General features: G+C 50.1%; 44 protein-coding genes and 1 tRNA gene (1 of these 45 running past the window's edge). 25 read left to right on the top strand and 20 right to left on the bottom strand.

Translation table 11 applies throughout. The features are described from left to right. Both F4Y64_09660 and F4Y64_09655 read left to right on the top strand, forming a co-directional pair. Positions 1–132, top strand: partial view of an oxidase gene (locus F4Y64_09660; protein ID MXX97863.1) — the final stretch only. The gene continues 213 nt to the left of window position 1, outside the view; only the last 132 of its 345 coding nucleotides appear in the window; its start codon lies beyond the left edge, outside the window; the stop codon is at positions 130–132. A gap of 260 nt (positions 133–392) precedes the next feature. After that, the gene (locus F4Y64_09655) at positions 393–1,553 is read left to right on the top strand and encodes an amino acid ABC transporter substrate-binding protein (GenBank protein ID MXX97862.1); all 1,161 of its coding nucleotides are present in this window, start codon (positions 393–395) and stop codon (positions 1,551–1,553) included. A 216-nt stretch (positions 1,554–1,769) separates the two neighbouring features. On the opposite strand, the gene F4Y64_09650 is transcribed toward F4Y64_09655, so the two are convergent. Together F4Y64_09650 and F4Y64_09645 are read right to left on the bottom strand one after the other, a co-directional pair. Further along, the gene (locus tag F4Y64_09650) at positions 1,770–3,224 is read right to left on the bottom strand and encodes a deoxyribodipyrimidine photo-lyase (GenBank protein MXX97861.1); all 1,455 of its coding nucleotides are present in this window, start codon (positions 3,222–3,224) and stop codon (positions 1,770–1,772) included. A 111-nt stretch (positions 3,225–3,335) separates the two neighbouring features. Next, the gene (locus F4Y64_09645; GenBank protein MXX97860.1) at positions 3,336–3,791 is read right to left on the bottom strand and encodes a DUF4399 domain-containing protein; all 456 of its coding nucleotides are present in this window, start codon (positions 3,789–3,791) and stop codon (positions 3,336–3,338) included. A 77-nt stretch (positions 3,792–3,868) separates the two neighbouring features. Between F4Y64_09645 and tsaE the strand changes: the two genes are divergently transcribed. Genes tsaE through tsaD form a run of 3 tightly spaced genes read left to right on the top strand, consistent with a single transcriptional unit; the run spans position 3,869 to position 6,049 of the window. Next, the gene (gene tsaE / locus F4Y64_09640; GenBank protein MXX97859.1) at positions 3,869–4,387 is read left to right on the top strand and encodes a tRNA (adenosine(37)-N6)-threonylcarbamoyltransferase complex ATPase subunit type 1 TsaE; all 519 of its coding nucleotides are present in this window, start codon (positions 3,869–3,871) and stop codon (positions 4,385–4,387) included. Continuing rightward, positions 4,368–5,006, top strand: a complete 639-nt coding sequence (gene tsaB, locus F4Y64_09635; protein ID MXX97858.1) for a tRNA (adenosine(37)-N6)-threonylcarbamoyltransferase complex dimerization subunit type 1 TsaB — start codon at positions 4,368–4,370, stop codon at positions 5,004–5,006. The genes tsaE and tsaB overlap by 20 nt, the downstream gene beginning before the upstream one ends. Before the next feature lie 8 nt (positions 5,007–5,014). After that, a complete protein-coding gene (gene tsaD / locus F4Y64_09630; GenBank protein ID MXX97857.1) occupies positions 5,015–6,049 on the top strand; it encodes a tRNA (adenosine(37)-N6)-threonylcarbamoyltransferase complex transferase subunit TsaD in 1,035 nt (344 codons plus the stop codon). 4 nt (positions 6,050–6,053) lie between these two features. Here the strand turns inward: tsaD and xylB are convergent, their stop codons facing one another. Beyond that, positions 6,054–7,538: a xylulokinase gene (xylB, locus tag F4Y64_09625; protein MXX97856.1), complete on the bottom strand. Its 1,485-nt coding sequence runs from the start codon at positions 7,536–7,538 to the stop codon at positions 6,054–6,056. A 49-nt stretch (positions 7,539–7,587) separates the two neighbouring features. Here xylB and F4Y64_09620 point away from each other — a divergent pair, with 49 nt between their 5' ends. After that, a complete protein-coding gene (locus tag F4Y64_09620; protein MXX97855.1) occupies positions 7,588–9,069 on the top strand; it encodes an SLC13/DASS family transporter in 1,482 nt (493 codons plus the stop codon). A gap of 42 nt (positions 9,070–9,111) precedes the next feature. Continuing rightward, positions 9,112–10,146 carry a sugar kinase gene (locus F4Y64_09615; GenBank protein ID MXX97854.1) on the top strand — a complete coding sequence of 345 codons (1,035 nt, stop codon included), beginning with the start codon at positions 9,112–9,114 and terminating at the stop codon, positions 10,144–10,146. A 125-nt stretch (positions 10,147–10,271) separates the two neighbouring features. Here the strand turns inward: F4Y64_09615 and F4Y64_09610 are convergent, their stop codons facing one another. Together F4Y64_09610 and F4Y64_09605 are read right to left on the bottom strand one after the other, a co-directional pair. Then, the gene (locus F4Y64_09610; protein ID MXX97853.1) at positions 10,272–11,438 is read right to left on the bottom strand and encodes a PQQ-dependent sugar dehydrogenase; all 1,167 of its coding nucleotides are present in this window, start codon (positions 11,436–11,438) and stop codon (positions 10,272–10,274) included. A 381-nt stretch (positions 11,439–11,819) separates the two neighbouring features. After that, a tRNA-Arg gene (locus tag F4Y64_09605) sits at positions 11,820–11,893 on the bottom strand. A 55-nt stretch (positions 11,894–11,948) separates the two neighbouring features. On the opposite strand from F4Y64_09605, the gene F4Y64_09600 reads away from it, so the two are divergent. The 6 genes from F4Y64_09600 (at position 11,949) to F4Y64_09575 (ending at position 20,694) form a co-directional block, all read left to right on the top strand. Further along, the gene (locus F4Y64_09600) at positions 11,949–12,989 is read left to right on the top strand and encodes an FAD-binding oxidoreductase (protein ID MXX97852.1); all 1,041 of its coding nucleotides are present in this window, start codon (positions 11,949–11,951) and stop codon (positions 12,987–12,989) included. Positions 12,990–13,071: 82 nt separating this feature from the next. Next, positions 13,072–14,151, top strand: a complete 1,080-nt coding sequence (locus F4Y64_09595; GenBank protein MXX97851.1) for a class I fructose-bisphosphate aldolase — start codon at positions 13,072–13,074, stop codon at positions 14,149–14,151. 243 nt (positions 14,152–14,394) lie between these two features. Further along, positions 14,395–16,161, top strand: coding sequence for an ATP-binding protein (locus F4Y64_09590; GenBank protein ID MXX97850.1), 1,767 nt, complete (start codon positions 14,395–14,397; stop codon positions 16,159–16,161). 57 nt (positions 16,162–16,218) lie between these two features. After that, positions 16,219–18,006 carry an amidohydrolase family protein gene (locus F4Y64_09585; protein MXX97849.1) on the top strand — a complete coding sequence of 596 codons (1,788 nt, stop codon included), beginning with the start codon at positions 16,219–16,221 and terminating at the stop codon, positions 18,004–18,006. A gap of 4 nt (positions 18,007–18,010) precedes the next feature. Beyond that, positions 18,011–19,384 (top strand): amidohydrolase family protein, encoded by a 1,374-nt coding sequence (locus tag F4Y64_09580; GenBank protein MXX97848.1) that lies wholly within the window; start codon positions 18,011–18,013, stop codon positions 19,382–19,384. 2 nt (positions 19,385–19,386) lie between these two features. Continuing rightward, positions 19,387–20,694, top strand: a complete 1,308-nt coding sequence (locus F4Y64_09575) for an amidohydrolase family protein (GenBank protein ID MXX97847.1) — start codon at positions 19,387–19,389, stop codon at positions 20,692–20,694. 89 nt (positions 20,695–20,783) lie between these two features. Here the strand turns inward: F4Y64_09575 and F4Y64_09570 are convergent, their stop codons facing one another. The 3 genes from F4Y64_09570 to F4Y64_09560 all read right to left on the bottom strand — a co-directional run bounded on the left by F4Y64_09570 (position 20,784) and on the right by F4Y64_09560 (position 22,043). Beyond that, positions 20,784–21,053 (bottom strand): hypothetical protein, encoded by a 270-nt coding sequence (locus F4Y64_09570; protein MXX97846.1) that lies wholly within the window; start codon positions 21,051–21,053, stop codon positions 20,784–20,786. 313 nt (positions 21,054–21,366) lie between these two features. Continuing rightward, positions 21,367–21,795 carry a hypothetical protein gene (locus tag F4Y64_09565; GenBank protein ID MXX97845.1) on the bottom strand — a complete coding sequence of 143 codons (429 nt, stop codon included), beginning with the start codon at positions 21,793–21,795 and terminating at the stop codon, positions 21,367–21,369. Further along, on the bottom strand, positions 21,726–22,043 hold the full coding sequence (locus tag F4Y64_09560) for a hypothetical protein (protein MXX97844.1): 318 nt from the start codon (positions 22,041–22,043) through the stop codon (positions 21,726–21,728). Before F4Y64_09560 ends, F4Y64_09565 begins: the two co-directional genes overlap by 70 nt. On the opposite strand from F4Y64_09560, the gene F4Y64_09555 reads away from it, so the two are divergent. Then, positions 21,951–22,256: a T9SS type A sorting domain-containing protein gene (locus tag F4Y64_09555; protein ID MXX97843.1), complete on the top strand. Its 306-nt coding sequence runs from the start codon at positions 21,951–21,953 to the stop codon at positions 22,254–22,256. The two genes, F4Y64_09560 and F4Y64_09555, sit on opposite strands and share 93 nt — an antisense overlap. A gap of 438 nt (positions 22,257–22,694) precedes the next feature. Here F4Y64_09555 and F4Y64_09550 read toward each other — a convergent pair whose 3' ends face one another. The 6 genes from F4Y64_09550 to F4Y64_09525 form a co-directional block, all read right to left on the bottom strand. Continuing rightward, positions 22,695–23,006, bottom strand: a complete 312-nt coding sequence (locus tag F4Y64_09550; GenBank protein MXX97842.1) for a T9SS type A sorting domain-containing protein — start codon at positions 23,004–23,006, stop codon at positions 22,695–22,697. A gap of 1,122 nt (positions 23,007–24,128) precedes the next feature. Beyond that, a complete protein-coding gene (locus F4Y64_09545; protein ID MXX97841.1) occupies positions 24,129–25,343 on the bottom strand; it encodes a hypothetical protein in 1,215 nt (404 codons plus the stop codon). Then, the gene (locus tag F4Y64_09540; protein MXX97840.1) at positions 25,309–26,313 is read right to left on the bottom strand and encodes a PorV/PorQ family protein; all 1,005 of its coding nucleotides are present in this window, start codon (positions 26,311–26,313) and stop codon (positions 25,309–25,311) included. Before F4Y64_09540 ends, F4Y64_09545 begins: the two co-directional genes overlap by 35 nt. 7 nt (positions 26,314–26,320) lie before the next feature. Next, on the bottom strand, positions 26,321–28,444 hold the full coding sequence (locus tag F4Y64_09535) for a hypothetical protein (protein ID MXX97839.1): 2,124 nt from the start codon (positions 28,442–28,444) through the stop codon (positions 26,321–26,323). Positions 28,445–28,447: 3 nt separating this feature from the next. Further along, on the bottom strand, positions 28,448–31,579 hold the full coding sequence (locus F4Y64_09530; GenBank protein ID MXX97838.1) for an outer membrane beta-barrel protein: 3,132 nt from the start codon (positions 31,577–31,579) through the stop codon (positions 28,448–28,450). Between the two features lie 648 nt (positions 31,580–32,227). Further along, a complete protein-coding gene (locus tag F4Y64_09525; GenBank protein MXX97837.1) occupies positions 32,228–33,067 on the bottom strand; it encodes a prohibitin family protein in 840 nt (279 codons plus the stop codon). A gap of 91 nt (positions 33,068–33,158) precedes the next feature. On the opposite strand from F4Y64_09525, the gene murB reads away from it, so the two are divergent. The 9 genes from murB to tatC all read left to right on the top strand — a co-directional run bounded on the left by murB (position 33,159) and on the right by tatC (position 40,247). Then, a complete protein-coding gene (gene murB / locus F4Y64_09520) occupies positions 33,159–34,175 on the top strand; it encodes a UDP-N-acetylmuramate dehydrogenase (protein ID MXX97836.1) in 1,017 nt (338 codons plus the stop codon). A gap of 2 nt (positions 34,176–34,177) precedes the next feature. Further along, positions 34,178–34,876, top strand: coding sequence for a heme ABC transporter permease CcmB (locus F4Y64_09515; protein ID MXX97835.1), 699 nt, complete (start codon positions 34,178–34,180; stop codon positions 34,874–34,876). 54 nt (positions 34,877–34,930) lie between these two features. Continuing rightward, on the top strand, positions 34,931–35,593 hold the full coding sequence (locus tag F4Y64_09510) for a cytochrome C assembly protein (protein MXX97834.1): 663 nt from the start codon (positions 34,931–34,933) through the stop codon (positions 35,591–35,593). An 8-nt stretch (positions 35,594–35,601) separates the two neighbouring features. After that, positions 35,602–35,796 (top strand): hypothetical protein, encoded by a 195-nt coding sequence (locus F4Y64_09505; protein MXX97833.1) that lies wholly within the window; start codon positions 35,602–35,604, stop codon positions 35,794–35,796. Positions 35,797–35,969: 173 nt separating this feature from the next. Further along, entirely contained in the window at positions 35,970–36,365 is a 396-nt protein-coding gene (locus F4Y64_09500) for a cytochrome c maturation protein CcmE (protein MXX97832.1), read from the top strand. 226 nt (positions 36,366–36,591) lie between these two features. After that, the gene (locus tag F4Y64_09495) at positions 36,592–37,251 is read left to right on the top strand and encodes a DUF4159 domain-containing protein (GenBank protein ID MXX97831.1); all 660 of its coding nucleotides are present in this window, start codon (positions 36,592–36,594) and stop codon (positions 37,249–37,251) included. A 22-nt stretch (positions 37,252–37,273) separates the two neighbouring features. Continuing rightward, positions 37,274–38,569, top strand: a complete 1,296-nt coding sequence (locus F4Y64_09490) for a serine hydroxymethyltransferase (protein MXX97830.1) — start codon at positions 37,274–37,276, stop codon at positions 38,567–38,569. 164 nt (positions 38,570–38,733) lie between these two features. After that, positions 38,734–39,342, top strand: a complete 609-nt coding sequence (locus F4Y64_09485; protein MXX97829.1) for an orotate phosphoribosyltransferase — start codon at positions 38,734–38,736, stop codon at positions 39,340–39,342. Positions 39,343–39,473: 131 nt separating this feature from the next. Beyond that, on the top strand, positions 39,474–40,247 hold the full coding sequence (gene tatC, locus F4Y64_09480; GenBank protein MXX97828.1) for a twin-arginine translocase subunit TatC: 774 nt from the start codon (positions 39,474–39,476) through the stop codon (positions 40,245–40,247). On the opposite strand, the gene F4Y64_09475 is transcribed toward tatC, so the two are convergent. The 3 genes from F4Y64_09475 to F4Y64_09465 are packed head-to-tail and all read right to left on the bottom strand — an operon-like array spanning position 40,244 to position 44,424. Next, positions 40,244–41,443, bottom strand: a complete 1,200-nt coding sequence (locus tag F4Y64_09475) for a divalent metal cation transporter (GenBank protein ID MXX97827.1) — start codon at positions 41,441–41,443, stop codon at positions 40,244–40,246. The two genes, tatC and F4Y64_09475, sit on opposite strands and share 4 nt — an antisense overlap. 12 nt (positions 41,444–41,455) lie before the next feature. Continuing rightward, the gene (locus F4Y64_09470; GenBank protein ID MXX97826.1) at positions 41,456–42,529 is read right to left on the bottom strand and encodes a 2-oxoacid:ferredoxin oxidoreductase subunit beta; all 1,074 of its coding nucleotides are present in this window, start codon (positions 42,527–42,529) and stop codon (positions 41,456–41,458) included. After that, positions 42,529–44,424: a 2-oxoacid:acceptor oxidoreductase subunit alpha gene (locus F4Y64_09465; protein ID MXX97825.1), complete on the bottom strand. Its 1,896-nt coding sequence runs from the start codon at positions 44,422–44,424 to the stop codon at positions 42,529–42,531. The genes F4Y64_09470 and F4Y64_09465 overlap by 1 nt, the downstream gene beginning before the upstream one ends. Positions 44,425–44,843: 419 nt before the next feature. Between F4Y64_09465 and apaG the strand changes: the two genes are divergently transcribed. After that, the gene (gene apaG, locus F4Y64_09460; GenBank protein MXX97824.1) at positions 44,844–45,227 is read left to right on the top strand and encodes a Co2+/Mg2+ efflux protein ApaG; all 384 of its coding nucleotides are present in this window, start codon (positions 44,844–44,846) and stop codon (positions 45,225–45,227) included. Between the two features lie 645 nt (positions 45,228–45,872). Beyond that, complete coding sequence (locus F4Y64_09455) at positions 45,873–49,256, top strand: methylmalonyl-CoA mutase family protein (protein MXX97823.1); 3,384 nt, start codon at positions 45,873–45,875, stop codon at positions 49,254–49,256. Positions 49,257–49,428: 172 nt separating this feature from the next. Here F4Y64_09455 and F4Y64_09450 read toward each other — a convergent pair whose 3' ends face one another. From F4Y64_09450 to F4Y64_09440, 3 genes are all read right to left on the bottom strand, one after another. Next, positions 49,429–50,589 carry a TIM barrel protein gene (locus F4Y64_09450; GenBank protein MXX97822.1) on the bottom strand — a complete coding sequence of 387 codons (1,161 nt, stop codon included), beginning with the start codon at positions 50,587–50,589 and terminating at the stop codon, positions 49,429–49,431. A gap of 255 nt (positions 50,590–50,844) precedes the next feature. After that, positions 50,845–54,225: a hypothetical protein gene (locus F4Y64_09445; protein ID MXX97821.1), complete on the bottom strand. Its 3,381-nt coding sequence runs from the start codon at positions 54,223–54,225 to the stop codon at positions 50,845–50,847. A gap of 548 nt (positions 54,226–54,773) precedes the next feature. Continuing rightward, positions 54,774–57,200, bottom strand: a complete 2,427-nt coding sequence (locus tag F4Y64_09440; protein ID MXX97820.1) for a TonB-dependent receptor — start codon at positions 57,198–57,200, stop codon at positions 54,774–54,776. Positions 57,201–57,671 lie beyond the last annotated feature (471 nt).

Genomic DNA, 57,671 nt, shown 5'->3' with positions numbered 1-57,671 from the left:
ACTGTGGTCCTTGGGGTTGTATTTGTCGTCGTCTTTCTGGCACTTACGCTTGCTGACACGGAATTTCGCGGCAGTATGGGGATTACAGAACCTGGGACTACAGAGTCTGCTTCCATCGAATCGTCCCCGTAATCATCCGATGCAGAGCCACGCACGCCGTAGGGCGATTGGGGATTTTGCCAACATACTTCGGATTATCTCTGACCGCTGACTTTCATGATCAGATTTCTACGATCTCTGTTCCCTGAGCTTGCGTGATGCCTGTTATTGCCTCAACAGCCGAAATTAGCCTGAACCGCCTTGCCAATGCACTGTATTAACGACCAAGTACCGAGAGCGCTACTGTCTTAAATTTGAAGATTTCCACTTACGATTAAACTGTACTTTATGCCATGAGAATTTTATTTGTCAGTCTCTCTGTCCTGTGTTTTCTGACCTTGAATGCATGTGACAGCTCAAGTAACGATCAGGTCTTGGAAATCACCATTGGCCTCGCAGCACCCTTGACGGGTACCTTGGCTCGTACTGGCCAGGAAATGCGTGTTGCGGCAGAAATGGCTGTCGCTCTCGCGAATGAAGGCCTTACCGAGGGTCGCCCGTCCTTTCGACTCACGGTTGAAGATAGTAAGAGTACCACTGAAGGTACTGAGGATGCGTTCCGCAGCCTTATCTCCGGTGGAGTCGCATTTATCCTAGGACCCTACACCTCGACAAACACAAATCATATTATTCCCATCATTGATGAAGCTCGTGTTGTCACGATCGCCCCTGCCTCTGCTGCACAGGGGTTAGCTGCCAAATCTGATTGGCTCTTCCGATCTACGCTCACTGTTGATATTCTAATGCCGGCCGGAGTGCGTGCAACCCACGCACATCTTGACTACAAGAACATCGGCATTCTGACTAATGCAGCTGATCGGTTTTCTCAAAGTGCAGAGGATAAATTTGTTGAGGAGATTGGGAAACTCAGTAGAGTGTCCATCGGCGTGAAGCAGTCTTTTGACCGACGTGGCGGTGATGCTTCACCTGATCTGACACCTCAGATTAATGCACTCACCGGTGCAACCCCGGAGCTAGATGTTCTTTTCTTTTTTGGACTTGCTCCCGACCGGCAGAATTTTGTCCTGAAAGCTCACGAATTAGGTGTTACGGATCTGCCCTTCGTGATTACACTGCTGAGCACCTCTGATATTCGTTTAGTCCGCGAATCAGCACCATCTTCAGCCGAAGGGATTCTGGTGCTACACGCATGGATCGCAGGTAGCAATCACCCTGCAAGCCAGGTATACGTAAGAGAACATCAAGCACGGTACAATGAGGTCCCGAGCGATATTCATGCGCGGACGCACGCCGCAGCAGACCTCCTTTTGAAAGCGATTATGGAAGTTGCTCCCGAGAATATTTCAAATGAGGCAGTCAGGGAAGGACTATCTGGGATGCACAACGTGGACACGATCTATGGCCCATTTTCTTTTGACGACAATGGTGATGCTGATTTCATCCCATTGGTCGGTGTTGTGCGCGGCAGTAATATTGAACTCCTTGAAGACTAGCATTGGCATATTACCTTGCCTTTGGTAATCTATCGCTTGGATCAAGTACGGCCTAATCCCGGGAGACCTACCCGATGCAACGACTACGTTTCTTCCGAGAGGATTCCCGTCTTATCCTGCAGAATATGGGCGGAAAGTCTGTAACCGTCGGGACGTAAAAACCCACTAAGTATTTAGCAGAAGATCCCATCCGGGCATTCCAAAGTCCCAACTGACTTATACCTCTTTTGCCAACACTCGGCGATACCTACTGTAAGCCTCCATTGCCCGTTTTCTTCCTGCTCCCAAATCAATGATCGGAGCGGGATAAGGCCGATCAGGAGAGAGATTCCAGGACTTTGGAACCGCCTCAAAATAACTTAATGCGTCCTCATGGGGCAACATGCGCCCCTCGGCAATAAATCTGTCCCTGTAACTATGGTCGGAATCAAATTTATTGGCCTGAGTCTCCGGGTTGTAAATTCGAAAATATGGCGCGGCATCAGGACCTGAACCCGCCGTCCATTGCCAGCCCATTGCATTGGCGGCAATATCCCAGTCGATCAAACAATCACGGAACCACTGCTCCCCAATCTTCCACCCGGTCATCAAATGTTTCGTTAAAAAACTGGCCGCCAACATACGGGTGCGATTATGCATCGTACCCGTCACATACATTTCGCGCATCGCGGCATCCACCATCTCAATCCCTGTCATCCCCCGCCGCCATGCTTCTGCATCCTCGTTTTCCTCGCGCCACGGAAAATTATCCCACTGCGGTCGCCAATTCCTACTGATAATATGGGGGGTGTGGTATAGAAGGTGATAGGCAAAATCACGCCAAACTACCTCCTTCAGAAAATGCTCTACCTCCCTTGGATTCCTCGTGTTCGTCAATGCACGCTTACCAGCATGCCAAATCATTCTGGGAGAAATTTCTCCATAAGTGAGATTTTCAGATAATCTTGACGTTGCTCTATTGCCTGGATAGTCTCTCTCGGATTTATAACGCCCAATGGAGTTTTCAACGAAGCATTCGAGGCGTTCACGGGCAGCCCGCTCCCCCACTCTTGCAAAACGAGAAACCACTGCAGCACCACGGTACATCTCAGCACCGAGCTTCCAGTCAGAGAGCGAGTCACTCCTTGGCCAATCCTGGGGCGGTGACAAATCAGTTGGAGCATCTAGAGGAGATGATACCTTCCGACGTTCCACTGCCCGCCAATAAGGCGTATAAACCTGGTAAAAACCGCCAGTCCGCGTATGTACCGTCTCAGGTTCAAACAATAGACTGGAATTCACCTCATGGACATCCACCCCCCGTGCATTTAAGTCAACCCGCACCGCTTCATCCCTTTTCATAGACTGCAGATCATACAACCTAGACCAGACAACATGTTTGGCACCCGTCTCCAGAATCAATGCCCGGAGAACCTCTAATGCGTCTCCCCGCCGGAAAAGTAAACGGCTATTCTGTTTTTCGAGACTATCTGCCAACGAATGTAGGCTCTTTCCAAGCCGCCACTTCGGTGCTGCACCATAAGTAGATTCAATCAACGGATCAAGAATGAAGACTGGCCAAACTGGACCCGGCTTTTCAATTGCAGCATGCCATGCCGGCTGGTCAGTCAAGCGAAGATCACGGCGGAGCCATAAAATGCTTCCTCCCTGCTGAACTTCCCTTGACCTCATTCGCTTCTCCTGGTAATTCAAACCTCCATCATCTCAACCCACGTGTACGCTGAGAGCTATGCATTGGATTATTTTGCAATCACCCTGCAGATGCGGGCTGCCTGTGTCGCACTACTCGACGGTGATCGTCACTGGTTCTGACATCACGGGCGGATCATGCGGGGTATGGCTGTAGTCCCCCAAGAGTAACTGAAGTGTGTAGGTACCGGGGCTTAACTCCAATGTGGTTTCTGTCTGCCCAAGTCCAAAATGGAGATGAGCTGAATCTGTTGGGATCGGCATATCCATAGCCGGCGCATCCGCTGCATTCACCAACAGGTGGTGATGACCCGAGTTGGGGAATTCAATGCCGGCTGGCGCAACTCCCATGCCGGATAAACCAAACTTAATATTCACCATGCCACTTTGCACGACATCCCCATCCTCAGGCGTAATGATATATACAACCGCATCTTCAGCTGATTGGGATCGAACGTATTCCGTTTCGGCCTCGGACTCTGTTGTAACCTGCGGCTCGGATTGGCAGGCAGCAAGGATGAACAGTGGGACTATCCAGTACAATCTCATAGATCTAATGGTTTGATTTAGCCATAAAGATACACTACGATCAAGAACTAACGGGCAACCCTGCACGATAATCGGCGTTGCACAGCACCAAGAATTCCTATGATGACTTGGTTGACCTCATAACTTCCAGCCCCTCTGAAACCCAATCCTTAGGTCGCTCGATTGGTGCCTGGTTACCCAAACCATCTGTCTTGGGGCTCGATGGCCCACTCGGGGCAGGCAAGACCTGCTTCGTGCAAGGACTGGCCCGGGGACTTGGCATCCCCGCAACAACCCATGTGACCAGCCCAGCCTACACCCTGGTCCAAGAGTATCTTTTCGGGAGCCGTAAGCTGGTTCATATTGATTTTTATAGGCTCAGCACCTTGACGAATACAGACTTCATGCTCTTCCAAGAACTACTTGAGAACCCGAATCATATCGTAGTTATCGAATGGGCCTCCAAATTCCTGTCCGACCTGGTTCCAGAATTCCTGACAATTTCCATCTCACTCGGACAAGACAAAAATCAGCGAAACTTCCAGGTATCCTCCACTTCCCCGCGTTACGTGGAGCTGCTTGATAAACTGTCAAATCATGCGAGCACTGATTCTTGACACATCCGGACCATTTACTACGGTCCTGATCACGGAGCATCATCAGCTATCCACCAGTCATATTCTTCGCGACCGCCCTGCTGAGCATTTACATGAGCAAATCCATGCATCCCTCGAAAATTTGTGCATTACTCCCCAGGATCTGAGCCAAATCGCCGTAGTTATTGGCCCGGGTTCCTGGACCGGACTAAATATCGGGGTTACGGCGGCCAAAACACTGGCACAGATACTTGAAACTCCTCTGATACCGATCTATACACTTGATGCACTGGCGGCGAGTTGTGCTAAACCTTCCTGGACGCTCATGAATGCTGGGCGTAATCAGTGCTACTATGCGCGATATTCAACATCCGATTCCCAGGAAATGGCGGTAGATCCCATAGATACCGTGATCCAACAGATCCTTGCAGACTCGAATTCAGTCTATGTTGTTGAATATGGTGATACGTTCAAAGAGCGGTTTACTGGAAATGACAAATACCTCTCCATGGATCGGCTCCCGCCGGAAGCTTTAATTGCCGCATTGAAAACTTCTGGCAGTATAGAAGGTGCGGATATTAAGTCACTCACCCCTGCCTACCTGCAGCCATCTCACGTGGAGCAGGATGCATCTCACTGATCTGATCTATGCGAATTTTAGGGATCGATACTTCCTGTGACGATACGGGGGTTGCTGTCGTAGAAGACGGTCATAAAGTGCTCTCAAACGTTATTGCATCGCAATACGAAGCGCATGACCGATTTGGAGGGATCGTTCCCGTGATCGCAGCCCGGGAGCATACGGCCAAAATCAACTTTATTCTTGAGCTGGCACTGGAAAAGGCCCGAATCTCTTTTTCAGACCTAGATGCGGTAGCGGTTTCTCATCACCAGGGACTGATGCTTTCCCTGGTGGTAGGGGTCTCTGCTGCAAAGTCAATTGCCTTGGCCTGTGGAATTCCACTGATCGGAATCCATCATTTGGAGGGACACATTTATTCCAACCTCATGGGCCGCTCCAATGAGCTTCGTTTTCCGTTTCTATGTCTCACGGTGGCAGGTGGTCATACGCTCCTGCTCAAAGTAATTTCTCATGGTACGTACGAGTTGCTCGGCCATACACGGGATGACGCTGCAGGTGAAGTGCTCGATAAAGTCGCCCGCCATCTGAAACTAGGTTATCCCGGTGGAGCAGCCATCGAAAAACTTGCAGAAAAAGGAAACCCGAATGCATATGATTTTCCCCGCCCATTGATCAACCGCCCCGATGGAGAATTCAGTTTTAGTGGCTTGAAAACAGCCGTCATTGCAGCGATTGACCGAGCTCCCGATCTGAATCAGGCAGACCTGTGTGCGAGCTTTCAACAGGCGATCATTGATCTGTTGGTCTCCAAAGCCATGCGCATCGCGCAGGAACATCAACTTCGCCAAATTACGCTGGCCGGCGGGGTTGCATTGAATACTCCCCTGCGAAAAGCACTGCAACATGCCGCGAAAAAGTATGGCTACGAGATTTTTACTCCAAGTAGTGATTTGTGTATGGATAACGGCGCTATGGTCGCTGGTGCAGCCTACTTTCTCTATCAGGAACGGGGAGCTGACTCACTCAACATTGGGACTCGTGCCAATGCTCCACTCGGTACGACCGGAGTACGCTACCGCCATGAGAGTAAATACAAATAGCCACCTACGTGCTGTAAAATCCTTTCAGACGTGGGTAGAGTTCCTTGAACTGCTCATGTAAGCTGGCATACACGCGTTCTGCATCTCCGGGAAAAGATTGCTCGTGAACAGAGATCGTTGAATCACAAGCCGCTTGCACGGAATCCCAAATACCTACACCGGTCCCCGCTAACAATGCCGCTCCCATTGCCGCCCCTTCGGTCACCCCGACCACGCCCAGTGGGTGTCGCATGATATCTGATAGGATCTGCCGCCATAACGTACTTTTTGCTCCACCACCAGAAATCCTGATCCGCTCAGGAGTCGGCAGCCCCGCGTCGTGGAGAAGTTGCAAATTATCTCTTAAGCCGTAAGCCACTCCCTCAAGAACTGCTCTTGTGAGATGACCGCGCGTATGCCGAGAGGTCAACCCGATAAAGCTGCCCCTGACCAGTGGATCAGCATGTGGGGTACGCTCCCCGCTAAGGTAGGGTGAGAAGAAAAGTCCTTCACTTCCCGGCTCCACCTCTGCAGCTTCTTCAAGTAACTGCTCAAACGAAATATGGCTTGCAAGTGTATCCCGATACCATTGAAAGCTACCCGCCGCACTGAGCATGACGCCCATCATATGCCAAGTTTCAGGAATTGCATGTGGGAATGCATGGGCACGTCCGAGTGGTTCGGTGCGTGGATCCTTCGACGGAGCAAAGACAACCCCGGAGGTCCCCAGGGTCACGGCCCAAGTATCGGGATGAATTGCCCCTACACCAACTGCTTGTGCAGCCTGATCTCCGCCTCCTGCATAAACTGGTGTTCCTTCCAGGAGGCCCGTCTCCAATGCACCTGTTCGATCAACAATACCTGTAGCCTCGGTACCCTCATGTGTTGGCGGAAGCCAAGCTTCTGGAATCTCAAGATCCCTGAGCAAATCCACCGCCCAGGTGCGAGTTGAGAGATCCAACAGCAAGGTCCCACCTGCCCCCGCCCGATCTGTTGCATACGTACCGCTCAGCTTCCAGCGGATATAATCTTTGGGCAATAAGACCTGAGCAATTCTTGCATAGGATTCCGGCTCCTGATCGCGGACCCACAAGAGCTTCGGTGCCGTGAAGCCTGTGAATGCATCATTCCCCGTGGTGGCAACGAGTTGCTTCAACCCAACCCGTTCACGGATCAATTCGCATTGTTTTCCAGCTCTGCCATCATTCCACAGCATGGCTGGACGGAGCACCTTTCCGTGGGAATCCAACAGAACTAAGCCATGCATTTGTCCGGTCAGTCCGATCGCCCGTACAGCTTTTACGTCAACGGATAACAGAACACTGCGAATACTATTGCACATGGCGTACCACCAATTTTCGGGGTCCTGTTCGCTCCAAAGTGGATATGGGCTGGATAACTGATGTTCGTTAGATGCCTGTGCAAGAACGGTACCTTCGGAATTGATACAAACAGCTTTGGATGCAGTGGTGGATACATCCAGTCCGAGAATACAGGGGAGTACCGACATAGAAGGATCAAGGTGTTAACTGCGGATAAAAGTGTAATTTAAGGGAATTATGGAGATACCCTCCTCTTACGGAATACGCCAATACATGGGTCTGTTCCTGGGCCCATTTTGGTTGATCATCGTATTTATTCTGCCGCCACCGGATGGCCTGGCAGCGGCCGCGTGGTATACAGCAGGGATTGCACTGCTTATGGCGACGTGGTGGATCTGTGAATCTATTCCCATTCCTGCTACTTCGCTTCTGCCCTTGGTGTTATTTCCCATTTTAGGTGTTCGCACCGCCCAAGAAACCGCAGAGCCTTATGCCCATCCAATCATCTTTTTGTTCATGGGAGGATTTATGATCGCCCTGAGCATGATGAGATGGGGGTTACATCGGCGGATTGCCATGTGGATTATCGCGCGCGTAGGCACAGGACCGCGGGCTTTAATTGCAGGATTCATGATTGCAACCGCAGGACTGAGTATGTGGGTAAGTAATACTGCCACGACCTTGATGATGCTTCCTGTCGCCCTTTCCGTAATTGCACTAGTCGATACTGAGAGTGGCAGTGAGCGTTTCAAGCACCACTTTGCGGTTGCATTACTGCTGGGCGTTGCCTATGCTGCAAACATAGGTGGGATGGGGACCCTCATTGGTACCATCCCCAATGCGTTTATTAGTGCATTCTTCGAAAGCGAATACGGATACACGATCACCTTTACCAGATGGTTCTCGGTTGGGGCTCCAATTGTTTTGATTGGTGTCCCCCTTGTGTTTTTCATGATTACAAAGGTTCTCTATTCCTTTGCTAAGAATGACCTAGTTGGAAGTGCCGACCTGATTGAGCGTGAGCGGGGTAAGCTTGGCCCGGTAAAGAAGGGAGAGAGAATTGTTGGCATCGTCTTTCTGGTCACTGCGCTTCTCTGGATCACACGCCCTCTGCTTATTACGTGGATCCCTGGGCTCACGGATGCCGGGATTGCGATGATCGGAGGCTTATCGCTGTTTGTTATCCCTGTTGACTTCAAACGGGGGATCTTTACACAGGACTGGGAAACCGCAAAACAACTACCGTGGGGGGCATTGATTCTGATCGGAGGAGGCCTTAGTCTGGCAGGTGCTGTTTCCGGGAGTGGCCTTGCTGTCTGGCTCGGTGAATCACTGGAGCCCCTGCAGCGGTTCCCAACGATCCTGATTATCCTCATGACGACCGGTATCATCGTTTTTCTCACAGAAATCACCAGCAACGCGGCGACCACGGCAACGTTCTTGCCCGTCTTGGCCGCTCTGGCGTTGGCCGTTGGAGAAAATCCTTTACTTATGGCAATCCCCGCGGCCCTGGCAGCCAGTTGTGCCTTCATGCTTCCCGTTGCCACGCCACCTAACGCAATTGTTTACGGGAGTGGACGTGTTACCGTCTTCGAGATGGCACGTGCAGGTCTTGCACTGAACTTCGCTTTCCTCCTATTGATTACCATCTGTGCCTATTCACTGATCTTGTGGGTATTTAGAATCGAGACTGGAACGATTCCAGGATGGGCAATGTAGGTCCCCCTATCACTCTATTTAGATCACACAACAGAATCGAAAATGAAACGCTGCGTCACCTTCGGCGAAATTATGCTGAGACTTTCTACTCCGGGATTCCAAAGATTCACCCAGGCATCGTCCTTTGATGCAAGTTATGGAGGAGCAGAAGCAAATGTTGCTGTCTCATTGTCCCAGTATGGAATCCCTGTCACATTTGTATCTCGGGTACCATCCAGCGAGTTGGGGACCAGTGCAATCCGGACCATGGCTGCATTTGGGATTGACACGCAATTCATGCAGCGAGGGGGTGAACGTTTGGGTATTTACTTCCTGGAAACAGGTGCATCGGCACGGGCAAGCAAGGTCCTCTATGACCGCGGACATTCAGGAATAGCCTCCATCACGCCCGGGATGATTGATTGGGACGAGGTCTTTTGTGAAGCGGATTGGTTTCATTGGACAGGAATTACACCTGCGATCTCCGAAACAGCCGCACTGACTGTTAAAGAAGCTCTTGAGGCGGCCAGCCGTCATGACCTAACGATTTCCGTTGATCTCAATTATCGGGGACGATTATGGAAGTGGGGAAAAACTCCCGCAGAGGTTATGCACGGGCTGGTTTCTTTCTGTGATGTGATTATTGGCAATGAAGAAGATGCCCAAAAAGTTTTTGGGATCCACCCTGAGGGAGTAGAAGTTCGAAGCGGCCATTTGGATGCTTCAACATATGAGCCGGTGGGGAGACAACTGATGGAGATTTTTCCACGCTGCAAACGTGCCGTGACTACACTAAGAAGCTCGATCAGCGCCTCACACAATATTTGGTCGGGAGTTCTGTGGAACGGGTCGGAGCTCCTCCATGGACCTACTTATGAGGTTACTCCAATTGTTGACCGGGTTGGGGGAGGCGATTCATTTGGAGCAGGTCTTATCTATGGGCTTCTATCATTTGGAGGAGACGATCAGAGTGCCCTGAATTTTGGTGTAGCCGCATCCTGTCTCAAGCACACCGTCCCGGGCGACTTCAACCAAGTAACTGTGGCAGAGGTGGAAAAACTGCTCTCTGGCGATGCCTCCGGGCGAGTTAGTCGCTAGGCCTCAAATTCCTGAGGTTGACTCTACGTGCTTAGGAGAATTCGATTCCCCGAACCTTCTGATCCGTAGTCGGACGCCGTGGAAACCCGTTGGCAAACTACCCTGAACCGGTACTCCCTCCAGGATCAGTGTGCGTCCACAGGCTCTAGCCTCACCACCGGTGTCAAGCCCCCTTGGCGATCATCAATGGCGAGATAGATATAGCCATCCGGTCCTTGGCGGACATCGCGGATGCGGCCTCTACCAGAGTGTAATGTCTCTTCCTGCTCAACCTCTTGGCCATCAAGGGTCAGGCGTGCCAGTTGTTGGCCCGACAAGCCACCCACAAAGAAGTTGCCATGCCAAGCGGGAAAACGATCCCCGGTATAGATCAACATTCCCGAGGTGGCGATCGACGGCACCCAAAAATACGCGGGCGGTTCCATCCCTTCGCGGTAGATTCCTTCGTGGATAGCCGTGCCACTGCGGTAGTTCACTCCGTACCCAACTACGGGCCATCCGTAGTTCAGGCCAGGATGTATCAGATTGAGTTCATCGCCGCCCAGAGGGCCATGCTCATTGATCCAGATGTCGCCCGTTTCTGGATGGATCGCCAGCCCCTGCGCATTCCGATGCCCATAGCTCCAGATCTCTGGTTGTATTCCAGCTTGGTCAACGAAGGGGTTGTCCGTAGGAACACGCCCGTCATCGTGGATGCGGATGACCGTGCCGTGGTGGTTGGAAAGGTCTTGCGCCGGATGAGCCTCCAAGTCTCCTCGAGGTGGTATTTGGCGATCGCCGACGGTGATAAACAGGTAACCGTTCCCGTCGAATGCCAGACGACAACCGTAGTGTCCCCGTCCCCGAGAGTCTGCCTCAAAGATTTGCTCAACCTCGATGAGTCGGTCATTTTCGAACCGGCCTCGCACGACGGCCGTTGTCGCCCCTTCGCTGTCAGCCAAGGGCTTTGAGAAACTGAGGTAAATCAGGCGGTTCGACGCAAAATCCGGATGCGGAACCACATCAAGCAGCCCACCCTGACCCTGGGCCAAGACCTCGGGGACTCCAGCCACGGGCTCCTCCATCAACTTTCCCTCCCGAACAATCCGGAGTCGCCCCGAGAGTTCGGTGACCAACATGTCACCCCCGGGCAGAAAAGCAATAGACCAGGGGCGTTCAAAACCTTGGGCCACATCAACGACACGAAAGTCGTGGTAGGCAGACCGCAGAACCGGTGCTTGGCCGTAGACTGGCAGTGCACTCGACAAAATGAATCCCATGACTATGAAGAGAAGGGGCATACGTATCATCATAATATTTCGTTTGGAGCGTATAGTATACGTTTTGATAGGGGATGATGCCGTTGTGATATACGGGCAACACGGGCGACTTCCGACCCGGCGTTCATGAACCCCCTGAATGCATCGCGTGTTCCACTTCCGAGTGGGAGATCAGCGCTATCCATTACCGAGATCACATCGGCCGTGAACTCATATACCCGCCCTTTGAGTAGCATGTGATTAGGCTGAATGCATTTCTAGAGCAGATGGAAGAACATTTTGGCTCCGTGGGTACACACAAGTCATAAATCGTTGCAATTACTTGCAAAATGTTGTAACTATGGCCAAACTGATGCAAACAGAAAAACGCCCTAGAATCACTGTTTTCAAAGTATCCTGGGGCGTTTTTGGCGGTATGCCCGGGAGGATTCGAACCCCCGACCTTCTGATCCGTAGTCAGACGCTCTATCCAGCTGAGCTACGGGCACATGTGCAGTGGCCCCTTGCTACCCTGACGTTATAAAGCTGTTCCGGTAAAGGCCTGTGCAGGATTCAACGCTTGATATCATCATCGTCGGTGCCGGATTAGGCGGCACTTGCGCAGCACTGTATTTGTCTAACTCGAAAAGGGTCGCCCTACTCTCGGGAACTGCTCCGGCAGCCTCTACAATTGCTGCGGGACTGGTAAACCCGTTTGCCGGACAGCGAATGGGAGGACTCTGGAATGCAAGTGTTGCGTACGAGGATTTTCTGCATACACTACGCCGTGCAGACGCACTTGAGACCTATAACCCATGTGGCATTCTTCGCCCTGCTCTTAACGAGGTCCAAGCCTCGCTTTTTCGCACAATTTCCCTGGAAAAACCCGAATCATTTACCTGGCTCCAACCTGATCAGGTGGTTGGGATGTATCCATCTATCACCGCTCCATTTGGTGCAGCAATCACAAAAGGAGGTGTAGCAGATATACCGCAAATGCTGGATCGGCTGATTACCTCACTGATCCCGCGTTGCACGGTGATCCAAAATAACCTTACCAATTGGGAAGACCGTGGTTCGGAAGTCACTGCAGTATTAGACTCGGGCAGATCCCTCAGAACAAAAAAGCTGATTCTCGCAGTCGGTGCTGGATACCAATCCATCCCAAAACTGAGAAATCTGAATCTTCATTGCACCAAGGGACAACTGGTGTATGTATCCCCCTCAACCGAGATCCCACTTCCAGTCAGTGGATACGGCTACGCAGTTCCAGTCGAGGATAGACTGATTCTCGGAACTACCTATGAACATGCACCGCAAGATCTGGAATCGAACGAAGAGGGGATTGCAAAAATTCTTGCTCTAACCCAACAGATGATCCCCTCCGTGGCATCCGCAAAAGTTTTAAGTGCATCTGCAGGGATTCGGGTTGGAGTTCCTGGAACTAGGCTTCCGATGGTCGGCCCACTGACTAGCAATGTCTGGGTACTGACCGGGCTGGGATCGAAGGGGTTATTGTTTGGATCACATATTGGGCGAAACCTTGAAAATTGGATAACTAATCCTTCAAACCTACCCAAAGAACTCCGTCTACAGAAGAATTAATGCATTTGAGGCGTAAAACCTTTTTAATGGGTGATTCAATCACCCTGCACCTTAAATTTGAACTCAATCAATTTTCTTACCGATGGCTGAAGTGCTAAACAGGAACATCGCTGACATCCTCGAGGATTCAGCAGAAAATCTTTTAACACACAAGTGTACCACGATCCCGCATGAGAACCTGCATTTACCGGGGCCCGACTTTGTTGACGAAGTCTGGGCAGGCTCAGACCGGAATCCTCGTGTACTCCGCTCACTGCATACCCTGTTTAACTCAGGACGCTTGGCTGGTACGGGTTACGTATCCATTCTTCCGGTTGACCAGGGGATTGAGCATTCCGCAGGTGCTTCCTTCGCAAAAAATCCGGTGTATTTTGACCCCGAAAACATTGTCCGACTGGCGATTGAAGGGGGATGCAACGGTGTGGCTTCGACGTATGGTGTCTTGGGGGCCGTGGCACGCAAATATGCGCATAAGATTCCTTTCATCCTGAAGTTCAACCATAACGAATTGTTGAGTTATCCCAACTCACACGATCAGATTCCTTTTGCAAATATTCAGAACGCATGGGATATGGGTTGCATTGGTGTAGGAGCTACCATTTATTTTGGATCTGAGGGCTCTAACCGACAACTGCAGGAAGTCACCGAGGCCTTTGCCTTTGCACATGAACTCGGAATGCTGACCATTCTATGGTGTTATGTGCGCAACAGTGCTTTCAAGATTGATGGCGTGAACCACGAAGCATCTGCCGACCTCACCGGTCAGGCCAATCATCTGGGCGTGACCATTGAAGCCGATATTATTAAGCAGAAACAACCCACCTCGAATGGAGGGTATGCTGCATTGAATTATGGCGGTTCCAGCTACGGCAAGTTCGATGAACGTATCTACACAAAGTTGGCCAGTGATCATCCGATTGATCTTACCCGCTATCAGGTCGCCAATTGCTATATGGGACGTTGCGGACTGATCAATTCAGGCGGTGCATCTGGATCAAACGATTTACAGCAGGCCGTCAAGACTGCCGTAATCAACAAGCGTGCTGGCGGCATGGGGCTGATTTCCGGTCGCAAGGCATTCCAGCGTCCGATGGGAGATGGTGTTGGCATCCTGAACGCGATTCAGGATGTCTATCTTGATTCATCCGTCACCGTCGCATAGCGCGCCGCAACTTTATTGAGCACGGGCTCCCCTCCCCCATCCATTTGATGGAGCGTGAGGGAATGCCTTTTATTGGTACTTCCAGAGACCAAAAAATTTGAGTGGTTTTGCGGGTCTGAACCTGCTTAGCCATTCTGCTTACCCTTGGCTCACTTGCTCTGAAGCCTCGCTCGCAATGTGACGCTTGGAATGTATCTTGTGCTGTCGGAGTCCGTTAAAGAGACTGCAACGCACGGAAACAACATGGGGGACTCAAAGCAAACGTCACAATTTGACCAGTACACTGCTCATTACCCCGAATGGGCGCGGATACTGGCACGTAAGTATTTCACCAAGACGTTAATCCAGTTTATCCTCCATGGTAACGTCCGCGATCTCGTGCGGCACGAAGACCCCGAATCCGGCAAGGTAGACTATGTCGGGTTGACACACTTCCTGGTAAATGAACTATTCGCCGCCCGGGATATTGTGGTGCTTTATGATCGGGCGGCTGGGATTCATTTCCTTGACACGGAAACGCAAAAAGATTTCAACCGCGCAGTCTCGGGACACGACAGCCTCTTTGGGACCGAATTTGCTCGAAAACGACCACGAGATCCGTCACAGGTCCTGTCCATCCTTGACAACTACTTCCGGCTACGCCTAAGCTCCAGAAAAAGAATCGCCTGCATCATTGACTATGCCGAAACCATTATCCCGATGGCGGAAGCATCCATGTATTCAGCTGAGGATCGAAGTGCGCTCGTAAATCTGCAGCGCTGGGCGCATGACCCACTGTTCCTGGAGCATGACTTTACAATCTGTTTGATTGCAGAAAATCTGAGTGACCTCAATCAGCAACATGTTCAGAGCCCTTGGACTGCCGAGATAAATATCCCCCTCCCTGAGAACGAAGATCGCCTGGCATTCGCAAAGTGGTCTACGAAGGATTCCATCTCCCTCTTTGAGCAGCACTCCGACCTTGGCTTGGAAGAGTTTTCACAGAATACCCCCGGGCTCGGATATACCCAACTGCAGACCATCCTTGCCGATACCTTGGAGAACAAAACTTATCTCAGTTTCGATCATCTATCCAAACTCAAAAAATCTTTGATTGAAGAATCTGCGTTTGGGATGCTGGAATTCGTCGAATCAGATAGTGGCCTAGACGATGTAGCCGGGCACGCTGAAGCAAAAACTCACCTGCGACAAGCGGCATCTGCGTTAAAACAGGGCATGCATGAAGTCATGCCAATGGGGTACCTGGTGAGTGGACCGGTTGGGACAGGGAAAACTTTTATGATCACATGCTTTGCCAATGACATTGGTGTGCCCATGGTGAAGCTGAAGAATTTTCGCTCACAATGGCAGGGGCAGACGGAAGGGAATCTGGAACGGATCTTGAATCTTCTGGAAGCTATGCCACCGGTTGCCGTTGTGATTGACGAAGCAGACGCAGCACTAGGAAATCGGGATGCGGAAGGAGATTCGGGAGTCTCCAAACGTGTTTTCGGGCAGATTGCCTCCTTTATGAGCAAACCGGAACACCGCGGACGAATTATATTCTTTCTGATTACTGCACGTCCAGACCTCATGCCGGTGGACCTCAAGCGCCAAGGACGAGCGGAAGAGCATATTGCACTCTTCTACCCATCTACCCAGGAAGATCGCCTCGAACTGCTACGCGTCATGATGCGCAGAACAAAGATTGACCTTCCTGAGGAAGCTGTCCCTAAAGCTCTGTTGAATGGAAAGACAACCTATAGTGGAGCAGATATGGAGGCCCTCTTGACGCGTGCCAAATTTCGTGCAGCTGCGATTCACGGAGACCCCCGTGCGGTCACAGCCGAAATTCTGACCTCTGTTGTTGAGGACTTTGTCCCACCTGAAAATAGTGAGGAAAAAGAGCTCCAGGCCTTGGTCGCTGTACTGGAAAGCACGAGCAAGGAAGCTCTGCCCAAAATATATCGGTCTATGGATCGTGCTAAAATTGCCCAACGTGTGACCAAATTGAAATTACAACTCACATAAATACGTTCTCAATCAGCGTACATCGTATATTGCCTGCCCATTCTTCGCAATTTACCTATGCGCGTTAACTACTCCATCTTCGCTGTCGCTATCTGTTGCATTGTTTTGATCAACCTGCCCGTAAGGGCACAGGTCAATAGCGGAGAATCTGTTCCCGATGTGACCCGAACTATTGCGCTTACCAACGCACATGTCATCCAGTCGCCTAGTCAGATTCAAGAACAGAGCAATGTAATCATCCGAGATGGTCTGATCGTAGCGGTCGGGCCTGACGCAGCGATCCCCTTTGATGCGATTGAAATACCGGCAGATTCTCTAACTGTTTATGCCGGATTCATTGATGGTCTTTCTCATACAGGAATTCCTCAGCCAAGGCAGCAACCTGAACAGGAACGCCCTGACGACCCAGCCTTTCCACCGAACGAGTTAGCGGGGATCCTACCACACAGGGATGTTCGCGGTTTACTTGATCCGAAAGATAAACAAATTGCCTCCATGCGAGAATCTGGCTTCACCGCTGCACATGTTGTTCCCAGAGGCCGTATGCTACCTGGTCTGGGGGCAATCATCCTCTTGGGAGGTGATACTCCAAACGAGATGGTGTACCGTGGAGAGACTGCCCTGTATGCACAACTCAGCGGAGCACGCAGAATGTATCCGGGTACTGACATGGCAGTTATTGCCAAGCTGCGCCAACTGTACAGAGAGTCTGAGCGACGTCATCGGGTTGAACAGTTATACAGTGAGAATCCAACTGGTCTCGAACGTCCGCGCTATGATCCGGTCCACTATGCCATGTTCCCCGTGCTGGAGGGGAATAGGCCTATTTTCTTTCAAACCGATGATGTTCTTGATTTGCACCGGGTGCTGTCCGTTCAAGAAGAGTTGGGTTTTCCCGCGGTGCTGACTGGCCTCAGCCAGAGCTTTGATGCTATCGACAAACTGAAGTCCGCGAACTTGCCCCTCCTATTGACTCTCGAGCTCCCAAAGGAGCTAAGAAAAGACAAGAAAGAGCCTCCGACGGACTCCACAAAAGCTGCACCAACCGATGCACCGGTTGCGTTGCCTGAGGTAATGCATCTTGACTACGACCCAGATCTTCGGGTCACCTCATTTACGGACATTGCAATAGAAAAGGAAAATCTGGAAGCTCGGCGTCATATGGCCTACAAAACCCATGTCAGTAATGCCGCCACGCTTGAAGCAGAGGGGCTCTCCTTTGGATTTTCAACTGGAGGTGCCTCTCCCTCTGACCTTTTGACGAACGTCAGAAAAATGGTCGATGAAGGGCTTTCTGAGGCCGCAGCTTTGGCAGCGCTCACCACCACTCCAGCAGAAATCCTCGGGCTTACGTCCAGTATGGGAACTGTTGAAGTTGGAAAAATGGGAAATTTAGTGGTTACAAAAGGATCCATTTTCGATGAAGATGGAGAGATTCAGTATGTCTTCGTTGATGGCCGTAAATATGACGTGGAACCGCCAAAAAAATCCTCCGGTACCGGCGGTGAATCAGGAGCAAATCCCGTCGGAACATGGTCGCTGACCATCTCCTCACCAGATGGTGAGATCGCAGGAACACTCACGATCAGTGGTTCGGATGATGATTGGTCTGGCACCTTGATCGTGGAAGTTGACCCGGAAGCCGCCCCCCTTGAATATATCGCTATGACTGATAATGTACTGACCTTCTCCTTTAATGCAGGAGGGTTTGGTACAATCAGCTCCTCGCTCACATTAGACGCCGATTCAATGAATGGCTCTTTTGATGTGCCAAATGTCGGCCCGGTATCGGTATCCGGTACGCGAACATCGGGCCCTGAGAAGTCAACACAGTTCTATGACTGATCCAATGAAGCTAAAAACCTTTTTCCTTGTCGCACTACTTTCGGTTGCAATAAATTCTGCAGCGCAAGAAATACCCACTGGAGACTTGATGGTCCGCAATGCTACAGTACTAACCATCACGAATGGGACCCTAGAAAACACAGATGTCTTGATTCAGGACGGGATCATTACAGCTGTAGGGGAGCAGTTGAGTGCATCTCAGGATGTCCCTGTAATTGATGCCACAGGCATGTACGTCATGCCCGGAATTATTGATGCACATTCGCATATCGGCATTAGCAACGTGAACGAGTCGTCTGCCCCAGTCACCGCCCAGGTATCCGTTGGAGATGTACTCAACCCCTACAGTATTGCCATCTATCGTGCCTTGGCAGGAGGAGTAACCTCCTCTCATGTGATGCATGGATCTGCCAATGTGATTGGGGGACAGAATGAAACGATTAAGCACCGATGGGGGCTTTTGGATCCAGATGAACTTCGTATGGCTGGAGCTCCACGCACAATTAAATTTGCCCTTGGTGAGAACCCTACACGAGTGCACGGCCGCGGAAACAACAAACGCCCTGCATCCCGTATGGGTGTAGAATATGTGCTGCGCGAGACCTTTGCGAAAGCACAGCGCTATCAGGAGGCTTGGGCACAGTATGAGGAGAATGCAAAAGCAAACCCGCGTGCGATCCCTCCTGCCTATAACAGCCAACTGGAAGTCATGGCGAATATCCTAAGTGGTGATATCCTGATCCATTGCCATTCATACCGCGCGGATGAAATTCTAATGCTTCTGGGAGTGCTGGAAGATTTTGGTGTCGACCAAATCACGTTGCAGCATGTCAACGAGGGTTTCAAAATTGCTCCCGAACTTGCCGAGTTCGGGGCTACTGCTTCTGTCTTCGCTGACTGGTGGGGATACAAATTTGAGGTGTACTATTCAACCGCCTACAACGCAGCAATCCTGACGCGTAACGGTGTACTCACCTCCATTAACTCGGACTCAGGAGAACTTAATCGTCACTTGTACCATGAAGCAGCAAAATCGCAAAAATACGGCGACCTCAGTGACGACGAGGCCCTGGCGCTCATCACGATCAACCCGGCAATACAACTTGGCATTGGCGACCGTATCGGCTCTATCGAGATAGGCAAAGAGGGAGACTTGGCGATCTTTGACCGTCACCCGCTTTCGGTTTATGCAATCAATCAGAAGACGGTTGTCGATGGCATCGTCTACTTTGATATTGAAACGGATACCGATGATATACGCCTGATCGTAGATCCTGAAAGCACCGTTGATACGGTAGTACTGCACTCGCACGACGATACGCACCAGTGCCTGTACGAAGGTTCACTGGACCTCTATGACTTCCTGGAAAGCAATTAATGATGTCCATTTTCTATTCACTGCTTATTGCCGTAACCTTATTGTTTCCACCATCTCCGGAGAAAACGGATACGGTGACTGCACTGACCAACGCGCGTATTGTTACCGTCACTCAGGGAACCATTGAGAGTGGAACGATCCTGATTCAGGACGGCACGATCATTCAAATTGGCGTGAACGTGGATATACCGGAGGATGCCAGGGTTATTGATCTGGCGGGATTGAGTGTCTACCCCGGCATGATTGACTCGGGGACGCAAATGGGGCTTATAGAGGTAGGGTCACTGCCGGAAACCCGTGATGCTTCAGAGCTCGGTGATCTGTCACCACAAATGAAAGCCCTCACTGCAGTCAACCCGAATGGTGTCGCCATTCCGGTTACGAGAGTTAGCGGAGTGACGACCGTCCTCACTGTCCCGTCCGGTGGGATGCTTCCCGGACAAGCCGCGTTGATCAATCTTCATGGTTATACCCCGCAACAAATGTTTGCTGGTTTTGAAGGGGTGATCCTTCGTTTCCCCGCTACAGGTCGCAGAGGTCGATTTGATTCCCGGTCGGAGGAAGAGGTCAAGAAAGCTGCAGACGAGGCCATGAAAAAGCTCAATGACACCTGGGACAGTGCAGAATTACACAATCGGATTGACTCTACCTATCAGACCCGTCCAGAAGATGGACGGAAACCTGAGTACGTGCCTTCTATGGAAGCGCTGAGAGATGTTATCCGAGGGAAACAGACACTCATTATTCAGGTCAATGCAGCGAACGACATCCTTGCTGCTATTGAGTGGGTTCAGGCCCGTGATATTGATCGTGTGCTCTTCAGCGGTCTTGCGGAGGGATGGCGTGTTGCGGATAAAATCGCCGAAGCTGGGATTCCATGTCTGGTCGGGCCGGTCCTTAGCATCCCGACTCGACAAAGTGATCGTTTTGACAAAGCATACAGGAATGCAGGTCTAATGCATGCAGCGGGCGTAAAAATTGCCCTCCGCTCAGATGACACTGCCAACGCACGCAACCTACCCTATCATGCCGGATTCGCCACTGCTTACGGATTACCCATAGCGGAGGCTCTTCGCGCGGTAACTATCAATCCTGCTGAAATTTTTGGTGTGAGTGATAGGCTCGGATCACTTGAGGTGGGCAAGGAGGCAACGTTTTTTGTTTCCGATGGAGACCCATTTGAAACAGCAACCACGATCCACCATGTGTTTATTGCCGGGTACGAGATCCCGATGGAAAGCAGACATACCCGACTCTATGAGGAGTTTCTGCAACGAAGTCCCGGCCTACATAAACATGGTCAGGACTGACTTTTGTGTCTACTGTATCCCGAGTCATCCTCTGTAGTTACTCTAGAGGTCCGTTCATTCTATTCTGGACTTGATCGGACCGTTGGTGATTAATAATCCACTGGGATTTGTATAGATGGGGGAGCAGGTGTGCCTAGATCCGGAATGAACTCCAGTGTGATGAACTCTCCAGGCGGAGCAGATAACGGAGCCGTAACACGACTGCGCGTGTACACTAGCAGATCCGTTTGTCCTAAATTCTGACCATTTTCCCCAAGAATTACTACTTGACCCGCAAAAGGAATCGCCGGTGTCTCGATCAGAACTGTCACATTCACCCCACCCTCCGGCATATTTGAAGTTGATTCCAGTACTGCCATCAGCGGTTGAGAGGTATTGGTTTCAGGGATATAAACACCTGGAATCCGTGTGGAAATGATTGCTGTATGATTGTTCGGTCGTAGCGAAGTGTTTAACGACAATTAAATTTTAAGTCGGCGACAATTAGAATTTAAGTCGGTGGAGCTCGCACAACGAGGCGAAGCAGCGAGTTGCGAAGCCGAGTTGCGCACGTTGAACTCTGTGTGTTTTGTCCATACAGGATTGGTTGATATGTTGAACAGTGCTTACCTTTTGGCAAGCACTGTAAAGATACCCAACGAATCGGATTCCGTCCAAGGGGCACGTTCAAGATCATGTGTCGTTTGTCTTGGATGGGTCCTGTTCTTCGTTTTGTCGTTGGCGTGCCACTTCGAGCCGGTAGCTGGGCAGGTCGAGTTCAAGGATGACACTGTGATGCACCAGTCGGTCAACGACGGCGGTGGTCGTGATTGGGTTCTGGAAGATCTGTTTCCACTCTGAGAAGGCCAGATGACAGGAGATCAGAATACTTCCGTGTTCGTAGCGTTCGGCCAAGAGCTGGAATAAGACATCTGCTTCCTCTGGGCTAAGTGTCCCATACCCAATCCCATCCACAATGAGGGCTTCAAAGCGCAGAAGTTGTTTCATGAATGGGGACAGGCATTGATCGTGCTTGGCCTGCATCAACTGCTCTACCAGTGCACGGCAACGATAAAAGCGGATCCGCGGCCTTGATGGACCAGTTCGTGGCCCAATGCGCATAAGAGATGCGTTTTTCCGGTTCCAGGGGCCCCCAGAGCCAAGACATTTTCGTTTCGATCGACAAAGCCACCCTCCAACAGTGTACTGACCTGGTGATTTATAGGGATCGGTAATCGGGTTCGATCAAACTGATCCAAGGTTTTTTCTCTCGGCAGATGAGAGGCCCGCAGAAAGCGCTGAATGCGATGATTCGTTCGACTCTGCTGTTCCTGTTCCACCAAGGCCAACAGGAAGCGTTCAAATTGGATTTACCTACGTCTGCGGATATATCTGTTGAAATATTCAATCTGCTGGGGCAAAAAGTTCATGCGGAGGAATTCTTCGGTCTTACTGCGGGTCCGTCAAGATCATTAACGCTTGCGGTTCCGAACCTGCCATCTGGTGTATATGTGTATCGCATTGTTGCCAGGATGGAAACAAGTATCCACCTTGTCAAAGGCCAGATGACCCTCGTTAAGTAGCCCATGATCGATTGGGGGTGCACCGGTTGCAATCGGTGCACCCCCAATCGCACTGCCTAGGGCTTTTTAGTCCTCAAATGGACATTTATCCAGGTTATGATGAACTAAAATTCATCAATTATGAGGGTTGCCTATTCGCTACGGATTTAGGAGTGAACGGAGTGGCCGTCATGACAATAATGTTACCGTTACGATCCTCTCTTATACCCCGGATACTCTTGGCAGGCCATCTTGACTTCCAGAGCAACTCCGTGTGACGACCTCCCAAAATCATCGAATTGAGAAATGATCCTAGGTCAACTCAGATTTGAGCATTTGCAGTGCTACTGTAACCAGAATTGACGCCAAGAAAGGTTTCGGATTGTGATTACAGGTACATAAAAGGGTATCCCCCCAAGCGTCAGGAGATACCCTTTTATTTCAAAACTCAACAAGAGATTACTTCACAAGCGTCATCTTGCCACTCAAACGATGTCCGGCAACATTTAGCTGATAGACGTACGTGCCAGAAGTCAGTTCGGTGGCATTAAATGTAGCATTGTACTTACCGGCAACTAGGTGCTCATCAACGAGTGTGGCAACCTCTCTACCTAGCATATCATACACTTTAAGTGTGGCTAAGCCCGCATCTTTAAGCTCAAACTCAATACTGGTCTGTGGATTGAACGGGTTCGGATAGTTCTGCGACAGCGTAAATCCATCTGGGATTTCAACCGGATCGCGCTGAATGCTCGTCACTGTGCCACGCATGAATTTTTTGACAGTTGGCTGTCCACCATTAAATATCCCTACGTAAGCGTAAAGTCCGTCAGGTGAAAACGCAATGGCGCGAGTGTTCTCACCAGCGTAATCAGTAGGTAAATTGAAATTAAGACTGTCCACAATTTCATCCGTGACAGGATCAAGACCGTACCACGTCAGGAATGTATAGTTAACGGAATCAGCAGCACTTCCGCAGCAATCTCTTGCATGTCCAAACCAGACATGCCCAGTGGTTGGATGACGAGTACTGGATTCAGAAGTGAGTCCTGGATGGACGATTCCAGTAGAATCGAGAGGATTGAAATTGGTTGTGTAAGGCGAAAAATCGTCAGAACGAGTAAACTTAATCAGGCCAGGAGCCTGGGTTGCGACCGAATTAGCCCAATACACAGCGTTCCCATCGGCGGATACTTCAACGTTACGGCCAATTCCCCACTTGAGTGTATCCGTGACAAGTCCCGCAAAATTAAAATCGGTCGTGTTAATCAGTATACCACTTCCCGAGGCTCCCACGTTGGCCATATAAATATTACCAAAATCGTCAATTCCAGGTGATGCATGAGAATAGTTCTCAGTTACGAGCCGATCCATAACCTCTCCAGTCTCGTGATTAAACCGGTACAAAATGCCACCAGCCGCGGCTTGTCGAATCGCAACAATTATATTGCCATCGATATCGGTTTTCAGTCCTCCGACAAAACCACCTTCCCCGAAGGAGCCTAGAGTGTCCCCTTCGATAACGTGAATGGGTTCCATCGCCAAAGTCCCATCTGGATTGTAAATCCAAATTGGGCCAGAAGTGAATGAGTTTCCATTTGCATCCCTCAGGGTATCACCGTCCATACTCAGCGCGGGAGTGCGGGCGAACTGATCAACCCAAATCTTGCCCTCACCGTCTACGGCAAGGCCATGAGTTGGGAGAGTAAAGGATGAATCTGGCGGAAATGGTCCCATGTCAATCCAGTTTTGGGCACTTGCGGTGCCACTTATCAAGAGAATTGACGCCAGAAAGAGTGTTTTGCGAATCATGGTAAAAAAGGTCATGGTAAAAAGGGTATGGTGAATATGTTAAGAATGAAGAACTTTGCTGTAGACAGCATAAAGTACAAGTTAAAAGTTCCGATTACCCTCTCGGCGAGTGGCAATCCGGATAATTCCTGAAGGATAAAACTCGGTGGAGTTGGTTGCAGCATAAAGGGCGTCCCCCGCCCCCCAGGCAAACCTGCGGACCACCTGTGGCAGCACGTTTGGATACAACTCTGCCCCCGTCCGATCTGGTTGGATCAGGATAACAGGATCAGTTCCATCTGTGCCAACATACAATTGTCCAGTAGACGAAAACGAAAGAGCAAACGCAGTAGATCCGTATTGGGAAGTAATGTTCATAATCTCCTCCGCGGTACCTAGATCACCGTTGGCATCAATGGGGAAACGCCAAATCATGCTAATCTCATCCTGAAGACCGGCTACATACAGGAAGTCATCAAACAGTGCGATATCCCGGACATCCGCTTCAAATTCATACATCTTTACAGACTTATCCTGCTCGACGCTGTATAGATCTGAGTTATTACCCGCAGCCCATATCCGCCCGTTCGCATCGACCGTTACAGTCGTCAATCGGGTGGATCGATTTGGTATCACAGCAAATACCTGGAAATCGGATCCCTTCCCCGTACTCTGGAATATGGCTCGAACCGATCGAACCCCATACAACGAGTTATCTGGCCCAAATTCAATATCTGCCCATGGGAAGGGAGAACTGAGATAATCACTGCGCTCTCCCCCAGGAGTAATTCGGATGATCCCAACTGCAGCCCCAAAAGCGGTCAGCGAAGCATACAGGTTTCCTCCGGAATCTGTAGCAATACCCGAGATATCTTCGAAATCTCGAACATCACCGAATTCAACAAAGGGAGGATCCAAGCGATACGGAAGAGTATTACTGAAATTCTCGGCGCCCACGACAGCCATACGAAGTTCCAATTCGGGTTGAGGATTATTAGGGGCAAATACACGAAGCTGGGTTGCAGAAGCTTCCAATACATCCCCGCGGTCCGTACCGAAATACACGAGATTCTCATGGGGTTGAATTGAGAAATTATTGCCCGTAATCGTAACTGCATCCACTCCAGCAAGCGCGCTGCCCTCCGGCGTGACACTTTCAATCACCGGATCAGGCAAACTGGAACGGTCTGGATCGTAAATACTGGGTGCCATCCCCGAGTCACAACCCCCGAAAAGAGCTGCACACAGTAGACCGCCGGTCAGCAGGGCGCAACGCCCTAGCCTATAGCGAAAATCGTATAGCAAGACGTTGTACATTCGATAAAATTCCAAAATCGGTGTAAGAATAATCTGCACCGAAGCCGAACCTCCGAAGGGACTGCTTTAGCCCTAACCCAAAACTAATTCCCTGTTCATCGGTGGGGAATACATACCCCGCACGAAGGATGAACGTATTTAGAAAAACATACTCCGTTCCAATCTTAATCTGCTCCGAGAAATCGCGGGGATTTGAAGCATCAACAGAAAACAATAATTGATGCACACTGGATCCTTGATCAATAAAATCCATCATATTCATCGACACACCAATATTTAATGTAAGCGGCAACGCAACACTCTCTTCACTGAATGTGATCTCCGGTGCGAAATTACGAGCACTCACGGCAAAATTAAGACTGCGAAAACCGGTCTTGTACAAAACGCCAAAATCATAGGCAAGAACCCTCTCTTCCACATTCTCACGTTCATATTCACCCGCTCCATCAATTCCCGAAACGGAGTTCGCCAGATATTGATTTGCTAACTTGAAATGAGCACCCACTGAAAAACGATCCGAGAGTGTACGGGCATATCCGACTCCAAAACTCCAAGCTGAGGGAGAGAAAGTCCCCACGTCCAAGAATCCATCTTCATTGTCAAAACGAATTGTCTCTTCCAACTCCCCATAATCCACCATCAAAAACGAAAAACCTATCACGCCAAAACGCCCGCTTCCTGGACGAAACGATAAACTGCCCATGGAATAATCGATTTCAGCAATCCAGCGCGTCTGTCCGACGTTCACATCTATGTTGCTCTCCTGCCAAGCCATCCCACTAGGGTTGTAGAACAACGATGCAGATCCATGCTCGATCGCAGTCAGCGCATCTCCTAAACCAGCGGCACGAGGACTCACCGACACGGACAAAAACTTCATAGCGGTCTGAGCAAGTTTTTTCTGCTGTGCTGAGACAGAGACTACTGTAAACAGCGGCAAAAAGAGCAGTATGTACATCCATCGCTTCATACTACCGTTAACGGATAATGACAAATTTCTTGATTATCCTCTCACCTGTATCCAAATCGGTGATTACCGCGATAAATACACCACTGGATACAATTTGCCTAGACGATGTTGTATGATCCCAAAATTCGTCCCCACTTCCATCGGTGTGCTCAATCTCATCTACGAGTTCCCCCAGATCCGTGTAAATCGCAATCGTACAGCGACCTGGAATATTGAAAAATGCCAGTTTATCCGTTTGATCTGGAAAACGAACCAGGGGACTCGAGCCAATATTGAATGGGTTTGGCACAATCCGTATATCCGATAAAGCGGTACCTGCAGGTCGTTTTAGTTGGGTTGGGGTATAGGTCTGCGTAGAATAACGTGAACTTCGAAGAGGGCGTCCAGCGGGAGTGAGTCCAACTCCATTGTTTTGGCTCGCACTCTGTACTGCTACGATGTAATAATAGTAGTCAATCCCACGAATCGGCGTGGTATCTTCAAAACTGGTATCTCCAGGCGGTGCAGTGTGCACAAGAGTATAAGTACTGTCAAAGCGACCCTGCGCACGATAAATTTCCCAGTTATCTGGGAGGGGTTCGGTTGTATGAGGGCTCCATGTCAAAAGAATTCGGTCTCCCCCGCCATCCACCTCAAATAAACTCGGTGGAGCAGGAGCACGGGGAATTGTATACCCAGACTCATAATTAGCAATTGCCCTGCGGAACATTTGAAACAGCGAATCCCGCCCGGTAAATACCCATTCATTTTTTGTCATGGAATGAGTTTGACCATGAACCTCCATTGTAATTGGAGAACTGTCACTCGCGTTTGACTCTTTATACGCTCTGCCAATGATCGAATTTGCCTCACGACTTAAGCCTGCTGCTCCTTCCGCGACGACAATACGTATGCTCTCGCCTGGAGCCAGTGTATAGGGACCATACCCATTTGCATTCGAAAATCCTCCAGGTGTGCCCAAACTCGGATCACCAACAGGATCCAAAAAACCCGGAAGTCCACTAGGCTCTACCACGTCCGCGTGGCGGGGAGACTTATGTCCGGCTGACATCACCCCGTATTCCACCTCCATTTTCGTTGGATTGAATGCGTCATTTTGGGATGTGTACGGATCATCAGAGCCAATCCACGAGGTAGTGCTGGGCTGACTCGGATCATCCGTCGAATCCGATGGAGAAGTATCTGCGTGCAAAGTGACGACCCCGACGAACTGGGACGCACCGAGGCGACCCGTGGTATCTGTCGGCGCAATGTTCACAGCTGGGAGTGCCTGGGGTAAAATCGGACCCCCAATATTGTTGTAGGCATTAAAGGGTGGGAAATAGCCATGCCATACAAACTGGGCACGAAAATTCTCATCTGGAGGATCTTCTTTAACTCCATCTCCTCGGGTGTCCAACATTGCATTTAATCCCCAACTCGTACCGTTTCCAATCACATAACGGGTTTCCTTGGCGACAGACAAACGCCACTGAAAAAAGAAGTAGACACCTTCCAGTATCTGATTGGGAAGCTCTATCTCTGGATCATCATCCGTGTTTCCCGTATTCGTGAAGATGTATTCAAGAATATGATAATTGTCATGATATTCTTGGGTGAATTGTAGAATTTTGCGTTCCATCGAGATCCCAAGGAGTGTATTTGCCTCGTTGACAATCATCACATCCGCGTCAATTGAAGGATCTGAAAAATCATTCACCATGGCTGCCTCTGGCTCAGTAATTGCCCCATCTACCAAGACAGCCGTTGGGGGCAAGCGGCTGATCAACTCAAAGCGTGTCGGGAAAAACTCTCCACCCCCAGACACACGTGGGCCTACATGTACCACACGATGCGGATAGCTGGTTCCGAGGTCATCAGTAACATTCAAGGCACCAATCCACAATGCTTTGGCAGCTTGCATATCTGTAAATCGATAGAGTCCGGGCCACCGAAGTCCATCCTGTTGAATACCAACAAATCCACATGCCTCACACTCACTCCCGACTTCTGAGTACCAGTTATGCATTGAGCCAGCTGAAAGCCATTTTTTGACAAACTGAGCTTGGGCAGGAGATGCAATCACTGAGAACGTAATCAATGCGCCCATCGCGAAGCACCGGAGCAGCAAGGTATTGATGGATGAGGTCATGAACTAAAACGACAAGCGGATTCCCCAATAGATATCGCGCGGATCCAGAAACGTAAGAAAACTCTGATTTGGCATATCGATATAGGCCTTGTCTTTGATAACCTGATCCACGACCTGCGAATCAGCGGGGCTCCACGCACTATCACGATAAACCAAATATTGTCTGGAGTCGAATTCCCAATAAATCACACCGTCCTTCGGGGCAGTAATACTCTCGCGATTAGGAATTCTCTGCATCGGTTGAAAAGCTACATCATAAGAACGATAGGCACCAATCTTGTCATTTCCCGGAATATTTGTCTGATAGTCATCCGATTCAGGTAGATGGAGAGACCTCAGATATGATAATTGATCGTTTCCATCAATGAATCCATTGAATGACAGATTGCGAAAATTCAACGCGTTAAAGATGTCCACGAAGAATTGGGCTCGTTTTCCGGCAATCGTCAGACTCCTAGTGAAGCGAAGGTTTACATTCCAATTATCCCGGAAGGACACATTATTGATGACACCTGGAATAGCCCCTCCGCCGGTCCAGGTGAATTTGGACCCTTTCTGCCAACTACCGATTACACTGATCCGCCAATCTCCTAGGATTGGAAAAGCTCCAACGCGAGGACCAAAATCTGCGGGAGTCAGAAAATCCAAATTTAGACGTGCATAGGGCCTGGGGACTGGTCTGGAGGATGCACGACGCCGTTCGGTATCACTTTCTGAAAATTCACGTTGCGCAGTTGGGTTTTCAAAGTTTTGCCGAAGACCGAAATAACCAGACGTGAATACCATATAAGTGTAATTCACAAATCCTTGGACCCAACGACCTTGATTCCGAGATAAGGTTACCTCAAATCCGCGAATATCTTCGAATGAATTTGGCTCATTAACCGTATAGTTTACCTGCCCATCACGGCTGATGTATTGAGTGAGATACGGCTGCAGAGACACATCCTTGTAGTAGCCAGCCATTCGAATCAGCAGTTGATCAAAAAGTGACTGCTCATAGCCAAGTTCGTATGCGACTGTCTTGGGTAAGGGATTGTTGGGATCCGCTACTCTACTAATCTGTCCGGTTTCTGTGAATTCGCGCAACAGAAATAAATTATTGGGGTCTGGAAGAGATCGGAAGTGTCCGTAATTGAAATACAGCTTGCTATACTCGGTAATAGGGAATGAAACTCCCATCCGAGGGCTCAAGGAAAAGATCTGGCGGGTGGACTCCTGCGTTAGAAGCGTGTCGATCACTGGGGCCAATCTTGCACTGAATGCGGGGCTGAATGGGTCAAAATTATACCAATCTCCGCCAGCATTAAAGTAGTCCAACCGGAGTCCCAGATTAGCAATCATTCCAGAGAATTCCAGTTTGCTCTGTGCATATGCAGCCCCTCGAACCGGGGTGCGATCCCACTGGGAGTGCGAATTACTACTTGGCAAAAATTCGTCAAAGCGTCCGTAATTCACCTTGGAATCTGAGAGGTTATACTCAACCCCTGTCTTTATTTGTAGAAATCGATTTAGTTGACTGGTGAGATCCGCTTTGATATTGTAGACTGTCACCACACTGCTATCACGAGCGTTACTCATACCCACACCCGTACGCATCCCATCCACTCCAAATGTAGGCTTGGGTTGAAACCCGTACGGAGCCTCATCAAATCCCACACCACCAAAGATTACAACCGGAGTCTCATCACGTAACCGTCCCGGATTTGTGTCGTAGTCAGAACGAAAGGCGTTCAGCCGTACTTCATAAAATGTGTTAGAGTTAAGAGAATGTGTCAGCTTCACCCCTCCCATAAAATTATTAACTTCCGCCGGAGTCCAATAATCCGTGGAAAAAATTCTGGAATCAATGAAACTGACGCGGCTGAGCTGACTGGCAATACTAAACGCGGAGCGAAAAATTCCGGGTTGTCCAACACGGCTGAGGGATGTACCTGTGATACGGCCTCTCAATCCCTCAATCGTAAGCTTCATCCCAGGTTGAAGATCAGCCGTCACCTTCAGATGCCCCGACCATTCTTGGTAGCTATCTGAGTGTAAGGGAATCAAGTACATGCTCTGATCGGCCCGAACCGAAGCGTAAAAGCGAAGTGCTCCCAAATACTGACTGATGAAAGGAACTGGCCCTCCAAAGCCCACATCAACATTGTAATCTGGACGAACCACTTCCATAGGTTTACGATGTTGCCAGAGGAAAGCCTGCTGGAGTGCTTCTGGAGTCATATCGTTGGAAGGATCATCGTCCTTGAGTCTCTCTTCGGAAATTGCAATCCATCCTTCAAATCGAGGGTATTGTGCCTGGGTAAATTCATCCCACCCCCCTGCTTCAGTCCCCCTAAATGCTACATCAGGATCTATGAATGGACGAATCCAGTAAGCACCCGGATCATCCGCCCGAGGCCCAAAGTGCTTTTGTGCAGGGGCACTATATCGGAGAATCGCACTACCGGTATATTGATTGCGTCCTCCTTCCTTGGTCACAACATTAACGACACCCGAACGAACATTCCCATACTCCGCGTTGAAGCCGCCCGTCTGAACCTGTACTTCCTCCACAGAGGAAAGACTAATGCTCGTGTAAGGGGCATTATTGCGTTCGTCTCTTAGGGTCAGACCATTGACCATAAATGAGAGTTCATCCGAGCCACTGCCACGAACAGAAAGTCCCTGAATCCCAGCCTGCAAACCAACTACACTATTAATGCTGGACACAGGAAGCGCCTCTATTTGATCAGAGGTTACATTTAGTTGGCTGTTGGATACGTCTGCCTGAACCACCGGTAATTCTGCTGTGACAATCATCTCTTCAAGCCCAACAGCGTCCTCCATAAGATGGAAGTCCACTGTCGTGGTCTGATCAATATTCACCCGAACCCCCTCAACAACTTGTGTGGCAAAGCCAATAAATGAAGAGCGGATGGTGTACGTACCGGGAGATACGTTTAGGATGGTATAATATCCGTCCAGATCAGAAGTAGCACCCTGCAAAGTAGCGGGTATAAAGATGTTAACGCCCGGTAGCCCTGCCCCAGACTCATCGGTCACCCGGCCAGCGATTTTGCCAGACTGGGCAAACACATTGCCCGCTGATAAAACAGATACCAAGGCAAATGTATGCAGGAACCGTACTAGCATTATAACAAAAAGCAGTGCAGACCTGAATGGAGAAGCATGAATTCTCTTGCTTTAGAGTAACATCTCACCGTGTTTCTGACCTTCTCGCTGTCGCAGGAACTAATACTAGCCCACTGAAACCCTTGTGTAATATAGATAATTAGAACTGTGTTATTGCCGATTTTTTCGAATTCACGAAAAATTCACAGTTTAAACATAGAATCTCCATAATGGAGATTGACTTTTGATTCGAGGCTGGGACTACCTTGCAATGCATTTACACTTATGCCATATCGAAAGCCCTCTTATCAATCCAACCACCTGGAAGATCCTCTATACTCTGCCAATGGATACCAGCCCTTCCACCCCCTTTGCCCCTAAAATCACACTTCGATGAATGGGCGGACCACAACGCTGACGATTTTCTGATGGTACACATTTTTCTGATCCAGGGCTGTCTTTTACGGATCTAATGTACACCCTCAAGACCGTCGCTTGGCAATAGTTTTCCTTCACAGATCAATCTGACCCATGCTGCGTGGACCAATGGCCACCCCATGTCGGAAAGAGCCTGCGACACCTTAAGGATCAACGGTTCGCTTCCGAGAGCGAGTTCCGGCAAAGTTATCCAAGCTACTACTAAGTGACTCGGATTGGGCCAGTCGGCAACTATTGACCACCCAGAATCAGGGGTAGGCCATCTCCCCCGCCACCAACGATTACAGTTTTGCTATTGGGTGAATTTGCAAGTTGCTGCGTAGCCTCAATTCCCTTGAAGCGCAGAAATTGCGAAGTGAGGCTTGCCGTGATAATCTGCTGGTATGCGGCTTCACCTTCCGCTTCAATGCGCTTGCGCTCTGCTTCAAGGCGTTCTTTTTCGATGGTAAATTCGTATCTCTCGGCCTCCTGCTCCTCTTTCAGTTTATTTTCGATGGCCATCTTGATTTGTTCTGGAAGCCGTACATCTCTGATTAAAATCGCTTCAACAAGGACATCTTCATTCCCTACGCTCTCCTTCACTCTGGCAAATATTTGATCCTGTAACTCTGTTCTTCGAGTAGAATAGAGCTCCTCGGGCGTAAACTGACCAATCACTTCTCGTACCGTACTACGAAGTTCTGGACCAATGAGCTTTCGGAAATAATCAACACCATAGTCGACATGTAAAACTGGAAGTGTCTCCGATATCGGTCGCCAGCGTACGGAAATATCCGTACCGATCGACAATCCGTTTGAGGAAAGCGCCTCCATATTCTCAAGTCTCTCCTGCACACGAACATCGTACTTGATTACATTAACCCACGGTGCATGGACCTTTAGCCCCTCACCGTAGACATCGTCCATGTCCGTTCCTCCGAAGATAGAATAGCGGACACCGGCCTCACCGGAAACAAGTGTCGTTGTCATACAACCGGCGGCCATCGCACCGACAACAAGGACAACCGCAGCGAGTATCGCCCCTCTTGTCAGAAGACGAGACATATTCGGCATATTTGATCTGTTATTCATTTCTTATCCTTAGGAACTCTGGGGATTCGTGGGAAGTAGCTATAACGGTTTACTCGATTACGAGTTGCAGTGTTGAACCCTATCCTTTGGTATGCGACAAACACTTGAAAAGCTTATCGGCGAAGGTTCTGTTGTTCGAGAGAACATCAGATTGGCCCCCTATACAACCATGAGGGTAGGAGGGCCAGCGGATTTTTTTGTAGAGGCAACAAATGCGACTGCACTCGAGAGTGCAGTAAGGGCCGTTCGAGGGTTGGACCTACCCTATTTTCTGTTAGGCAAGGGAGCTAACATCGTTATTGGAGATGGTGGCTTCCGTGGAGTCGTTATCCATAATTCTGCCGATCACATCTGCTTCAATGGAGATCTAGTTACCGCTGAAAGCGGGGCAACGATGTATCCCGACCTCATCGAACTCGCTGCAAGCCGATCCCTTTCCGGGCTTGAGCACTACGTCGGGATTCCCTCAACCGTAGGCGGGGCGCTCTGGCAGAATCTCCACTTCCTCTCTCCTGCCCCGGCGCGTGAACGTACGATGTTCATCGAAGAAGTTCTAGAATATGCCGACCTCCTTACGGAGGAAAATGAATCCAAGCGTGTCGGTGTTGATTATTTTGAATTCGGATATGACAAATCCATTCTGCACTGGCGGGATGACATTGTGCTGAGCGCGACGTTTCTGCTCCAGGAATCGAATCAAGCAGATATCTACAGAATCATGAAAGAAAATCTAGCCTGGCGCGCATTAAGGCATCCCGACCTAAAAACAGAACCGAGTGTCGGATCCATCTTCAAGAAAATCCAGGGAATTGGAGCCGGAAAGCTCATTGATGAATGTGGTCTCAAGGGAACCTGCTATGGAGGCATGGCCATCTCACATCTCCATGCCAACATCATCGTCAACCATGCAGATGGGACCGCGGCAGATCTCCAGGCACTGGTAGCCTACGTTCAAAAAGAGGTGACCCAACAGACAGGATATCACCTGGAAACAGAAGTTGAATTCGTCGGCGACTTCCATCCTCTGACCAGTGGAAAACCCGTGTTTCTGCCTCGACCAGAAGGCTTGGTTACTGCCGAGGAATTAGCCGCGCGCCACTCACCATGAGCATGCCCAACAAGCCAGCCAGCTGGATTGCTGGAGCGAAGTCTGTACTCCTGAAGGATCTCCGCCTTGAACTACGCAACAAATCCGTACTGGGCACACTGCTCATCTTCGTATTAAGCACATTGTTTTTAGTCCTGTTTGCCACCGCAAGAGAAGACCTCGGTCCCCGAACGAAGTCGGGCCTACTTTGGATCGTAATCCTTTTTACCGCAGCATTGGGGCTGGGACGAGTATTTCTGTCTGAGGAAGAACGTGGAACCGCAATCTTTTTGCGATTGCATACACGGGAAGGGATGGTTTATCTCGGCAAGCTTTGTTATAGCTTCCTGACGCTTCTGTGCGCGAATGCTGTTTCATCTGGGGTATTCCTGCTGCTTCTAAGTGTCGAGGTGGCACTACCCGAGCTTTTTATTCTGACGATTTGCCTAGGCACCCTGGGTCTTGCGGGGGCAACCACACTTCTAGCGGCGATTATTTCACGAACGGCACGTGGCGGACCGCTCCTTCCCGTTCTACTCTTTCCCCTTTTGATCCCTTTACTGCTTTCTGCCGTTGAAGCGACCCATCTAAGTTTTACGGGTCAGTCTTTTACCACAGATGGATGGAGTGCGGCCATTGGATCCTTGGTTACCATGGTAAGTTTTTCCGGTGTCGTGATTGCCGCGTCTATACTCCTTTTTGACTATGTCTGGGAGAACTAAATCAAGTCTATGCCTCGCAACTACAGGAGAATACGCCTGATCATTATTGTTTGGATGACGCTCGTTCTCTTAGGAGCGTTTTCTTTTGCCGGAACGTGGTTGAATATCCCACGTGTAGCCATGCTGGAGCACACCGCTCGGAATTTGTATTTCCATGTTCCGATGTGGTTTGCCATGATGGCATTGACAGCCCTTTCCGCCGTTCATGCCATTCAATGCCTGCGAACGAATAACCCGGTGAGCGATATTAGATCAAGCACTGCCGCACTGGTTGCGATTGTATTCGGACTGTTAGGACTGGCGACAGGTAGTATGTGGGCACGTTTCACCTGGTATGAAGGGACGAACATATGGTGGAATTTTGATCCGAAACAATCAATGGCTGCGGTCCAGGTACTGATCTACGGTGCATATTTTGCCCTTCGAGGTGCATTAGATGATCCAATCAAACGGGCAAGGATTGCAGCTGTCTATAATATTTTTGCATTTGTAACCGTGCCTTTCCTATTGTACGTTTTGCCACGTCAGTTAGAGAGCCTGCATCCCGGTGCCGAAGGGAATCCAGCATTCAGTGATATTACTGATCCGATTATGAGAGTTGTATTTTACCCAGCGGTGATCGGATTTATTGGTTTAGGGTGGCTGCTCTATACTCAACGCGTCCGGTTATCGCGTGCCTCTGCTACACTGCAGTCTATCTTGGGAAAGAACTTGTAAACAACATCATGCTCTCTCTGCTAATACAAACTTCCGGTTTTGAAGCTACGATGCTGGACAATGACAAACTGATGGTTGTCTTGGCCGTTGTCTTAATCATCTGGCTGGGGATCGTAATCTTCATCTATGCGACCGATCGAAAAATCAATCAAATTGAATCTTCGATCCAGCATCTTCTCGAAAACGAGAAGCCTGCCGAATAGGCTGATTCAGCTGCTACTTGGTGGACAATCTGATCGAGAAAAAACAGAATTTTATAGAGCCTTGGGGTAGATGATTGCCAGAAAATAGCACCGTAGCTGAACGCGATACTTCGGATATAGACAACCAGTTGGAATGATCGCAGTAGAACCAACAAGCCGAGCCCTTTAAACGCATGCGTAAGCCTCGCACCATTATCAGCCTGATTGCCCTTGTGGGATTTGCGTCGCTGCTTCTGTTCAGCTTCGGCGAACAGGTTGGTGGCTATATGCATTTTTCCGAAGCTGAGGCTTCAGGGACACGTGCTCATGTGGTCGGTTACTGGGTGCAGCCGGAGACGGCTCATTATGACCCGGAAGCCAATCTCTTCACATTCCATATGCAGGATGATGAAGGGACCGTGCGAAAAGTCCACTATCGCGACACAAAACCAGCAAGCTTTGAGAATGCGGAAAAACTGGTCGTGGAGGGCCGCCTGAATGGAGATATTTTCGAGGCAGAACATATCCTCATGAAGTGCCCCTCCAAGTATAGCGAAACGAATACTTTAAATCAGATTCCTCCCTCCTAAACACGCCTAATCCGCGTACTCACACCTCTCTCAGCGGATACCCCTGATTTTACTCTTTGCAGGACCTTCGAGAGTAATAGTATTGGGTAACCGCCAACGATTAGTCATCCTCTCCACAACTGATTTTTGGGCATCCTGATTTGCATACTGATTCAAAGCTGCTTGCGCCTCAATCAAGTTCGCTTTGATATCGTACAACCTGCGGAGAACTTCCCCATCCAGTTCCGTGATTCGATTGCTGTGTTTCTGTATTGTCCTTGCCGTTCCATGTAAGGCACAGGAGTACGCGTTCTCCATCGCACGTGTCAAATACGGAGGTGGTGGGGACTGGTACAGCGACGAACAGTCACTCCCGGAGCTCTTGGCTTACGCACGAACTGAAACGCTGGTGAACGCTGCGCCAACACCGGAGGTTGTTGAACTTTCCAATAATCGATTATTCACCTTTCCATACCTGTACCTGACAGGACATGGCAATGTGGTGTTTACAGAACAGGAGGTCACCCAGCTACGCCAGTACCTAGAGCAGGGAGGCTTCCTGCATATTGATGATAACTATGGTCTGGACGAAGCCATTCGCCGTGAAATGGCTAAAGTGTTTCCGCAACAGGAATTTGTCGAACTTCCCTTTGACCACACAATCTATCATGCTCATTATTCATTCCCCAATGGTCTGCCAAAAATCCACGAGCACGATGGCAAACCACCTCAAGGGTTGGGGCTATTTGATAGCTACGGCCGCCTTTGTGTGTTCTACAGCTACGAGAGTGATCTCGGCGATGGCTGGGAGCCCGAATCGGTGCATGACCTTCCACCAGAAATCCGCGAATCCGCTCTCAAAATGGGAACCAATATCCTGGTATATGCCATGATGGGGAGCAATTGACCTAATCTTATCCATCATTCACATGAGTCATCTTTTATCACAGGATCCCGAAATTCACGCCGCGATTGAACGGGAAGTCCACCGCCAGAACTACGGCCTAGAATTGATCGCTTCGGAAAATTTTGTGTCCAGAAGTGTCATGCAAGCCCAAGGCTCTGTCTTCACGAATAAATATGCCGAGGGGCTGCCTGGCCGGCGCTACTACGGCGGTTGTGAATTTACGGATGTCGCTGAGGATTTGGCGCGCAGTCGCGCAAAAGAACTGTTTCAATGCGACTGGGTCAATGTGCAGCCCCATTCAGGAGCCTCCGCCAATGCTGCCGTTTATCTAAGCTGCCTGAAGCCGGGAGACACCTTCCTTGGCCTTAATCTTGCTCATGGCGGACACCTGACACATGGAAGCCCTGTAAATTTCTCGGGTATCTGGTTTCAGGCAACGTATTATGGGGTAAACAAAGATGGGCGTATTGATATGGATCGCGTCCGGGACAAAGCAAAATCCATCAACCCCAAACTGATTTCTATTGGAGCCAGCGCATACTCGCGCGATTTTGATTATGAGGCATTTCGAGCAATTGCGGATGAAATTGGTGCACTCCTGTGGATGGATATGGCGCACCCTGCCGGATTAATTGCCGCTGGGATCCTGAACGACCCGCTACCTCATGCCCATATCGTCACAACAACTACGCACAAGACACTTCGTGGACCGCGTGGGGGAATGATACTGATCGGAAATGATTTTGAAAACCCCTTTGGCAAAGTTGCCCCAAAGAGCGGCCGTGTCCGCAATATGAGTGAATTGCTTGATTCTGCCGTCTTTCCCGGTATGCAAGGTGGCCCACTCGTACATGTCATTGCAGCCAAAGCAGTTGCCTTCAAAGAGGCGCTGCAGCCCGAATTTGTTGAATACGCGCGACAGGTGCAAAAAAATGCAGCCGTCATGGCACAATCTTTTTTGTCGCGTGGCTACGATGTTGTGAGTGGAGGAACCGATAACCATCTGGTGTTGGTTGACCTTCGCAGCAAAAATATTACTGGACGGGATGCAGAGCGTGCGTTGCAGGCAGCGCACATCACGGTGAATAAAAACATGGTCCCCTTTGATGATAAAAGCCCATTCGTCACCAGTGGGATCCGTTTGGGAACGGCCGCTGTTACGACACGAGGATTTAAAGAAGCAGACATTGAGGAGGTGGTTATGCTGATTGATCGTGTTCTGAATGCACCCATTGACGAGTCCATCCGGCACAAGGTGAAAAACGAAGTACACGGCCTCTGCGAAAACCATCCCCTTTACGACTTTGTGATTGCATAGACCCCACCCACATTACCTTGAGATTGGACTCATCCGCCATCATACGCCCGCAGAATCAAGCCAAATGCACACCTCATGATTGGTACTGAAGCCTCGTAGATCCTATTTTTCTGAACCGACTAGACTAGGTTTTGTATACAGATGTCGTCCTTACAAAGAGATCCATGAAGGTCGGAAAAATAGATAAATCGGCCTACTTACATCATTCAGGCTTATCGGAAGAAATTTACGATATGGCCCTGGTATCTAGTGAGGAGGAAGGGATTATAGATCCTGAAGGCGGAGAGGTTGATTGGCTTTTGGATATGCGGATCCCCCTCCTCGATGGTAGTATTGCCTCCAGGCTCGGTGACCTGATCGCTGATCGGGTACGTGCGACTGGCTGTAGACAAGTCGCTGGCTATGGATTTGGTGGCAACGCGATGGTCTGTGCGACTATTCATGCCGATGGGTATCCACATCTTCTGGGCGGTTTCATCCGGGTGCAACGCAAACCGCACGGACGACGGCGCCTGATCGAAGGCCCGCTTGACCCTCGCCTTCCCGTCGTACTTCTGGACGATCTACTAAACAGTGGAGCGACCGCACTCCGTGCACTTCATCAACTCAGAAGGGAAGGATTTAAGGTGATAGGATTCTTTACAATCTTTGAATTCACCTGGGGCAATGGACGGGCAAAGCTTGAAAAAGAAGGGTTGTGGGTTGATACACTGATGGAGTTGGCGCTCAACCAAAAAAATACGGGGAGTTCTGACTCGGCTGTTCGCGTTTAAGGATAATGGGCTTCAATTGGCGAAGACTATTTCGACGTAGCAAGACCGCAAAAGCCTCTACTGCGATTCAACAAGCAGAGACGCAGGCCGTCGCTGAGCCGCGAGAAGAAGAGCTACCAGAAGGCAGTGAAATGTCCTTTCTGGATCACCTTGAGGATCTGCGCTGGACCATTATCAAAGGAGTCGGCGGAGTGGTTCTCATGACCATTGTCGCGGCAATCTTCCATGATTGGGTCGTAGACGTGATCCTCATGGGTCCTGCCAAATCGGACTTTATCACCTATCAGCTCCTAGGCCTTGACTTCGCCGACCTGCATCTACAAAACCGTACGGTGACCGGCCAGTTCTTTGCGCTTGTAGGTATTGTGATGGCAGTGGGGCTTGTCGCCGGCTCGCCGATTCTCATCTACTATGTCTGGAAATTTATTGAGCCGGGACTCTATCCAAAGGAAAAGGCTGGCATGAAATTTATTGCGGCCTTCGCAACATTCTTTTTTGTTGTCGGGATTCTGTTCGGATATCTAGTCATTACTCCTCTGGCACTCAATTTTTTCAGCAATTTTATAATCTCTGATATTGTCCACAACGAATTTGATATCACCCGGTATTTCAGCAGTGTCACCTGGTGGGCTTTTGGAGCCGGCATCCTTTTCGAGCTCCCGGTTGTGATTTACTTCCTCACAAAACTAGGCATTGCAACCCCCAAACGTCTACGTGCGGTTCGCAAGTATGCGTTTTTGAGCGTTTTCATCATTGGTGCGATCGTGACTCCTGCGGATCCCTTCTCTATGTTTGCTGCTGCCCTACCGCTGTATCTACTCTACGAAGGATCCATCATCGTTGCCGCTTGGACAGAGCGCAAAAGAATTCGTGAGCTCAATAAAGTGTTTGGAGACGACAATTAATTCAATTGCCCCCAGACCCACAAGAGTGTTCGCACACCCAGTACGGCGCAGATCAGCGTCACTAGAATTCCGAGACCCAAATACCACCGCGGCATCACAACTGCCTTTTGCCTGGTTGCCAATAGCAGAACAAACCCGGCAATGAAGGGCAACAATAGCCCGTTCGCTGCCTGCGCAGCAATAATGATTTCCAAGGGATTGCGCCCATAAAATGCAAAGCCCATCCCGGTGAGCAAAACGGAAACCCAGACCAAACGGAACCCGGCGTGTTTGGGATCATCCGGCCATCCAAAAATTTCGCGGACTCCACATCCCGCTGCTAACGGCGCCGTGACTGCGGAAGTGATCCCCGCTGCAAAGAGTCCAACCCCAAAAAGCAACTCCGCAAATGGACCAGCTGCTGGTCGGATGACTGGAGCAATTGCTGCAACGGATCCCACAGAACCAGTCTCTAGTGTTGCACCCGCAAGTAGGATTGCAATCGAAACAATCCCTCCCAGAGGCAGGAAAATAGCCATCCCCGTCAACTCACGCCGCCAGGCAAACTGCGAATCAAAGCCAGTCCAGTATTTTTTGGCGGCACTCCCATGCAAGAAAAGGTTGTACGTAACAACGGTTGTGCCTACTAGTGCAATCGTGCGTACCAGTCCACCTTCTGGAATTCTTGGAAGAATCAACCCCTGAAATGCCTGTTGCCAATCAACAGGTGCCAAAAACATCGTGACCAGAAATACCACACTCATTAACAAAACCAAGCCCGCCAACACTCTGGTTGCAGTACGCAGCCCCAAATAGAGCACGATTGCGGCCAGCCCGCCGACCAGAAGCACCAATACACCGTCCGGTACCGCCATCAGGCTACTCATACCCGCTACCGCCCCCGCAATATTCCCCGTCTCAAATGCTGCAGTACCCGCCCAGAGTCCCAGAACAACCAATGAAATCACCACCCACCGTACTGACGAATCCTGCGTATACCTGCGGAGTGCCTCTCCCATACCGAGACCGGATAAAATTCCCGCCCCGGCTGTGAAGGATTGAAGGATGAATGTAGCACAAACAGAAAATAACAAGACCCATCCCAGCGCGTAACCAAATTCAATCCCTGCAGTCGCACACGTCAAGACTGTGCCGGGACCCACGAAGGCGGCGACGACCAAAGAAGAGGTTCCCAGTTGCAACCGGGATCGTTTCATTGAAGCCTCGTGCTACGAGATGGTCCAAGTATCTGCAGCATGCAAGAGTGCATCCAGGTCTCCTGGACCACGCTTTTCTGTCACAGTGGTGATCTGCTCCTGTAAGCGCTGCTCATACGTAGGCCGTTCTTCACGGAAAAGGACACCAAACGGGCGTGGCATATCTGGTTGCTGAGACATCCGGCTTATGATCCCCGAAAGCTCCAGACTGTTTTCGTCATAAACAATGGCATCCTCTGCCGAGAAATGTCCTGCATCGAGGTCAAAGACAACAGGGTTGAATCCATCCAACCGGACCCCCTTGGTTTCCTTCGCAAACAACATAGGTTTGCCGTGCTCAAGGTAGATGGTTCGATCTGGCTTCGTTGCCTTTTCCGTGAATTCAAAGAAAGCACCGTCGTTATAGATATTGCAATTCTGATAAATCTCAATGAATGCACTCCCTTTATGCGCATGTGCACGCCGAAGTATTTGAGTCAAATGTTTGGTATCCCGATCCGCTGTTCTTGCTACGAAAGAAGCGGAGGCACCCAAAGCAAGTGAAAGTGGATTAAACGGGGGCGTAATCGACCCAAACGGGCTACTCTTGGTCACTTTCCCAATCTCGCTCGTCGGACTGTACTGTCCCTTCGTCAAGCCATAGATCTGATTATTGAAGAGCAGAATCTGTAAGTTCACGTTCCGGCGCAGTATATGAATCAAATGGTTGCCTCCAATGGACAAGGCGTCCCCGTCACCCGTCACAAGCCAAACATCGAGATCTGGTCGCGAGGCCTTCAATCCAGTAGCCACGGTTGGAGCACGTCCGTGAATGGAATGCATTCCGTACGTGTTCATATAGTAGGGAAACCGACTCGAGCAGCCAATCCCGCTGATGAATACAACTTTTTCCCGTTTTACTTCCAGTTGTGGCATCAATCGCTGAACACTGGCCAGAATTGCATAGTCTCCGCAACCTGGACACCATCGTACGTCCTGATCGCTCGCGAAGGCTTTGCGATCAATTCTGGGCTTCGACGGACCTGGCCTCCGCGGCCCACGACCTGGCGGCAAGGTTGGCTTTCTAGAGGGAGGTAAGGTCGGCATCAATGATGTTTTTTACAGTGGTGAAGAGCAGCATCTACGATCTCACTTGCCTTGAACGGTTGGCCCTGAATCTTATTCAGGCCAGCAAACGGCAACAGGAAACGATCTCGCAGAATACGAACCATCTGTCCCTTGTTCAATTCAGGGACCAAGTGATGCTCAAAATGTCCCAGCACGCCTCCCAGATCCGATGGCAGCGGATTAATATAGCGTAGTTGCACGGTCCCTGCCTTCAGTCCATGATCCCTCAATCGATCTACCGCTGTCTTGATCGCGCCCTCGGTTGAGCCCCATCCAATAATAAGAATGTCCCCCTCAGAATCACCATATATCTCAATCGGCTGAATGAACTGAGCAACCCTCATCACTTTGTCTGCACGAAGGTTCGTCATGAATTCGTGATTCTCGGGATCATAGGAGACTTCTCCCGTCTCGTGCTGCTTTTCTAGACCACCTAAGCGATGCTCCAAACCCGGCGTGCCGGGCTTTGCCCACGGCCTTGCAAGCGTTGCCTCATCGCGCAGATACGGGAGAAATGTCTTCTGACCATCTACCATTTGGTTGGGTTTGTTTGCGAAGGAAATCGAGAAATCCTCTAAATCCTTGGTTGATGGAATGCGCCAGGGCTCAGAGCCATTTGCCACATATCCATCAGCTAACAGAATTACGGGGGTCATATGGCGCACGGCTACGCGACAAGCCTCATACGCCGCGTGGAAGCAATCTCCAGGGGTCGACGCAGCAATGACCGGCAATGGCGCTTCTCCATTGCGACCATACATGCACTGAAGAAGATCACTCTGTTCCGTCTTGGTTGGCAGTCCAGTCGATGGCCCCCCTCGCTGCACGTTAATAATTACCATCGGCAGTTCCATCATCACTGCCAATCCAATCCCCTCCGCCTTGAGCGTCAACCCGGGTCCGCTGGTCGCACAGACTCCCAAATTCCCACCAAAACTGGCCCCGATTGTTGCACCGATTGCGGCAATTTCATCTTCAGCCTGGAAGGTTTTTACACCAAAATTCTTATGCCTGCTTAACTGATGAAGTAGATCCGAAGCGGGCGTGATAGGGTAACTGCTGTAGAACAGGTCAAGGTTGCTTTTATTGCTGGCTGCAACCAATCCCAGAGCAAGAGACTCTACGCCACGGATCGCACGGTAAACCCCTGGTTCGAGCCGTGCGGGGGCAACCTTGTATTGAATAATAAAGTCTTCCGTGGTTTCGCCGTAATGAAATCCTTTCTTCAATACATGTATGTTCGCATTCAGAAGCTCAGGAAGACTGGCAAACTTGTGAGACAACCAGTCCAGCGCGGGTTCAAGTGGGCGTGAGTACAGCCATAGCGTCAGTCCCAGCGCGAACATATTTTTGCTACGATCAACAACTTTCTTGTCCAGACCAAAGTCCTTGAGCGCCTCCTCGGTCATCCGTGACAATTCAACCTCAAAGACCCGGTAGTTCTTCCGCAGCTCTTCATCTTCCAAAGGGTTGGTATCCCCATATCCTGCAAGTTTCAGGTTATGGGGTTTGAATGCGTTCACATTGATCACGATAGCTCCACCGCGTCGAACACGCGATAGGTTGACTTTCAACGCCGCCGGATTCATCGCTACGAGCAAATCGACCTCATCGCCCGGAGTTCGAACGTTGACCGAACCAAAATGCAGTTGATAGCCACTCACACCGTAGGTCGTCCCGGCTGGTGCACGGATTTCCGCCGGAAAATCCGGCAAGGTTGCCAGATCATTCTGTGCAAAAGCTGTCGCCAAAGTGAACTGGGAACCAGTCAACTGCATCCCATCACCGGAATCCCCCGCAAAAAGCACGGTTGCTTCGCTGAGGGATTTTACAGATTTTGTTTCGGTGGTGATATTTACAGAATCATCCTCCATTAGACTTCCAGTACTTCAACGGTTTCGTCAACGTTACTGCAATATTCAACTGCTTGTGGGTCCGCGTGTTGAGGTAAATATACCTAAAATGAATCGTGCACCCTTGTTCTTTTCGGTGTTTCAATGCCCGATGCCCTGATCGCGGGATTGCCTCGCAATCGGGAACGGATGCTGATATGCATACGTGTCCCTGAACAAGCATCCGAATTTGGGTTACAATCCATTACGAGCGTGGCATCGCTGGGCATGATGTTACGATAAGTGACGGGATGGGTCACGTCCCAAACTGTCGTGTCCGTGTACCCACTGCTTTGTGGAAACGTTTCGTGCGAGCATGGTTCGTTTTGGGTTATAATCCCCGCGTGCTGCGTATACTGTGGGCGGGAATACCTGTTATAACATGAAACACCCTGATTGATATGCTTCACTATACTTCGGTCACTGAGGATATTTCGGTCACGGTGTCGCCTGTCTATCTCGACGCAGAATCAAGCTATTTTCTGGACCGGTTTGCATTTGCCTACTATGTAATGATTACGAACCACCGACGCAATCCAGTCCGGCTTCTTCGAAGATACTGGAATATCCAGGAAAAGGACCAAGCTCCCAGAGAGGTTGAGGGAAGAGGAGTTGTTGGTCAACAACCTCTCATTCATCCGGGAGAATCCTACCACTATAATAGCTTCTGCATCCTCAACTCCTTTGAGGGGAGCATGGAGGGCAACTACACGATGGAGACGGAAGGTGGCGATAAGTTCTTGGTTGAGATTCCCAAATTTGACCTGAAAGCCCGGGTAAACTAAGGGGAATTAGATATTTAGCCGCAACCCTGTGAAGACGATAACTGGGGGAATTGAAGTTGAGAGGATGCGGCAAAACCTACGCTAATCACCATAGCGATTCAGGAGGATCGGATAAAGATGCATAAAGTCACTGTCCTTTGAGGCCTCGCTCAGTCCCGAACGCACGGACCGCACGCTGAGGGTACATTGAATGCCATGTTAGAGGGAATTTCCTTTTGATCTACCAGGTTGATGGTTCGCCGAGGCAGAGCGAATCCGACAACTTCGTTCGTACTCGTACCCAATCCGAACTCTTCAAATGACCTAGTTCAGCTATCCCCAGCATGCCCTATCCATGATCTAAGACTGTAGATTTTCAATGCGACGATTCGTGGGTTCTTGGGGTGATCCAATTTGAATCCCCCCTGTTGTGTTAATGGAATAAGTACCCTTTGTAGCCTGACGACAACGCATGCAGACAGCTTATCAGTGCGGCGAAACAGTAGTGGTTGCGGATATGGGATGTGATATTTTTCTTTTGCCAGTTGTTACGTATTGATCGTGTTTGAACCATTCCTTGGGTTTGGATCCATTCGAACATGGTCCCCAATCTAGGGTAAACAGACCAAGTGGGCTTCTTCACTGTATCCTTATTCGTGGTAGTCAATGGAGCGTCCAGCGCAAGTAACACCGTACCGAGCGTCTAATTCTATTCGGATTGTTACGGCAGCGAGTCTATTTGACGGGCACGATGCCGCCATTAACATCATCCGGCGCGTACTGCAGGCTTCTGGAGCAGAGGTAATTCATCTTGGACATAATCGATCTGTGCAAGAAGTCTTGGAAACAGCTTTGCAAGAGGATGTGCAGGGGATAGCAGTGTCTTCATACCAGGGTGGCCATCTGGAATACTTCGGCTATCTGCTTGCGGAACTGGATGCGCGCGGAGCGGCGCACATAAAAGTCTTTGGGGGTGGCGGTGGTGTGATTGCCCCGGACGAGGTCAGGCAGTTGCATGCTATGGGGGTGACACGTGTGTTCACATCTCGGGATGGGATGCGGCTTGGTCTACAGGATATGATCAATATTATACTCAAGGCCTGCGATTTTCCAGTCACTTCCAAACCGGTGGGTAAACTCCCATTTGATAAGTTGGCCCGCCAACTTACCCATGCAGAATTGCAGCCTTCTAATGAAATAGAATGTCCAGACCGTGCAGTGGTTGTCGGGATTACGGGAACAGGTGGCGCTGGCAAGTCTACACTCGCCGATGAGCTTGTTCTTCGTCTGCTTGAAGACATAAATGAGGTAAGCGTGGCGATTTTGTCCGTGGATCCTACACAGCGGCGTTCCGGGGGCGCATTGCTGGGCGACAGGATTCGGATGAATGCCCTCTATGGTCCGAAAGCCAAGGGGCGAGCATTCTTGCGTAGTCTAGCCACAAGGCGAGCGCATCGTGCTACCAGCGAGGCACTACTGGGAAGCATAATGGCCTGCTCCAAAGCTAAATTCGATTTAATTATAGTTGAAACGGCTGGTGTTGGGCAAAGTGACACAGAAATTGCCGATTTGGCGGACATAACGCTGTATGTAATGACCTCTGATTATGGTGCGGCGACACAGCTGGAAAAAATTGGTATGCTGGATGTGGCCGACCTTGTCGTGCTCAACAAGTACGATCACAGAGGTAGCATGGATGCCCTGCGTGATGTCCGCAAACAAGTCCAGCGCAATCGGACGGCATTTGACCAGACTCCTGACACCATGCCGGTTTATCCCACCACGGCCTCCAGTTTTAATGATCCGGGTGTGACGGCACTGTATTCGGATTTGGTTGCCCTGCTGCGTGAGAAATGCAATTTTAAATACACGACGTCTATGGGGGAAAATCCGGCCTCTCACAACAGCGATACGGTTATACCGGCCCAGCGCCAACGCTATTTGGGTGAGATCTGTGACTCGATCCGGGATTACCATGATTGGGTGCACAGCCAAGTCACTTGTGCCCGCAAATGGGGACAGGTGAGAGGGACGAAAGCTCAGGTAAAGGCTTGGAATCCTGCTGATGCCGAAGAATTGTGCACGCGCCTTAGCATGATGGAGGCCCACTGGTGGGAACGCTTGGATAGTCGGTGCAGAAATATCCTGACCAATTGGGATGAATGGGCCGATAAGTATCGGAAGGAAACGTATACCTACACGGTGCGTGATCGCGATATCAACGTTCCGCTATTTGTCCAGTCTTTGTCCAATACCAAGATTCCACGTATAGCCTTGCCCGCAGTGGCCGACCAAGGCGCGCGACTGAATTTTGCTCTGAAAGAAAATCTACCTGGCTATTTTCCGTTTACGGCGGGCGTGTATCCTTTCAAACGAAGGTTTGAAGCGCCGACACGGATGTTCGCGGGAGAGGGATGTCCGGAGCGAACCAATCGCAGGTTCCATGTAGTGAGCCAAGGTACGTCCGCCCACCGGCTTTCAACGGCTTTTGACTCCGTGACACTTTACGGATTTAACCCCCGTAAGCGGCCTGATATTTATGGTAAAGTGGGAAACGCGGGAGTGTCAGTGGCAACGCTGGATGACATTAAGAAACTCTACAGCGGATTTAATCTTTGCAATCCGGAGACCAGTGTATCTATGACCATCAATGGTCCGGCGCCTGTGGTCTTGGCCCTGTTTTTCAATAGTGTGATTGATCAGGCAACCGAGTTTTTTCTTCGTGATTCGGGGCGCTGGGAGAAGGCCCAGAAAGTGATAAACAACAAACTGGAATCAAACCGGCCTCATTACATCCCCTTTGGGCCTGAGGGATATGAAACGGATTTTCCTGCGGGGCATGACGGTAGTGGTCTCGGTCTTTTGGGTACCTCCTCCAAAGAGCTCGTCGAGTGGGGCGTGTTGGAGGACATGGAGTTCGAGCGAATCTGTCGCGAAGCAATACAGACTGTTCGGGGCACTGTGCAAGCGGATATCCTAAAGGAAGACCAAGCTCAAAATACGTGCATTTTCTCTACTGAGCTGGCACTGCGCATGATGGGCGATATCCAGGAATATTTTACGCAGGAACAGGTCCGTAATTTTTATTCGGTATCCATTTCCGGGTACCATATTGCGGAGGCCGGAGCCAACCCAATTACGCAACTTGCTTTTACGCTGGCGAATGGATTTACCTATGTGGAGTACTACTTGAGCCGCGGGCTGCATATTGATGACTTTGCGCCCAATTTGTCCTTCTTTTTCTCGAATGGGATGGATGCTGAGTACGCAGTCATTGGCCGCGTAGCCCGTCGTATTTGGGCTATAGCCATGCGGCAGCGATACGGAGCAAATGAGCGAAGTCAAAAACTGAAGTATCATGTTCAGACATCCGGCCGCAGCCTCCACGCTCAGGAAATCAGTTTCAATGACATTCGGACAACTTTACAAGCACTACTTGCGATATATGACAACTGCAATAGCCTACACACGAATGCCTATGACGAAGCATTAACGACACCAACAGAAGAGAGCGTCCGCAGTGCAATTGCAATCCAGCGTATCGTTAACGAGGAATTTGGTTTGGCCCAAAATGAAAATCCGCTGCAAGGATCCTTTATCGTTGATGAACTGACTGATTTAGTGGAGGAGGCAGTCCTGCTTGAATTTGAACGGATCAATACACGGGGAGGTGTACTAGGAGCCATGGAGCTAATGTATCAGCGTAGCAAGATTCAAGAGGAGTCTTTGCACTATGAGCGCCAAAAGCAATCTGGTGCATTGCCAGTGATTGGGGTCAATACTTTCCTGCCGCGCACTCAGCCCGTCCAAGATAAACAATCACTAATGCGATCCTCGGATGACGAAAAGCAGCATCAGATTGCTGGCCTCAAGGCATTTCAGTTGCGGAATCGACATCGATCACAGGCAGCCTTGGATAAACTCATGAACACGGCCCACAATGGAGGCAATTTATTTGCAGAACTTATGGACACAGTGCGGTGGTGTTCACTAGGGCAGATTACTGAGGCACTGTTTCGCGTGGGTGGTCGTTATCGGCGCAGCATGTGAGCATGTTACTGGCGTTTGAAGGGATTGACGGCTCGGGCAAGCGGACGTAGACCCACTTTCTAATTGAGCGGTTGCGGATTATACACCACACAACACCAAACCAAACCACCGTCAGGATGCCAATCGCGGGGACATCGTGACGAGTTGCCTAGACAAGTTGTTTTTCCTTGCCCTAATTCCGCGATGATGCCAGTGTGTCACTCATTGGAGGAAGGACTGTGTTCCGTGGAGCCCTCGCACGTACCATGTACGCCTCTAACAAACCTCTGTGCTGATCTGGAGTCTCAACCGCCTCAACAATAAGTTCATGGTCAAGGTGATTCACCCGATCACAAGCAGCGCGCAAGGCATCCATTGAGATCTTGAGCGCCACATCAACCGGCATGCGCTCTGGATTAATATCCAGGCCATACCAACCCTCATAACCATGCATCTTTAGAACATAGAGGCCGGCTTCCATTTGCTCCGGTGAGATCAGGCCAACATTCAGATCCTGATCATAATTCCCCAACGGCTGACTATTCCAGTGTGTATGAGCTAGACGTCCCTCGGATAATGGCCAACTCAACGCATAGGCAATGTCTTCAAATCCCATGAGCAGGTGTCCAATTTCAGGATTCATGCAAACCAGTTTATGGCCTTCCTCGAGCAGGTTTCGATTGTCTGGATGTTCCAGCATTTCTTCAACCTGCTTCCCGAGCAGTACGCCTTCCGGGGTCAAACTATAGAGAATTCGTCCCCTCGGCTCGTATGGCTTTGGCTCAAAGGCAATCCGTGATCCCGGAGCTGCATCTAGTGCCTCTGCCAATCCCTCGGCAAACCTTTGGCGCATACGGGCCATGTGAATGCCAAAAGGATTTTCATAGCCATCAATTCCAGGCCATACGACCGAAAAATCGCATCCCAATTCCTGTCCTAAGCGTAATGAACGTGCTGTTCTATCAATCGCCATCTGACGCATCCCGTCGTCAGGGTTTGAGAGAGAACCAAATTCGAATTCAGGATCATAGAATAACAGCGGAATGACCGTCAAAAGTCGAATCCCCGTATCCCGGGTAAAGCCTTTCCAGAGGGACAGATTGTCCTCATTGATTTCGTTCGGATAATGTGCTTCCAGAGCATGTAGGCCGTAGTCCTTCAATGATGCTGCGATCTCCAGTCGAGCCTCAATGGATTCATCCGGCTTGTATTTGGCGTGAAATCTTGAATCGGCCGGCGAAAAGAACCAGATCCCCGCAGAAAATTTGGGCTCCAATTCAAAGGACTTTAAGTGGGAGATCAGATCTTCTCCCGTGTGGATCGTAGCTTGGCCACGTAAATCAGCAAGGGGCATCCTTAAGTACTTTTTATCATGAGATTGCGCTGTATTTTATGTGGAGCCGAGACCTTCGTTCAGTCTTTAACTTTGGACAATCCAACGACGAACGACATTCAACTTCACCCCACCCTTCACAGGAACGGAGGTTTGATTGACGACTCCAATAATGCACAATCTACACATTATATCGGCATTCAGAGCAGAGCACACACATGACTGTGAAATTCCGAACAGAACTACCGTTGTGTCTCAGAGGCTCCGAACCCGTGGTCAGGGATTATCCCTCTCGTTGGGAAATGCGAGCCCTTTCGCGTGACTCTCCGGCACCACATATCTGGTATGATAGTCCAACCAGTCTGAAGAATAGCGCTGGTAAACCGGATCATCCTTTAATCTTCCTGGAATCTCATCATACGTAGGATCTGCATGTGAAGGTAATGGACGGAGCGTCTTGGAGAAGGTGGTGTTATAGTCACCGTCCTTTACCCAGCCATCCCCAATCAGAACAAAATCTCTCTCTTGATCTGTTGCTGTCGGATCCATCTCCGAAAACTGTAGCAACATTTCGTCTCCCGCATTCATGATGACATAGCGGTCGTCCACCTGCACTAGCAGTGGCAGAACGTCCCCAAAACGCGTATGGTAGCCAACAAGGTCTCGCCAGATCTGAGCGGTACCACTCAACGTATTGTATGCGGGCAGTTCGGGGGAAGACCGATCTTCTTCATTCACGATCGAGAAACCGCGATACCTGAGGTCTGCACTTTCAGGGAGCATATGCGTCACCTGCAAGGCCGAGTCATCCAGCTTTGCAGCTGTGTACAATGCATCCCAATAGATCTCCATGTTCGTATGTAAACGCAGCCGCTGGGCACCTGAACTCCTTGCCACCGGGGCCAAATCAATCAGGACAGTTTTGGACTTGCCACTCGGGAACCCCAAATTCGCATGTACCACTTTCCAGGACCCATCGGGCAGTTGGGCTTCCAAACGCAATCCGCTTGGAGGGGAATGCGCTCCCTGACTGATGGCGACATTGATGGAGCTGTCCGTTGGTCGAATCCAGCCCCTGGCAACTAGCCAGGCATCCTGCGGGGTCTCTTCGTTGATTTCTACTTCCAGATAATGATCTCTGGTAATACCTTGATAGTCACCGCGTCCAAAGAAATCCGCATAACGCTCATCCTGGACAAGTACGGTTTCCAGTATATCCTGGCCTTGGTCATTCCATGCCCCCACAATGGGCATGAGCTCAGAGGTAAGATGGATTTTCAACTCTGGTGGAGGAAAGGCAAATCGCTCATCCACAAAGATCTCCGTACCAACAGGATGATCCACAACCATCAGAGATACGTGATCGAAAAAATGAGTCTCCCATAACTCTGCGGTTATCCGCACATCATAGTACCCACTCCGAGGCTGCAGCTGATCTCCCTTGATCTTGACCCAGTCTTCCGTAGTCATCACCCCCGCAGTCTCCTGTGCATTGATCCGAAGTCCGAGAGGAGAGCGCCAGATGAAGTCTGTAACAAACATTACTTCTTCTCCATTCCAGGTAAAGAGCCACGGACAGGATCCTTTCAAACGTTGGGTCGCACTGACAATCTCGTCCGACAAAAGATCAAATTCCGCTTGCACCGATCCATTGGGCCATGTAATACGTGCAACATCTGCAAGCGACTGCTCTCCAAGCCCAAAATGCACAATCGGTTGGGTGATGGGTTGCTTCTGGTACAGGAGCCCTGCACGGATCTCAACCTCCCCACCAATTCCAAATGAGTTGATGCGTTGATCTCCTACCGCCTGTGCAGCACGGGGTTGAATCTGTTTCCAGTGGTATCCTTTCGATGTCAAGATTCCATAGCGCACAGGACGGCGGTCGTCACTTAGACCGACCATATCCAGTTGCCCCGCAAACCGCGTAGCACTTAGTGCGTATGTTTCCAAGTCCACTGAAGCCCCGTACGAATAGAATGCGTAATCATGATCCTGCAGGAGAATCTGAGACTGACCATTTGTGGTTACTACGATATCAGTTCCTCCGTTATTATCCAGGTCTCCAGTAAGAAGCTGTGTTCCTGCTGCATGTAAAGCCGCCTCGAACAGTACGTCTACGGCTGGCTCGTTCCCCAGAGTAACACGAAGGATTTGTCCGATATCTGTAAGTGCCAAAATTTCTATCCTGCCATCACTGTTGCTGTCAGAAACCGTTACATCCAGAAGGGTGAGGTCTTCAATGGGATTCTGAATGGAGATGAATTGGCCCTGCCGCTCATTCGCCAGCACCCTCAACCGTCCTTCGGAATCGATCAACGCCGCGTCGGGATCTCCATCCTGGTCCAGATCAGCCCAAGCAAATGCATGGATACCGGAATCGACTGAGAACCATTGTGCGCGCTCAAGTGTGCCATCCCCATTATTGCGAAGCGTCAGTAATCCGTTTTCGGCATCATTCAGAACCAGATCAATGTCTCCTTCCAAATCAATATCTGCCGCCCATACCCCTGTATAGGCCGCACCAGTGAGGGTTGCGCTCAAATTCAATTCGCTTGTTACATCCGTAAACTGTTCCAGCGAATCCTGACGTAACAGTCGCAATCCCCCAGCGCCAGCCAAAACCAGATCCGTCCTGAAATCAAAGTCGTAATCCATCCCTATACCAGCATCATGTCCACTTACACGGGGAGCTTCCCACGCTTCCTGACGGAGCGTCCTGACGGAATCCATCCCAGCATAAAAAATTGCCGGTAACGCAGCATTCCCTAGTGCAATCGCGGAAATCCATCCTTGGGATGAGTCTGAGGTAACCAGCTGCTGATCCACTACAATCTGCAGCGAGTCATCTCGTGGTGCAGGAAACGAAGAAGGATTCAGTAATCGGATAAACCGCGTGACCGGATCCCCCACTCGCTCAATTGATACGCGTACCTCTGCCAAATCCTGGCGGTACTGTGGCTCGCTGAGCAAAATATTGCGAAGAATTGCTATTTGAATTGCGGTGTCTTCCTCTAGGGCTGAATTTCTGAGCAGTTCAATCTGCTCGTCTACCCCTTCGCCCCATGCATAGGAGCTGAGCTCATTCAGCAGTTCAAGATCCAAGGTACCCAGGGAAACTGATTGCTGAAGCCGCTTGAGCACAACGGAGGTATTTCCCGGAGCAGCAGTGACGAGCTGATTCGTCAATGACCTGCTTTCATCCGAGCCCTCAGGAAGCAGCTCAATCAGTTCAAAGAGTGCACGCACGTTCAGTGAATCAACCAATACGGCCCTGCGCAGATATCGTACTTGCGCAGAGTCATCATCCATCATCCGTGCGTGAGCTGCGGCTAAAAGCAGGATTTCGCTATTTGTTGAGTCTAGTTGCAAGGCGTGTGCCAAATGCCCCGTTGCCACATCCAGTTCATTCCGGCGCATCGCCATCAATGCCAGGTTTGCCCAGGCAGCTGGCTCTCTGGGAGCGAGTTCCGTGACCAATGTCAGCTTCGCATTGGCACGCAGGTCTTCACCCACCTCCATCGCAGATACTCCTGCGTAGAAAGCACTGACGACGCTGGTATATTCGTCAGATCCTGGGCTAGGACCCTCCGAACCTCCACACCCAAGCACCAGGGTTACAAGGATAATCGGGATAGTCAATCTCGTACGATGCATAAAAATCAGCAAGCAGGTTTTCTAGGAAAGCCACGTCAACGCAAACGCAAAGCCAATTGTTTGAACGATGCCCAAAAATCATGACAAAACTTTACAGAATCCAACACTCTTTCCGTGGGAGGTACTGAGTAGGATGAGCGAGATGCATTGTTTTGGTATCTGGTGAAGTTATCCCCAAAGAGTGGAAATCGCAAACGGGCCGAGGAATACATCGGGGATTTGACCAACAATTAGACAAACTAGCTGAACCAATGCTCAACGATGTCCAGCCTCAGCCAAAAGCAGACAAATCAATAGGGTCGACCGCGACGTATGACAATTCACACAATCGTATACATGACCCCCTGCATGAAGACTCCTGGCTAATCACCAACCAGCATGACACCTTGGAGTCAACACACCCACCCTAGCCACCGAGCCGAAGATCATTCAATGTCTTCCTGCCCCGGCAGTTAATATGATCGAGTCGAATGGATCTCTGACGATATACTCGTCACTAAATCACACAATGCATTGATTGGGCTGGCCTGCAGATACAATCGTTTGGACTAGAAATGAATGGCATACGTCAAGCGTATATCACGGCCCGGTAGCGGCACAGTCTCTTTCAGGAACGAAGTATGTGCTCTGGCTAACGTATTGCCGAGATTCAAGCCCTGCAAAGAGATGCTTTGAGCCATAGAACCCGTGATCAACCGATAACGTACTTTGGCATCAATCATGGTGTAGCCGTCCGTGTGTTCTTCCATCGAAAACACCCGCTCTTGGCTGGCAATCCGTCTCACAGATAGATTCGCCACAAAATTATTTACCGAATACTGCAGCGAAGCTCCCAGGCGTAACGGCGGAATACGGGGCAGATAATCATCTTGGGATGTAAGTTGGCCGTTTACGTAATCTCCCATCAGCCCAAGTATAACGTGAGTATTCCCACTGTGGAACACCTCTATGTCTGCATCTACTTCCAGCCCTGTAATTCTGGCTTCCGCCTGAGCAGTCTGAAGAACCGGATTCCCCTCTTCCATCATACCTGTCGGTGCATGATAGATAAAATTGTCCGATTGATTCAAGTATCCCGTCAATGTCACATGTACAGGCTCCGTATTGAGAAATCCAGAAATCGTAACATTGTTCGTCACCTCAACTTCAAGGTTTTCATTCCCTATTTCTACAGAACGTATAGCCGTGTGTAATCCATCCGAATACAGTTCCGTTGTACTTGGAGCCTTTGCCGCGCGTGCAAGGCTCAATGAGAATGACAGTTGCTCGCTCAATTCATAATTTGCCCCTCCACCCAGACTCAGGGATGAGAATGACCTCGAAGCCTTGCCATCAGGGTCATGAGACTGCCACTGCATTCGACCGCTGAGTTCCAGTCTCAGTGAGCCCAAATTAATCCGCTCCATCGCAAAGATGCCCACCTGAGTGGACAGGGTTGCAGGCAAACTTGAGTGGCTTCCCGTGGGGGTTGCCAGATCACGCCGTTTCATTTGTACTCCTGCAGTCCCTTTCGTAGACCGATGGAGTGAATGATCCACCTCAACGCGTCCCTCCCACTGATTATTCTCATATACGACCCCGATCTCTTCCGATCCTGATTCCAGGTGCTCGAGTTCGGTGTGCTGATAATCGGCAACGCCAAATCTGAAGCGCAGGCCCTCAACGGCCCCATCACCAAAGCGATAAGCTCCCTCTATATCGTAAGTCACGGAGTTCAGGTCAATGGATACTTCCCCTTCTTCTTCCTCGTGACCATGTTCGTCTTCGTGCTCATCGTGCTCTTCCTCATCAAGATGGTCCTCGTCATGATGTTCATCCTCCTCATGCTCTTCATGCTCTTCCTCATGTGCCCCATGCGCATGTCCAGGAACACCGTAGTCTGAATTGTGAAAGCTAACAGCAGCTCCGACATAGCCACGCCTACCGAGCCAGGACATGCCAAAGGATCCTCGCCCCAGCGAGGTGCTTGAGTTTTCGATATGGTCTACCATTTCAAGCTCTTCCTCGCCATGCTCTTCATCGTCATGATCATCGTGTTCATCGTCTCCATGCTCCTCATCTTCATGATCATGCTCCTCGTGATCTCCTTCGGGGTTAAATGATGGTGTGGAGACGTCCCCTGTTTCACGTAATAAGCCATGAGCACGCCAAACAACATTCCCGAATGCACCCGTAAGGCTCCCACCACCTCCTCGTTCATTGGAACCTAGCCCGCCCCTTCCCATCACCATTCCCTCAATGCGATTCACCGGACGCTCATTAGGAACCCGCCCATCAAGGATATTTACCACCCCACCCGTGATATCGCTTCCGTACAGGAGCGTTGCCGGCCCTCGGATAATTTCAATTCGTTTGGCATCAAAAGCATCTGCACCCACGGCATGATCTTCACTTTGATCACTCGCGTCACCGATCGCTAAGCCGTGCTGAAGAACCTTGACTCTGCTGCCTCCCACTCCACCGATTATCGGGCGGCTGGCCCCGGGACCAAAATAGGTGGATGCCATGCCCGGTTGGTTCTTTAAGGACTCTCCAAGACTGACTCCATCCGATTCAAAAAGGTCACTTTCTGTCAAGACACTCACTGGATTGACCAGCTCCGAACGCGTCAGGGCTGTCGGCCCTGCCGTAATAATCATCTCCTCAAGATGTACATGTAGCAGAACTTCAATATCCACTTCGATGGTCTCGCCTGCAACCACTGTGATTCTCTCTGAATTTCGTCCCCAAAGAGGGCTTTCAACACGCAGAAGTACCGAACCTGCCGGCACCTCTTCAAAAACAAACCGCCCCGCTTCGTCAACCCGCTGTGAGTAATTCAAACCAACCAGCGTAACCGTAGCATCGGTAACAATTGTCGCATCATCGGTTACATAAACGGTACCTTGAATGCTCCCCCACTCTTGTGCCTTCACCGGCAAAACTCCCGCCATTACTACAAGCAAGCCGGCAACGAAGTAGTATAGATTTTTCATCAGTGTCTATTGATTACCCCCAGGTTTTTTCTAAGTGTCTGTGTCCATCATGCTATGTACATACGATCACTCCAACATGTATTGATCTAAGCGATGTACTCTTATCCTCGCCATGAATAGTGGCACGAGAAAATCAGTAAGAAAATTCTCTTCCATCTAGCCGGTGCAGTAACCGATCACTCGGACTGTTGTTTCTTGGCAAAACTCATAGCCAAAGTTGAATCCATCAGAGTCAAACGCCACCCGGTAACAGGTAATGACCAATATAAGCCCTTGGAACTGAATATATTTTTGTCGAACTCTAAGGGATCGGTCTCAACCTACTGAACTAGAAGTTTAGGCCCCAAATCCCGACACACTACCTGAATTATCCAACCCTACTTGGACAGAATGGAGAGGGAACCTCGAATCTCTCACTCCCCTGGTATAGTAGGACGGCCGTCAGATAAGGCTACGGGGCGCTATGTATTT

Source organism: Rhodothermaceae bacterium, from assembly GCA_009838195.1.
Taxonomy (GTDB): Bacteria; Bacteroidota; Rhodothermia; order Rhodothermales; family Bin80; genus Bin80.
This window is presented reverse-complemented; position numbering and strand designations above follow the sequence as displayed.

Bases quoted from the DNA above. Each gene is read 5' to 3' on its own strand.
- tsaB (MXX97858.1), top strand. From the start codon at position 4,368: ATGCGAGCACTGATTCTTGACACATCCGGACCATTTACTACGGTCCTG.
- F4Y64_09595 (MXX97851.1), top strand. From the start codon at position 13,072: ATGGCTGAAGTGCTAAACAGGAACATCGCTGACATCCTCGAGGATTCA.
- F4Y64_09585 (MXX97849.1), top strand. From the start codon at position 16,219: ATGCGCGTTAACTACTCCATCTTCGCTGTCGCTATCTGTTGCATTGTT.
- apaG (MXX97824.1), top strand. From the start codon at position 44,844: ATGCTTCACTATACTTCGGTCACTGAGGATATTTCGGTCACGGTGTCG.
- F4Y64_09650 (MXX97861.1), bottom strand. From the start codon at position 3,224: ATGAGGTCAAGGGAAGTTCAGCAGGGAGGAAGCATTTTATGGCTCCGC.
- F4Y64_09485 (MXX97829.1), top strand. From the start codon at position 38,734: ATGAAGGTCGGAAAAATAGATAAATCGGCCTACTTACATCATTCAGGC.
- F4Y64_09555 (MXX97843.1), top strand. From the start codon at position 21,951: ATGAGAGGCCCGCAGAAAGCGCTGAATGCGATGATTCGTTCGACTCTG.
- F4Y64_09575 (MXX97847.1), top strand. From the start codon at position 19,387: ATGTCCATTTTCTATTCACTGCTTATTGCCGTAACCTTATTGTTTCCA.
- tsaD (MXX97857.1), top strand. From the start codon at position 5,015: ATGCGAATTTTAGGGATCGATACTTCCTGTGACGATACGGGGGTTGCT.
- F4Y64_09510 (MXX97834.1), top strand. From the start codon at position 34,931: ATGACGCTCGTTCTCTTAGGAGCGTTTTCTTTTGCCGGAACGTGGTTG.
- murB (MXX97836.1), top strand. From the start codon at position 33,159: ATGCGACAAACACTTGAAAAGCTTATCGGCGAAGGTTCTGTTGTTCGA.
- F4Y64_09490 (MXX97830.1), top strand. From the start codon at position 37,274: ATGAGTCATCTTTTATCACAGGATCCCGAAATTCACGCCGCGATTGAA.
- F4Y64_09500 (MXX97832.1), top strand. From the start codon at position 35,970: ATGCGTAAGCCTCGCACCATTATCAGCCTGATTGCCCTTGTGGGATTT.
- F4Y64_09505 (MXX97833.1), top strand. From the start codon at position 35,602: ATGCTCTCTCTGCTAATACAAACTTCCGGTTTTGAAGCTACGATGCTG.
- F4Y64_09540 (MXX97840.1), bottom strand. From the start codon at position 26,313: ATGAAGCGATGGATGTACATACTGCTCTTTTTGCCGCTGTTTACAGTA.
- F4Y64_09590 (MXX97850.1), top strand. From the start codon at position 14,395: ATGGGGGACTCAAAGCAAACGTCACAATTTGACCAGTACACTGCTCAT.
- F4Y64_09550 (MXX97842.1), bottom strand. From the start codon at position 23,006: ATGCGTGGCACAGTGACGAGCATTCAGCGCGATCCGGTTGAAATCCCA.
- F4Y64_09440 (MXX97820.1), bottom strand. From the start codon at position 57,200: ATGAAAAATCTATACTACTTCGTTGCCGGCTTGCTTGTAGTAATGGCG.
- F4Y64_09530 (MXX97838.1), bottom strand. From the start codon at position 31,579: ATGCTAGTACGGTTCCTGCATACATTTGCCTTGGTATCTGTTTTATCA.
- F4Y64_09620 (MXX97855.1), top strand. From the start codon at position 7,588: ATGGAGATACCCTCCTCTTACGGAATACGCCAATACATGGGTCTGTTC.
- F4Y64_09515 (MXX97835.1), top strand. From the start codon at position 34,178: ATGCCCAACAAGCCAGCCAGCTGGATTGCTGGAGCGAAGTCTGTACTC.
- F4Y64_09580 (MXX97848.1), top strand. From the start codon at position 18,011: ATGAAGCTAAAAACCTTTTTCCTTGTCGCACTACTTTCGGTTGCAATA.
- F4Y64_09470 (MXX97826.1), bottom strand. From the start codon at position 42,529: ATGCCGACCTTACCTCCCTCTAGAAAGCCAACCTTGCCGCCAGGTCGT.
- F4Y64_09535 (MXX97839.1), bottom strand. From the start codon at position 28,444: ATGACCTCATCCATCAATACCTTGCTGCTCCGGTGCTTCGCGATGGGC.
- F4Y64_09615 (MXX97854.1), top strand. From the start codon at position 9,112: ATGAAACGCTGCGTCACCTTCGGCGAAATTATGCTGAGACTTTCTACT.
- F4Y64_09610 (MXX97853.1), bottom strand. From the start codon at position 11,438: ATGATGATACGTATGCCCCTTCTCTTCATAGTCATGGGATTCATTTTG.
- F4Y64_09655 (MXX97862.1), top strand. From the start codon at position 393: ATGAGAATTTTATTTGTCAGTCTCTCTGTCCTGTGTTTTCTGACCTTG.
- F4Y64_09445 (MXX97821.1), bottom strand. From the start codon at position 54,225: ATGCATCGTACGAGATTGACTATCCCGATTATCCTTGTAACCCTGGTG.
- F4Y64_09450 (MXX97822.1), bottom strand. From the start codon at position 50,589: ATGCCCCTTGCTGATTTACGTGGCCAAGCTACGATCCACACGGGAGAA.
- F4Y64_09545 (MXX97841.1), bottom strand. From the start codon at position 25,343: ATGTACAACGTCTTGCTATACGATTTTCGCTATAGGCTAGGGCGTTGC.
- F4Y64_09565 (MXX97845.1), bottom strand. From the start codon at position 21,795: ATGCGCATTGGGCCACGAACTGGTCCATCAAGGCCGCGGATCCGCTTT.
- F4Y64_09570 (MXX97846.1), bottom strand. From the start codon at position 21,053: ATGGCAGTACTGGAATCAACTTCAAATATGCCGGAGGGTGGGGTGAAT.
- F4Y64_09645 (MXX97860.1), bottom strand. From the start codon at position 3,791: ATGAGATTGTACTGGATAGTCCCACTGTTCATCCTTGCTGCCTGCCAA.
- F4Y64_09475 (MXX97827.1), bottom strand. From the start codon at position 41,443: ATGAAACGATCCCGGTTGCAACTGGGAACCTCTTCTTTGGTCGTCGCC.
- xylB (MXX97856.1), bottom strand. From the start codon at position 7,538: ATGTCGGTACTCCCCTGTATTCTCGGACTGGATGTATCCACCACTGCA.
- F4Y64_09465 (MXX97825.1), bottom strand. From the start codon at position 44,424: ATGGAGGATGATTCTGTAAATATCACCACCGAAACAAAATCTGTAAAA.
- F4Y64_09525 (MXX97837.1), bottom strand. From the start codon at position 33,067: ATGAATAACAGATCAAATATGCCGAATATGTCTCGTCTTCTGACAAGA.
- tatC (MXX97828.1), top strand. From the start codon at position 39,474: ATGTCCTTTCTGGATCACCTTGAGGATCTGCGCTGGACCATTATCAAA.
- F4Y64_09455 (MXX97823.1), top strand. From the start codon at position 45,873: ATGGAGCGTCCAGCGCAAGTAACACCGTACCGAGCGTCTAATTCTATT.